Genomic DNA, 57,671 nt, shown 5'->3' with positions numbered 1-57,671 from the left:
ATCCAAATAATTACAGCTAATCCTAAAACTTCAGGAGGTGCAAGATGGAATTTCCTAGCTCTATGGGGTGTGGTCACTCAATCTGGGGGAACTGATGAGCAAGCTTTAGAATTTACCAAAGCAGTATTTAAAAATGCTCCCGTCTTACCTAAAGATGCTAGAGAAGCTAGTGACGTGTTTATCAAACAGGGACAAGGAAATGTCTTGATGAACTATGAAAACGAAGTGATTTTAGCTGAACAACAAGGGTATAAATCTACCTATTTTATCCCTACTGATTACAACATTTCTATTGATAATCCTGTAACGGTAGTAGATGCAGTTGTTGATAGACGGGGAACAAGAGAAGTAGCAGAAGCTTTTGTTGAATTCCTCTTTACACCAGAAGCTCAAAGAGAATTTGCTAAAGTTGGTTTTCGTCCCTCAGATGAACAAGTATTTACTGAATTTAGCTCCCAATACCCGACAATTGACAACTTATTTACAGTGGAAGATTTAGGTGGTTGGGATGCAGTACAAACGAATTTTTTTGATGATGGTGCAATATTTGACCAAATTATGAGCGCAAGATAAAGGAGAAATTAGCAATGATCGCTAGCAATTACTTAAAATCAAACACTTTAAGAACTAGTTTACGGTATTTTTCCATTCCTTGGATAGTTACCATAGGTTATTTAATCATCTTTCTGTTGTTACCGACAGCAGCACTAATTAGTAAATCTTTAACTATTGGACCTGAGGAATTTTGGCGCATCGCTACTGCTAAAGAAGCTTTATCAGCTTATGAGGTTAGCTTTGTTACTGCTTTGATAGCTGCAGGTATTAATGGAGTCATGGGAACTCTATTAACCTGGGTTTTGGTAAGGTACGAATTTCCTGGTAAAAAATTAATTGATACTGCGGTTGATTTACCCTTTGCTTTACCAACAGCTGTAGCGGGTTTAGTTTTGGCAACTATTTATAGTGAATCAGGAGTTATAGGCAGATTATTTGTTCCTTTTGGCATTAAAATTGCCTTTACTCGTTTAGGTGTATTTGTGGCAATGCTGTTTATTTCTCTACCTTTTATTGTCAGAACCCTGCAACCAGTCTTACAAGAATTAGAAGAGGAAATAGAGGAAGCAGCTTGGTCTTTAGGTGCATCAGCAAGTCAAACCTTTTGGAGAGTTATTCTACCACCTTTAATGCCTGCAATTTTAACAGGTATAGCTTTAGGATTCTCCCGAGCAGTGGGTGAATATGGTTCAGTACTGATTATTTCTTCGGGAATTCCTTTTCAAGATTTAATTGCACCTGTGTTAATTTTTCAACGCTTAGAGCAATATGACTACGAGGGAGCAACGGTAATCGGAACGGTGTTGATGTTGGTTTCTTTATTGTTATTGCTCATAATTAATCTTTTACAACAATGGGGTAGTCGTTATGCAGCTAAATAAAAATCTGTTGATAGCGATCGCTGTGTTGTATATGTTCATCCTCATTCTTTTACCTACCTTCACTATCTTTTACGAAGCTTTACACAAAGGGGTAGATGTCTTTTTCGATAATTTCAATCAGAGAAATTTTCAAGAAGCAATTAAGTTGAGTTTGATTATTACAGCAATAACTTTACCTCTTAATACCATTTTCGGTCTCTGTGCTGCTTGGGTAATTGCTAGAAATAAATTTCCAGGAAAAGCTCTACTAATGAGTATCATTGATTTACCTTTTTCTGTTTCTCCTGTAGTAGCTGGATTAATGATCGTTTTACTCTTTGGTGCACAAGGATGGTTTGGCGATTGGTTAAAAGAGATGCAAATAAAAATTATTTTTGCACTTCCAGGAATGGTCATAGCAACTATGTTTGTTACGCTTCCTTTTGTCGCTAGAGAAGTTATCCCAGTTTTAGAAGAAATTGGGACAGATCAAGAAGAAGCAGCGAGAACTCTTGGAGCAAATGATTGGCAGATTTTTTGTCGTGTTACTTTACCCAATATACGGTGGGGATTATTGTATGGTCTTTTGTTAACTAATGCCAGAGCTATGGGGGAATTTGGTGCAGTTGCGGTAGTCTCTGGAAGTATTATGGGAAGAACTACGACTCTACCAATTTTCGTAGAACAAACTTACAAAAATTATCAAACAACTACAGCTTTTAGTGCTGCTATGATCTTAGCTTTTTTAGCAGGACTAACTTTGATTTTCAAAGAAATTCTCGAACGCAAAACAGGACACAAAGCAAACCTTTAATTTAGGAGGAAATCATGACTATAGTTCTTAAAAATGTATCTAAAAAATTTGGTAATTTTCAAGCATTGAAAAATATCAATTTGACTGTTGGTGAAAGACAATTAGTGGCTCTTTTAGGTCCTTCTGGTTCAGGTAAATCAACTCTTTTGCGCATGATTTCTGGGTTAGAAAGACCAGACCAAGGACAAATTCTTATTAATCATCGTAATGCTACCCATTTAGATATTAGACAGCGTAATATTGGCTTTGTTTTTCAACATTATGCTTTGTTTAAGCATTTAACTGTCAGACAAAATATTGCTTTTGGTTTAGAAATTCGTAAAAAACCAGCAGCACAAATCAAACGAAAAGTGGATGAGTTGTTAGAATTAATTCAACTTGAAGGCTATGGCAATCGATACCCAGCACAACTTTCAGGAGGTCAACGTCAAAGAGTAGCTTTAGCTCGCGCTTTAATTGTTCAACCTCAAGTACTATTACTAGATGAGCCTTTCGGTGCTTTAGATGCTAAAGTACGTAAAGAGCTACGTTCTTGGTTAAGAAAGTTACATGATGAAGTGCATATAACCAGTGTTTTTGTAACTCATGATCAAGAAGAAGCGATGGAAGTAGCTGACCAAATAGTGATTATGAACCAGGGAAGTATTGAACAAGTGGGTAGCAGCGCAGAAATTTATGATAATCCTGCAACTCCCTTTGTTATGCAATTTATTGGTGAGGTTAACGTCTTACCTTCTCATGCTCATCTATTTAATGGTAAATCTTTACAACTACCTAATAGTGAAGTATTTGTCCGCCCCCATGAATTAATGATTTTACTTTTTAATGATGGTGAAAGTACTGAAGCTAAAATTCAACGCATAATACATCTCGGTCGAGAAGTACAGGTGGAACTATTATTACCAGACACCCTGGAAGTAACAGCTCATGTATCTAAAGAAAGATATGAGGCGTTGGATTTACAACCAGGGATGATTGTTTATGTTAAACCTAGCAATACTAAACATTTCTCTGACCCGATTTTAACATGAAGCAAAGAAATTAAGTGCTGAAATTGTTACATTTCTTGGTAGGATGATCAGAAATTGTTAAAATGAGCTTTAATATGTCTATTTCATCCTACTTGTCTCGTTGTTTAGCTTGGGTTTTGGTCATAGTTATCGGTATAACTGGGTTGACCGCTTGTTCTAGTCCCACTGGCTTAACGGGAAATTATAGTCAAGATACACTAACTGTGGTAGCTAATCTTAGAAAAGCGATCGCTCTAGATGAAAACGCACCAGACAAGGTTGAGATTCAATCCCTCGCGCGTCAACAAATCAACGACTATATATCTCTCTATCGTCGTGAACCTAAATCTTCTGGTTTGCGCTCTTTTACCACTATGCAAACAGCCATGAACGCTATAGCTGGTTATTATACTTCCTATGGTAGTCGTCCTCTCCCGGAAAAACTGAAAAATCGTTTAGAACAAGAGTTTCAACAAGTAGAACTATCTCTAAAACGTGGAGCTTAATATTTAAAAAATTCCCCCTTAATTAAAGGGGGATGGTAATTTAAGCTTCGATTACTTCAGGTTGAGAAGGTTGTTCATCTTCATCCTCTACTAAGGTTGGTACTTCATCGGCTATTACTTCAGGTTGAGGGGGTTGTTCATCTTCGACTGGAACTTCCACTGGAACTTCTCTAGGTTGAATACTAGCTTTAGGTAGTTCTTGGAAAGAATCTTCTGACAATTCTGGCACTTCTTTGAGTTTAATAGTGAGATAGCGAATCACCTCTTCACTTAAACGCATCGCACGCTCTAATACAGCTACTTGTTGTCCATCGGCTTGATAATACATCAAAATATAAACACCTTCTTGATGTTTAGCGATGGGATATGCTAGACGACGTCTTCCCCAAAACTTGACTTTAATATCTGTTGCACCATGTTCAGTGAGCAAATTACGATACTTAGTCACAGCTTCATTGATTTGCTCCTCTAATAAATTAGGGCGCAAAATATACATCATTTCGTAAGCTTGGGTCATTGATTAACTCTCCTTGTGGACAGAATGGCTTTCTCATCGAGTAAGCAAGGATCTTCTATGGTAGCAAAAAAAACAATTTGAGGCAAGCTCAAAAATATGTTAAGATTGCTAACAAAATGAATATCTTTAAGATAAATCGAAAGTTATGAGTAACACCCAGACGCGCAAAGCCGATCACTTGCGCATCTGTCTGGAAGAAGATGTACAATTTCGACATCTAACCAATGGGCTAGAGCGTTATCACTTTGTTCACTGTTGTTTACCAGAAATAAATCGCTCTGAAATCGACTTAACAACTAAATTTTTAAACAAAGAATTAGGCGCACCCTTGCTCATTTCTTCTATGACAGGTGGAACCGAACAAGCCAAAACTATTAATTTTCGTCTGGCTCAAATTGCGCAAAAATATAAACTAGCTATGGGGGTTGGCTCTCAAAGGATTCTGATTGAAAAACCAGAGGTAGCCAATACCTTCTCAGTGCGGGAAGTTGCCCCTGATATCCCTCTTTACGCTAATATTGGCGCGGTACAGCTTAATTATGACTATGGCGTTGAAGAATGCGTCAAAATAGTCAACATCTTGCAAGCTGATGGGCTGATTCTCCATTTAAACCCTTTACAAGAATCGATTCAAGCTCAAGGTGATACCAATTTTAAAGGATTACTTGACAAAATCAGTAACTTATGCTGGAGTACCTCAGTACCGATAATCGTTAAAGAAGTAGGTAACGGTATTTCAGGAGAAATGGCAACTAAACTGATTAACGCAGGAGTTAACGCTATAGACGTAGCCGGAACCGGGGGAACATCTTGGGCAAAAGTAGAAAGTCAAAGGGCTACCGATAGTCTGAGACAACGCTTAGGGGAAACTTTCGCAGAATGGGGTTTACCAACGGCTAATTGTCTATTGGCAATTCGTCAGATTAATAGCGAAATACCTTTAATCGCTTCGGGAGGTTTACGCAATGGTTTAGAAATAGCCAAAGCGATCGCCCTAGGAGCAGATTTAGCAGGAATGGCTCAACCCTTCCTCAAAGCTGCTGCAGAATCTAGCGAAACCATCGAAGAACTAGTACAATTGCTCATCGCTGAAATAACCACAGTGCTATTTTGTACAGGAAATAGTACCATAGATGAACTAAAACAATCCGAAGCACTACAGGAGATAGTAGCTTAATCGTAATTATATGACAGAGACAATATTTACCAAAATTATCAATCGAGAAATACCCGCTACCATCGTCTATGAAGACGAGTTGGCGATCGCATTTAAAGACATCAACCCTCAAGCACCAACTCATATTCTCGTTATCCCTAAAAAAGTTATAACCAAACTAGACGAAGCTACTCCCACAGATCAAGCACTCTTAGGTCACTTACTACTGTGTATCCCCAAAATAGCCCAAGAACAAGGATTAAGTGATGGTTATCGCGTAGTTATTAATAACGGCGACTTAGGAGGTCAAACGGTTTATCACCTACATATACATATTTTAGGTGGACGTCAAATGACTTGGCCCCCGGGTTGAACCTAAAATTGATTCTGCACTAAATAACTAAACAAACAAGTATGAGTAAAAAAAGAGTCCTCTCAGGAGTACAACCAACAGGAAATTTACATCTAGGTAACTATTTAGGAGCTATTCGCAACTGGTCACAAATACAAGACCAGTATGATAACTTTTTCTGTGTAGTTGACTTACACGCTATCACAGTACCCCATGATCCAACTACCCTAGCAGAAGATACCTATACCATCGCTGCTCTCTATCTAGCTTGTGGTATTTCTTTAGAATATTCAACTATTTTTGTACAATCTCATATCAGTGCTCATAGTGAATTAGCCTGGTTGTTAAACTGTATTACTCCTTTGAATTGGTTAGAGAGAATGATTCAGTTTAAAGAAAAAGCAGTTAAACAGGGAGAAAACGTCAGCGTTGGTTTACTAGATTATCCCGTATTAATGGCAGCGGATATTCTTCTCTATGACGCGGATTTAGTACCCGTAGGAGAAGATCAAAAACAACACCTAGAATTAACCCGGGATATCGTCGTCAGATTTAACGATAAATTTGCTGCACCTGATACACCAGTGTTGAAAATGCCTAATCCTCTTATTCGTGAAGAGGGAGCAAGAATTATGAGCATTAGCGATGGAACAAGAAAAATGTCAAAATCTGACCCCTCTGACTTGAGTCGGATTAACCTATTAGATCCTCCCGAATTAATCGAGAAGAAAATTAAAAAAGCCAAAACAGATCCTATTAAAGGACTTTGGTTTGATGATCCAGAACGTCCCGAATGTGATAACCTATTGACACTATATAGAATACTTTCGCAAAAATCTAAAACAGAGGTAATTAACCAATGTCAAGATCTCGGGTGGGGACAATTTAAACCCCTCCTCATCGAGACGGTTATCGAAGCGTTGCGACCAATTCAAAGTAAATATCAAAGTATCAAAGAAGATAAAACTTATCTAGACAATGTCTTAAAAGAAGGCGCAATCAAAGCTAGTGCAGTAGCCAATCAAACCCTTATCAAAGTTAAAAATGCCCTGGGTTATTTACCCAGTTTATAAGATGTCTAATAAATTTCGTCAGGCGATCGCTCAAAAAGAATTTCTCATCACCGCCGAAATTGCTCCCCCTAAAGGCGCTGATCCAACTCATATGCTCACTGTGGCTAAACTCTTAGAGTCCCGAGTCCATGGCATCAATGTAACCGACGGTAGTCGTGCTGTAATGCGAATGTCTTCCCTGGTAGCTTGCGTTTTCTTAAAACAAGCGGGAATTGAACCTATCTGTCAGATGACTTGTCGCGATCGCAACTCCATCGCCCTAGAATCTGACTTACTCGGAGCATCAGCATTGGGGGTTAATAACATTCTCGCCCTAACTGGCGATCCAGTCAAAGCAGGAGACCACAAAGAAGCTAAAGCAGTTTTTGAGTTAGAATCCGTGAGACTGCTACGACTAATTAACAATCTTAATCAAGGTTTAGATATTAATCAAAACCCCTTAACCGACGGAATCCCCGACTTATTCCCTGGAGGGGCGATCGATCCACAACTCAAAAGCTGGTCAAGTCTGCAAAAACGTTTTGAGCAAAAAATAGAAGCAGGAGTGGAATTTTTCCAAAGTCAGTTAATCACGGATTTTGATCGTTTAGACAAATTTATGACTCAAATCGCTTCTAGTTATGGTAAACCCGTCTTAGCGGGTATTTTTTTACTGAAATCAGCTAAAAACGCCCGCTTTATCAACCGCTATGTCCCTGGTGTAGATATTCCTGATAGTACCATTGAACGCTTAGAAAAAGCTTCTGACCCTCTCTGGGAAGGAATTAAAATCGCAGCAGAACAAGTAAAAATGGCTAAAGACATTTGTCAGGGAGTACATTTAATGGCGGTTAAAAAAGAAGAGTTAATACCTCAAATCCTTGATTTAGCAGGAATTTAACTTTTACATATAAATAGTTACATTTGCCAATAAAAACCTAAAATCTTATTCTGGGTTTTGCGAAGTTAAAAGGCGCTCATGAAAAGCGCCCTCTCTGACATAGTGAGAAGCGGCTTGACATTATAATAAAAGTACGTAAAAATATACGTAGATCAATAATAACTATATAAATGAATAGCAGTAGTACTCATATCTTTGAAGACACCATTATTAATGCTACGGATTTAAATAGATCTCCAGGAAGTGTTCTAGATAAAGCCCTAAAACATCCAGTAACAATTACTCGTCGTGACGAACAATTTGCTCTTCTACGGAGAGATGTTATTGCCAAATATGTGGAATTTAATCAATATAGTCAAAATTTTGCTGACATTTTACTGTCAGTAGTTATGCTTCTTACTGGACAAAAAATCCAAGGTGATAATCCCTATGTTTGGCTTTCTGTATTTGATCATGATGAATTACAAGAATTAAGTGAAGAGATTTCAGTAGCTTATCGTTATGGGAAGGAAAGTGAAAATTGGGATGAATTTACAGCCAAAATACATGAATGGAAAGAAAGTGCTATAGCGATTGCTAGTCCTGAATTAGAAGAAGCTTTTTATTTAGAGAAAGAGCAAATCTGCGATGTCAGATAATAAAGATAAGATCAACTTACCTGCTGAATTAAGGTTAGATGTTAATGATATTTTTGAAGACGCTCTTCAACTTGAAACTTGGATTATTGAGGCTATTAAAAATCCAGAGTGGTTAGTCGAAGCCAAAAATAAGCGTGTAAAACAAGACTGGAATAATCTTAAAAAACAAACAATGTCCAGAAAATATAGTAAGATGTTATGCTTATTTAATCAAGCATCCAAATAAGCGCTATCCAGGTAGGATATTTCCTTTAAAAGGCAAAAAATATAAAGGGTGCTGGGAATATGAAATAACACAAGGTGAACGAGTCTTTTATTATTTCCCTATTCCTGAAGAAAAAAAGGTAGTAGTTTATTATGCTGGCGAACATCCTAAAAATAATAAATATCCTATTCCTTAATGCTACGGATTTAAATATATCTCCAGGAAGTGTTCTAGGTAAAGCCCTAAAACAGAACTTCCCCCTATCACATTTTTGACGTGCAGAATGTCAGTTTCAAGGTTCTAAAGCCGTTCTTCCTTGTTTTCCTAAGCGTACAAAGATAAAATAGAGTAAATAAAGTACATAAACCACTAGCCCCATGATCCCGAAAAATCCCAAAACCCCGGGATCGCCATTGGGGTGCATCAACTCCTTATAACCCCAAGGTGGTTGCAACCAAACTCTACAGGAGGGGATATCCTTAATTCCCGTACTAAAAGCACAATTCCAGAAAGGAATAGTCAACAAGACTCCCGCGATACAATAGATAGTAACCGCCCAACGCCAAGAGTTAAATACCAGCTTGAACACACTTTTCGGTAAATCCCTGATTTCCTCGTTTAAATCTTGCCAAAACCACAGAGAAATAGGAATCAATACCCGCGCAGCTAAACCAGTAAGAAAGCTGAAGGGAAAAGAAGCGATCATCAGATAAACCGTGATCATCAACAAACTAGCAACGCGCCAATAAATAATTAATGACCATTTGACACATTCAGTCTTACTCAGAAAAGCAGCAAGCAAAAGCAATAGCGGTAAGATAACCATAAAAATAACCGCTAGACGATAATCAGTCCAGACTAACTTCTCTAAAAAAACTGAATCTATTTGCTCAAGGTTAGGCATAGAGATATTAAAATAAATAATAAGCAGCAGAAACCATCTTGAAGAAAATTTCTACTGCTCTATTTTAACTCAATTTAGCCACTTTTCTTAATCATCGTAAAGGCGGCATTCATCAGCATCGGGGTTATCATCACAATACTTTTCAAAATTAGTTTTAGTGGGTTGAGACTGACGTTGATGAGCTGCTTCTGCTTGTAATTCCTCTACAGCGTCCCACGCTGCAGCACAATCAGCTGAAGAACCACCCTCGACGCTGCATACTTCCCTAGCTTGTTTTAACTCTTCGGCGATTTTTTCTTCGATATTGCTCATAATACCTCTTTTTTATTTATGTCTTAAATGTTAGAGAATTTCATTTCCATACTAACTGATTTTATCTAGGTTAGCGTATATTCCCTGAAAATCACCCTAAAATAATCTAGAGTCACATTCAAGAAAAACTATGATTAATCAAGTTCAATGGCACAATGTTTTATCTACTCGTCCTTCCTTAGAAGGGGCTTTAGATGAAATTACCCAAAGATTAACAACAACTTTAACACAAACACCAGATTTAGGTATTCTCTTTGTTGCTTCAGCTTACGTGAGTGAATATCCCCGCGTTATTCCCTTATTACGAGAAAAATTACCCATTCCCATCATCATCGGTTGTGGTGGTGGAGGAATCGTGGGTATGAAAACCGAGCAACAAGTATTAGAAATAGAAGGAAATACCGCGATTAGTTTAACAGTCTTAAATTTACCAGAAGTAGAAATCACCCCTTTTTATCTTAAAGCTGAACAATTACCGGATTTAGATAGTTCCCCCCAGGGTTGGAGTGATTTAATTGGTATTTCTCCAGTCAAACAACCTAACTTTATTCTCTTAGCTGACCCATTTTCCGCCAAAATCAACGATTTATTAGAAGGTTTAGACTTTGCTTATCCAGGTTCAATCAAAATTGGTGGTTTAGCTAGTTCTGGAGCGATGGGAGGAGTTAATAGTCTCTTTTATTATACTCCTGAACATCAAGCCCCTCACGTTCTCAACGAAGGTACTATAGGAATAGCTCTAAATGGTAATATAGTAGTTGAGACTATAGTTGCTCAAGGTTGTAAACCCATCGGAAAACCCTATCAAATTACCAAAGGGGAACGCAATATTATCCTAGAGTTAGCTACAGAAGAAGCCTTAAAACCACCCCTAGTTATCTTACAAGAATTAGTTAATAGTCTCGATGAACAAGATCGGGAATTAGCCCAACATTCCCTGTTTTTGGGTATCGCTAGAGATGAATTTAAGTCAGAATTATCTCAAGGAGATTTCCTCATTCGTAACCTTCTAGGGGTTGATCCACGTATGGGAGCTATTGCAGTAGGCGATCGCATTCGTCCCGGTCAAAGAGTACAGTTTCACTTACGCGACGCTAATACTTCTGCGGAGGATTTAGAACTATTATTATCTCATTACCAAAGACAACAAAACTCCCCCGCTTCTGTTGTTGGTGCTTTACTTTTTTCTTGTCTCGGTAGAGGAGAAAGACTCTATAACCAACCTAATTTTGACTCAGAATTATTTCGTCGTTACTTCCCCAATATCCCCCTAGGTGGTTTTTTCTGTAACGGTGAAATTGGTCCTGTGGCTGGTAGCACTTTTTTACATGGTTATACTTCCGCTTTCGGTATTTTCAGTCAACCTAACGAGGAAGCAAAAAGCTAGCATGATTATCCACCAAATTAGGGTATCCTTCTGGACTTATAGCGCCAAATTGTTCCAAATATTCACCTACTCTCGGTGGTAAATGAGCAAAATCAAATAAACTATCTCCAGCTGCGATATCAGACCAAAAATAACGTAAATAGGGAGTCAGAGGAGTAGCTTCAGCTGCAGATAAATACAGAGGATAACCCATTAACAATTTCAGCATAAAAGAGTCAGATTTTTGCGCCATAGACTCCCTAGAATTTAACTCTAGGTTATCCCAACCTGGAACAGATTTAACTCGATGAGAAGAGATAGTTAATTTAATTATCTCCCTATGGTCGTATTGTAAATCTAGGATACGATAAGGATGAGGATAACTAACGGTTGAACCCGTGGTAATCTCCGTTAAGCCATCTTCAGAAGCTACATCTTGGACGTGTAAATGTCCTGTGAAAATTAATTTAACCCCATATTTCCTTAAAATTTGCTTCAACTCTGACGCATTAGCCAACATATACCGTTGTCCTAATTGGTGGATAGATTGTCCGGGTAGATGTTCAATTACGTTATGATGGATCATTACCAAGACTAATTTATCGGTTAATTCTGCTAAAGTTGTCTCTAACCAGGTTAATTGCTCTTGATCCAAACATCCTAATTGTCTGCCATCTTCACTAAACTGAGTGGAATTGAGTCCAATTAGCTGTAAACCAGGAGCAATTTCCTGACTATAATAGAGTTGTTCAGGATTAGAGTAACCGAACTTTTGATAATAAGAGGGAAAATCCCTTAACCCTATATAATTTTCGTATTGTTCTAAATAACGCACATCATGATTACCAGGGATAACATAAGCAGGAAAAGGTAACCTTTCTAAACGTTGTTTTAACCATTGGTGATTCTCCTTTTCACCATCTTGGGTTAAATCTCCAGGTAATAACAGAAAATCTATGTTAAGCTGTTCTAAATGTTCTAAGACTTTCTCCAATGCAGGGATACTCACTTCAATTAAATGAAACCGATTAGCATTTTTATCAATTGTTTCGGGAATTCCTACATGGGGATCGCTAATAATAGCAAAACGATAATTACAACTCATATTTAAAATACTTATTCTAGTTTCTCCTGAAGATATCTTAAAATATTTTTTGCACAACTGTAAAGTAAAATAAATGGTTAGAGTTAGAGTTCGTCAACACGTCAACCCCTTAAGTTTTAAATATCAACAACCCCTAGATATCCCTGATTGGTCTAATATTTATGCTGAACTTAATCAACCTTTACATCTAGATTTAGGAGCAGCTCGCGGTAAATTTTTACAATCTTTAGCTCAAATTCACAGTAATTATAATTATTTAGGTCTAGAAATTCGTGAACCCTTAGTCAAAGCTGCCAACCTAGAAACAGAAGAATTAGGCTTAAATAATGTTTATTTTCTTTTTGCTAATGCTAATAACTATATAGGCAAAATTTTAGCATCCATACCAGAATTAAAATTGCAAGTTATTACTATACAATTTCCCGACCCCTGGTTTAAAACACGTCACAGTAAACGTCAAATAGTGCAACCAGATTTAGTCAAAGTCTTACTAGAATACTTACAACCAGAAGGGATTATCTTTCTCCAATCAGACGTTCACAAAGTAGCTGAATACATGAGTCAACAATTTTTAAACTATCCTGATTTTACCGAAAAATTTAGTCACTCATGGTTAGATAATAATCCCTTTCCCGTAGCTACAGAAAGAGAAAAACTTACCCTCGCTCAAAATCAACCAGTCTATCGTATCTTAATAAAAAAACAAGCTTAACGATTACTTAACCTCAATATGTTAATATGTGAACTGTAACTTAACTAAGATTAACCATGAAAATAGTCAAATCAATAATTACCCTAGTTTGTATCATTACTTTGGCTTGGAGCAGTTTAGTTTTACCAAGTTCAGCTAGTACTGCCAATACTCAAAACTATCATGTAATGGGATTATTTGATAATCTCTTCAATAGAGCTGAAGCAACCAGCAAAAAAGTAGAAGGGAAAATACAAGAAGAAACAGGAAAATTAACCGATAATCCAGCAGATCAAATCGAAGGTAAAGCAAAACAAGTTCAAGGAGAAGCCATGGAAAAAATAGAAGAGGTTAAGCAATCAGTAGAAAAAGCCAAAGATGAAGCGGTTAAAAACTTAAAAGAATTCACCGAAAATATGCAATAATTGAGTAATTCCCTACTGTTCACAGTGGGGAAGAACAAACAAAAACAGCAATTAACAGCGTGAAGATTTTAGTCATTGGTAATGGTGGGCGAGAACACGCCCTCAGTTGGAAATTACTCAAATCAGAGCAAGTAGAACAAGTATTTGTAGCACCAGGTAACGGTGGAACAGCAAACCTAGCAAAATGTCAAAATCTCCCCCTAACAGTAGAAGACTTTGCAGGTATAGCTCAAGCAGTAACAACCTATGGGATTGATTTAGTAGTAGTAGGACCCGAATTGCCTCTCTCATTAGGTATTACTGACTACTTGCAAAAGCAGACAAAGGTGAAAATATTTGGACCTAGCAAACTCGGATCACAACTAGAAGGGAGTAAATCCTGGTCAAAAGCACTGATGCAAAGTGCAGGAATACCCACAGCACAGGGAGCAACATTTACCAACCCTAGAGACGCTAAATCATATATACAAGCACAGGGAGCACCTATTGTCGTCAAAGCAGACGGATTAGCAGCAGGAAAAGGAGTAACCGTAGCTATGACGATCGCCGAAGCAACAGAAGCGGTAGAAAATCTCTTTCAAGCTAACCCCAAAAGCTTAGTAGTTATCGAAGAATATCTCGAAGGAGAAGAAGTCTCTATCTTAGCTTTAACCGACGGTAAAACCATTCGTACCCTCTTACCCGCTCAGGATCATAAACGTATAGGAGAAGGAGACACGGGGAACAATACAGGAGGAATGGGAGCTTATACACCAGCACCCCTGGTAGATGAGCAGTTAAGTCAGCAAATTCACCAACAAGTATTAGAGCCAGTACTTAAAGAACTACAAGCAAGAGACATAGACTATAGAGGGGTTATTTATGCAGGATTAATGATTACTCCTCAAAAACAAATCAAAGTGTTAGAATTTAATAGTCGCTTCGGAGATCCAGAAACCCAAGCAATTCTACCTTTGTTAGCAACACCTCTAGAGCAAGTACTTCTAGCTTGTGCTAACCAAACACTAGAGCAACTCCCAGCTTTGAGCTGGGATCAAGGCTCAGCAATATGTGTAGTGATAGCATCAGGAGGCTATCCGAGTAACTATGAACCAGGAAAAAGAATTACAGGAATTGCTACAGCAGCAGAACAAGGGGTGATCGTCTTTCACGCAGGGACAAAAATTGAGCAAACAGGAGAATTAGTAACCGCAGGAGGAAGAGTACTCAATGTAGTAGCAACAGGGGAAAACTTCAAACAAGCACAAGCCAAAGTATATCAAGGAGTCGAGCAAATCGATTTTGAGGGGAAATATTACCGTCGCGATATCGGTTATCGACTATTTCAGAATTCTTAAGAACAGTTAAGATTAATATATATTTACTAGCATCAGAGTAAGTTATGGTTATCAAAAAAAGAGGACTAGTGCTAGGGGCTACAGCCTTCTTTCTAACTAGTGTAGCAGTAGCGGGTACAGGCATCAGATTATCACAGACTCAAGCCTTCTTTCGTGAAAGTCCCAAAGAATTGGTTGACGAAGTCTGGCAAATAGTCAATCGTCAATACGTAGATGCAACCTTTAATCAAGTAGATTGGCGAGAAATACGCCAAGAATATCTAGAGCGGGATTATGCTACTAAAGAAGAAGCATACGAAGCAATCAAGGAAATGCTGGAAACTCTCGAAGATCCCTATACACGCTTCATGAATCCTGAAGAATTCAACAACATGAAGGTTGACACCTCGGGAGAATTAACAGGAGTAGGGATACAAATCGCTCAAGATGAAGAAACAAATCACCTGATAGTAGTTTCTCCTATAGAAGATACCCCCGCTTTTGACGCAGGAATACTGGCTAAAGATATTATTACTAAAATTGACGGTGTCAGTACCGAAGGAATGGACGTCAATGAAGCGGTTACCTTGATTCGTGGTAAACCAGGTACAGAAGTAACCCTGACCATCAAAAGAGGCGATCGCCAAATAGATTACCCCCTAACCAGAGCTAGTATTCAAATTCACCCCGTTAAAGCACGTATAGAAGAAACAGATCAAGGTAGAATCGGTTATATTCGCTTAACCCAATTTAGCGCTCAAGCTTCTAAAGAAATGAAAGAAGCGATCCAATCTCTTAATGAAGAAAATGTGGTTGGTTTTGTCTTAGACTTGCGTTCTAATCCTGGTGGGTTACTTATTTCTAGTGTAGAAATAGCCAGAATGTGGTTCAACGAAGGACGTATAGTCTCTACCGTCGATCGCTTGGGGGAATCAGAGCGTTATAGTGCTAATAACACTGCTTTAACCGATAAACCTTTGGTAATTTTAGTAGATGGTGGCTCAGCTAGTGCTAGTGAAATACTCGCAGGAGCATTACAGGATCACGACCGCGCGGTCATAGTAGGTACTCAAACCTTTGGCAAAGGATTAGTACAATCAGTAAGAGGTTTAGGGGATGGCTCTGGTTTATCGGTAACTATCGCTAAATACTTAACTCCTGATGGTCGAGATATCAATAAAGAAGGGATAGCTCCTGATATAATTTATGAGATGACGGAAGAAGAGCGAAAAGCCCTACAGCTAGAACGTGATAAAATCGGCACAGTAGAAGACCCCCAATTTAGTAAAGCTTTAGATGTACTCTTTCAAGAAGTAGCTAGAGCTAATATGGAAGCGAAAAACTAAACAATATTTTTTCCCCCATGAACTATCTAGATCCCCGCTTAAAAAACTCTATAGAAAGACTATTTCTCCTACACCTCTATGGTAGATGGGTATTTGTGATTTTAAGCTGGTTAATTTTGGGTTCTTGGGGGATTTGGGGATTACGGGATGATATCTCTCTGTGGCAAGATTATTTTACTTGGACCGCGGTGCGTTACGCTTTTCATTTTAATCCCCTTTCTACTCTCTTACTCTCTTTTTGTGTAGGGATAACTGGTGCAGTCTTGGTTTGGCAAAGTAATAATATCCTCAGGGGAGGAATCGCACCAGCTGAAAAAAAACGTCTTGAAAAACAAGTCAAGAAAATTTTAGCAACAGGTCCTAAACACCCCTTGTGGCAATGGGTTTGCTCTTCTAAATAATAGTTTTAACTACTTTTAGTGGCTACCCATCACAATTTTTTACAGAGATTGTGCCGCGGCGCGTGCTGCAGCTGCTTCATCGGGGTGAATACCCAGACGAGTTAAGTTGAGACGACCTTTAGAGTCGATTTCTCGTACTTTAACTACTACCTCATCTCCAACTGCTAGTTCATCTTCTACCCTAGCGACTCTTCCTTCGGCTAATTGAGAGATATGAATCATTCCTTCTTTACCAGGGATAACCTCTACAAAAGCCCCAATCTGAATGATGCGTGTGACTTGACCTACGTAAACATCTCCTTCGTTAAGTTTACGAGTCATGTTATAGATTAGCTTTTTAGCTTGTTCTCCTTTTTCTCCTTCTAAAGCAGAGATAGTCACTGTACCATCATCGCTAATATCGATTTTAGCTCCTGTTTGTTCGGTGATACCTTTAATCGTTTTACCACCAGGTCCGATCACTAAACCAATTAATTCAGGATCAATTTTGATGGTTAATAAACGGGGGGCATAGGGAGATAATGTTGTTGCAGGAGTACTAATGACGCTGAGCATCTTCTCCAAAATATGCAGACGCGCAGGTTTAGCTTGTTGAATAGCTTCAGCTACTACTTTCATGGGTAATCCGGTGATTTTCATATCCATTTGTAAAGCAGTAATACCAGTATCTGTACCCGCTACCTTAAAGTCCATATCCCCGAGAAAATCTTCGATACCTTGAATATCTGTGAGAATTCTCACTTCGTCTCCCTCTTTAATTAACCCCATCGCTGCACCACTAACGGGTTTAATAATGGGAACACCTGCATCCATCAAGGCTAAAGTTGAACCACAGACAGAGCCCATGGAGGTTGAACCGTTAGAAGATAATACTTCTGATACAACTCTGAGAACATAAGGGAACTGATCTTGGGGTGGTAAGACGGGAACTAAAGCTCTTTCCGCTAAGGCACCATGTCCTATTTCTCGACGTCCTGGCGATCGCATCGGTTTAGTTTCGCCCACAGAAAAAGGAGGGAAGTTGTAATGATGTAGATAACGTTTTTCGTCATCAGGGTGTAAATCATCTACTAACTCTTGAGCATCTCCTGGAGTTCCTAGGGTAGCTAGAGAGAGTACTTGGGTTAAACCTCTGTTAAACAAAGCACTACCATGAACCCTTCTCGGTAAGATACCCACTTGACAAGAAATAGGACGCACTTCGTCTAATTTACGACCATCCACCCTGATTCTGTCTTCGATGATTTGACGACGCATCAATTTTTTGGTTAAATCCTTGAACAGATTAGAGAAAAGCTTAGCATCTTCCTTAACCACCAATTTAAGGCTATCTTCTTCTGGTAAAGCGGCGATATCCTCGTTGAGGACTTTTTCTTTAATCGCGTCTAACTTCTCATCTCGTTCTTGTTTACTCAGATGATACTGAGTCAAAATCTCTTTAATTCCTTCAGCTGCTTTAGCTTCTAGATAATCCTTGAGTTCTTGATTTGTGGCGACAGGTTCACTTACCTCGGCTTCTCTGCCCAACTCTTGGACTAATTCTAGTTGTTTTTTAATTAATTCCTGTACCGCTTCATAACCAAAGTCGATCGCTTCGATGATATCTTGTTCTGGTAGTTGATTTGCTCCTGCTTCTACCATCACTACTCCATCTGGAGTCCCTGCTACGACTAGATCTAACTCACCTTGTTCTACCTCTTGATAATTAGGGTTAATGATAAACTCATCTCCGATTAACCCCACTCTTACCGCAGCCATTGGACCTGCAAAAGGTATTTTAGCTAGTAAAACCGCTAAAGAAGCTCCTGTAACCGCTAAAACATCTGGTGGTACTTCTTCGTCTAAAGATAGAGTAGTAGCGACTATCTGAATATCATCTTTTAACCAACTTGGAAATAAAGGACGTAGAGGGCGATCGATTAATCGACTAATTAAAGTAGCTTTTTCTGGTGGTCTTCCTTCTCTTCTTAAAAACCCCCCTGGAATTCTGCCTACTGCGTAGAGTCTCTCTTCATAATCTACGATCAGGGGTAAAAAATCAACTCCCTCCCTCCCTGGAGTACGAGTCGCTGTCACTAAAACCGAGGTATCACCTGACTGTATTAATACAGATCCTCCCGCTTGAGGAGCTAGCACACCTGTTCTGATCCTGATATCCCTACCATCAAAGGATATAGATCTATCGATTTCTGTCATCTAAAGTATTTTCCTTCTTTCTTTTATCCTGCTCTTAAGCAATCCTAACATTTTCTCTCTAACTATTATGACATTGATGCGGTTCGGACTTGTTCAGTATAATTTTGAGGGCGCAATTGACGCAAAAAACTGAGAGTAAATTTAGTGATCTCATTAGGAAGATAGGATAACAACCAGCCCCCATAGAGTTTAGCAGAATTACCCAGAATATCTCTAGAGAAGTTTAATAATTGACGACCTTGTTTGACTTCTCCTTGTTCAATTAATCTTAACCCCAAAGCTTGTTGAGTTTGTGCTAATTTAACTAGACGTCGCTTTTCTAACTCAGGAGTAGAGAAACGATAATCATTGAGACAAAAAGCTTTTGCAGACAGAAAATGAATATCTTGTTTAAGACTAGTTTGTTGTTGATGAAAACGATACTCCATCAATAACTCAGGTAAGAAATAACCAGTTTTACCAGCGATCGCCAATCTTACCAACAAATCAAAATCCTCACAACCATCAGCTTGAGAGCGTAAATAATCCACCTCTTGTAGAGAAGTTAAACGAAAAAGGGTAGAACCCATTTGTAAACTTTGATAATCAAAGGTTTGCTCGATTAAATCAGGAATAATTCCCTCACTGAGTTTATCCTTTCCCCATTTAGCTATATTCAATTGAGTTGCATCTTTCATTCTCTGACTATCACTAGCAATAATCCAATGATTAGTACAGACAAAATCAACCTCGGGGTGATTATCAAGTCTAGCTACAGTTTTCGCCAAAAAATCAGGAGTAATCCCGTCATCATCGTCAAATTTCAGAAAATATTCTCCCTTAGCTGCGGTAAATCCTGTGCGCATATTACGACTTCTACCGATATTCAGAGGTTGTCTGATATATTTAAGGCGATCGTCTCTCCATTGTTTAACCAGCTCTGGAGTATCATCAACAGAAGCATCATCACAGATAATTAGTTCAAAATCACTATAGGTTTGTTGCCAGACACTATTAACCGCGTATGCTAGATATTGGGAACGATTATAAGTAGGAATACAAATTGTAACTTTAGGCATTTGCAATGAGTCAACCTGAAATAGCAGCTATTATCTGTACACACAATCGAGATAATTATTTAGGTGGGGCGATCGATAGTTTACTAGAACAAGATTATAGTAATTATGAAATAATAGTTATAGATAACGCCTCAAGCGATCGCACCCCGGAAGTAGTTAGATCCAGACTAGATAATCCTAAGCTAAAATATATTTATGAACCAGAACTAGGACTATCCATAGCTCGTAATCGTGGTGCAAAAGAAACCGACGCCGAAATTATAGCATATCTCGATGATGACGCTATAGCTAGTCCACAATGGTTAAGAGAAATTGTCACAGCTTATCGAGACAATCCCCAATTAGCGATCGCAGGTGGAAAAGTCACCCTCATCTTTCCCGAAGGTATAAACAAACCTAACTGGTTATCAGATAATTTAGCAGGTGGGTTAGGCGCTTATAATTTGGGAGATAAGCCAATAGAGATTAACAATCCCAACTTAACCCCAAGAGGAGTCAACTACTCTATTAGACGCAGTTGTTTAGAACAACTCGGAGGTTTTGACATTAATCTAGGTAGAATTGGTAAAAAACTTCTTTCTAACGAAGAATTATACATGACCGAGAAAGCCATCAAAAAGGGTTGGTCAGTGATGTACTTACCCCAAGCCATTGTAGCCCATAACGTTGCTCCAGAACGTCTTAAACCTGATTGGTTTTTACGTCGTAGTTGGTGGCAAGGAGTAAGCGAGTATTATCGAGAAGAAGCTAACCTGCAACAAGGTATGTCTCAACTAACTAGAGGAGGAGAAAGATTAGTTAGAGGTTTATCTAAATCCATTCTCGATCCCCAAGAAAGTTTTGCTCATCTGGTTTATGCTTATGGTCAAATTGGTTATCTCAGTCTAGTTATGCAAAACCTAGTCAAACCGCGTCAAAGATGAAAAAAGCCTTAATTTGTGGCGTATCTGGTCAAGATGGAGCATATTTAGCCCAATTACTCCTCCAAAAAACCTACCAAGTCTATGGTACATCCCGAGATGCTCAAATCTCTACCTTTAGCAATCTCGCGCGTTTAGGGATTCTTGCCGAGGTAGAATTATATTCTATGTCCCTCAATGATTTTCGCAGTGTTTTACAAGTCTTAAAAAAAGTCCAACCCGACGAGATTTATAATTTAGCTGGTCAAAGTTCCGTTAGTCTTTCTTTTGATCAACCAGTAGAAACCCTAGAAAGTATCTCTGTGGGGACACTCAATTTATTAGAAGCGATTCGCTTTACCGATAGTCCTATTAAACTCTATAATGCCGGATCTAGTGAATGTTTTGGTGATATTGGGGATAACTTAGCTACTGAATATACCCCTTTTCGTCCCAGAAGTCCTTACGCAGTGGCTAAAGCCGCCGCTTTTTGGCAAGTTGCTAACTATCGAGAAGCTTACGGTTTATTCGCTTGTTCTGGTATTTTATTTAATCATGAATCTCCTTTAAGACCAGAAAGATTTGTTACCCAAAAAATTATTAGTACCCTCTGTCGGATTGTACAGGGAAGTTCAGAAAAGTTACACTTAGGCAATATTGATATTATTAGAGATTGGGGTTGGGCTGAAGAATACGTTAAAGCCATGTATTTAATGCTACAACAAGATCAAGCAGATGATTATGTTATCGCTACAGGTGTAAGTTACTCCCTTAAAGAGTTTATCGCCACAGCTTTTGCTACAGTAGGTTTAGATTGGCAAGAGCATGTTTTAAGTGATGCGAGTTTATTACGTCCCACAGAATTAATGATTAGTCGGGCTAATCCCAGTAAAGCTAGGCAAAAATTAGCCTGGTCAGCAGGGTATAAAATGCCCGATATTGTTAAAATGATGATTAAGGCAAAAATTGGCTAATTTGTTGATAAGCTTGATAACAATTTTCCCAAGTCTTAACAGAAGCTTTCACATTGCCAAAACAGAGTGACTGATGAGTTAATAACAAGGTTTGGTAGGGGAGGGGTTGAGAAAACCCCTCTATTAAGCGCCAATATTCACCATCAGTACGACTCATTTGTTGAGGAATTAATCGGCGATCGTCTAATAATTGTAACATTCCCTGATAAAGACATACACAAGCAGTATGATAATTTTTTTCCTCAGCGTATTTAAGCGATCGCTTTAACCACTGATCTACGGTTATCAACTCATTCTTACTATTAATTACAGTTGACTTAGGTCTTGATTTTTTGAGGTTATTAGCATAGGCTATAATCATGGTAAGAATAAGAACAATTAGTAGCCCTAACAGCGTCCAAAAGAAGACAGCACCCATCCACTCTAATAACTCTTGATTAAACCAAGAAAACTCTGGTAGGTCTGGAAAATCAAGACGCAATCGTGATACTTGCCATTCTAACCATTCACTAACCCTTCGGTATAGTTGGGAAATCTCCCAAGCTATACTACTACTTTGGGCTTCTCCTTTAGTTGCTATCAATGTCGTCAACAAACTTACCATTAGAATCAGTTATTCTAGAAGCGATCGCCAAATCTGACCAAGGATATATCACCTTCGCTGACTATCTTAACCTAGTCCTTTATCATCCTCAATACGGCTATTATAGCTCTAGAACCAACCAAATCGGCGCAGGTGGAGACTTTTTTACCTCCTCATCCCTAGGTCCAGATTTTGGCGAATTACTCGCTTTACAACTACAACAAATGTGGGAAGTATTAGAATACCCCCATCCCTTTACTTTACTAGAAATGGGGGCAGGTAGAGGACATTTAGCCCAAGATATTTTAAACTATCTAGCCACAAACAACCCCGATTGTTTTCAAGCTATCCAATATCTAATTATCGAAACTTCTCCTCAATTGCGCAAGGAACAGCAAAAACTCTTAACATCTCGATTCCCTCAAGTTACCTGGACAAATTGGCAAAAAATAGCCACTAATTCTCTGATTGGTTGTTGCTTTAGTAATGAATTAATAGACGCTTTTTCTGTACATCAACTAATTCTTACTCAAGGAGAATTAAAAGAAGTTTATGTCACTTATTCTGACAATCAAGTACAAGAAATCTATCAAGAAATATCCACTCCAGAATTATTAAATTATTTCCAATTATGTAACCTAGATTTTCCTTCTAATCTTTATCCCGATGGTTATCGTACTGAAGTAAACCTAGAAGCTTTATCATGGTTAAAAACCCTCGCTAGTAAATTAAATACTGGCTATATTCTTACTATTGATTATGGTTATGATGCACCTCGTTATTATCATCCCCAACGTTGCCAAGGTACAATACAATGTTATTATCAACATCATCGCCACAATAATCCCTATATTTATTTAGGAGAACAAGATATTACTACTCAGGTTAATTTTACCGCACTAGAACGCCAAGGAGAATTAATCGGTTTAAACAACCTCGGCTTGACTAAACAAGGTATGTTTCTGATGGCATTAGGATTGGGGGAAAGACTCCAAGCTTTAAGTAATTCCACTGATAAACTCTCACAAATTCTCCAACGTCGAGACGCTTTACATCAACTAATCAATCCCGCTGGTTTAGGTAATTTCACGGTTTTACTGCAGGGGAAAAATTTAACACCGCAACAACAACAATTTACTTTAAAAGGTTGGCAATGTTAAAATATATTTTGGGGAAAAAGTCAATAAAAATTTAATGTTTTCTTTATATAAATAGTAAGAAAGGTTCATCATGAACAGCCCAACCTCAAAACCTCGACACCTACTCATAATTGAAGAACCAGAACAAAATACAGAAATTTATCTAGAAAATAAAGTTTATACCGTAGGTCGGCACTCTCAAAATGACATAGTTTTATACTCTCAAACAGTATCTCGTCACCATTGTACCCTCTTAAAAGTTAAATATAACCAAGTAGAAGAACAGGACGTTTTCTGGATTATCGACGGGGATTTAAAAGGAAATCGCAGTACTAATGGTTTAATTGTTAATAACAAAAGATGTTTATCTCATGAGTTAAAAAATGAAGATATTATTACTCTCGCTAATCATGTAAGTCTTAAATATTATCAAATTAATCACAATCATCCTAACAGGAAATATCCTACGATAAAAATACAAAATGTTGATTTTCTCAATCTGCAAGAATCTAGTACAACAATCGTTGGTACACATGATGCTCAGAAAAATAAGACCAATCTGTTACCCAATTTAAACTATAATGTTACGAGTGTTCCTCATCCAATTATTGAGGTAGATTATGAAGGTAAAATTATTTACACCAATTCCATAGCTAAGCTAAAACTTCCCAATCTAGAAAAATTAGACCTGAATCATCCTATTTTTTCAGATTTATTTAATAACTTAACTAACCCAGAAGAACAATTTATAACTAGAGAGATTACTCTTGACTTAGATACTTATCAAGAATATATTCAATATCTACCTGAAGAAAAAATCATCAGGATTTATCTATTCGACTTAACCAAGCAAAAAGAAACAGAATCAGCCCTAGAAGAAACAGAAGCAAAATATCAAGCAATTGTTAGACAAATATCCGAGGGAATCTTTTTGATGGATTTAAATACTCGGAAGATTATTGACTGCAATCAAGCCTATTGTCAATTATTAAACTACAGTCAAGAAGAATTATTAACCCTAACTATTTATGATATTTTACCGATAGATGATGAAGTAATAGATAGTTATATAGAGACAATAACAGCTAAAAAACAAGAACTAATGATCGAAGGTTGTCACTGTAGTAAGAATAATCAACTCATCGACGTAGAAGTTAGTATTAGTTTAATTCAATACGCTAATAAACAAATACTCTGTTTTGCTGTTCGAGATATTAGACAAAGAAAGAAAACCGAAAAACTATTAATTAAACAAGCTTATTATGACGCATTAACAGGGCTACCTAATCGTGTCTTCTTTAACCAGAGATTAGAACAAGCGATCGAAAATGCGCATAAATTTAATCATCAAGTAGCGGTATTATTTTTTGATTTAGACCACTTTAAAAAAATTAACGACTCTTTAGGTCATAATCTAGGAGATAAACTCCTCAAAACTTTTGCCAAAAAAGTATCTAGTCTCCTAACATCTTATCAAACCTTTGCTCGTTGGGGAGGAGATGAATTTATTTTATTACTTCCCAATGTTAGTGATATCAAAGAAGTTAGTGATCTAGCAAACAAAATTTTTGAACTGTTAGAAAGACCATTTAAAATAGAAGGACAATTACTTCATATTAGAATGAGTATTGGAATTGCTTGTTATCCTCAAGATGGCAAAGATAGAGATACATTACTCAGAAACGTTGACGCGGTTTTATACCGTATTAAAGAACAAGGGCGCAACTGTTATCAATTTTATAACCCCAAAATAAACGCTCAATCATCAGAATTATTAACCTTAGAAAACCTTTTATATCGAGCTATTGAAAAAGAAGAATTGTTTCTGAATTATCAACCCCAAGTTAACTTAAAAACCGAAAAAATTATGGGTATAGAAAGTTTATTACGTTGGCATAACCCTGAATTAGGCTTAATTTCTACTCCCAAATTTATCAAAATAGCTGAAGAAACTGGTTTAATTACTTCTATTGGCAAATGGGTATTAGAAAAAGCCTGCTACCAATATTTAGAATGGGAACAAATGGGGATAGCTCCAGAATATATAGCTGTCAATCTTTCCCCCAGACAATTACAACAAGAAAATCTTTTAAGCAATATAGAAGAAATTCTCAACAAAACTAACTTAAATCCCCAATGTTTAGCCCTAGAAATTACCGAAAGTTGTCTAATTGAAGATACAGAAACAGTAAGCGATGTCTTATTAACCTTAGTAGATATTGGAGTTAATATTACTCTCGATGATTTTGGTACAGGTTACGCTTCTTTAGCTTATTTAAAAAAATTCCCTTTCCACACCTTAAAAATAGACCGATCTTTCGTTAAAGATATCACTGAAAGTCGTCAAAACGTGGCTTTAGTCTCAGCGATTATTACATTAGCACAAGCATTAGACTTAAAAGTCATCGCCGAAGGTATAGAAACAGAAGAGCAACTAGAAATACTCGGGGATTTAAACTGTGAAGGTATCCAAGGTTATTATTTCAGTGTACCTTTAGGTGCTCACGAAGCCCACGACTTTCTCAAAAGTTATCCCCTAGAAAATTCTACTAGAAAATTTCCAACTCTAGCAGACTACAGGGAATAGCGCCATTATAAACTGCAAAACGACGAGAAGGTTTAAGACGAATTTTTTTAGCTAATTGGGAATTACCAGTCAGTATATAAGCTCGCCAACCTCGAAAACGTTGTTTTAACACATCTCCTAATAATTGATAGAGACTAGTTAATGCTGAGACATCACCAATACGTTTCCCATAAGGAGGGTTAGTAATAATAATTCCTTCTGCACTTGGAGGATAAACCTCAGCTAAATCTTGGTTAAGTAACTTAATTTGCTTTTCTACACCACAGAGACGAGCATTATAACGAGCTTGTTGTAAGATTTGACTATCAGCTTCACTACCCACAATAGGGGTTAAAGACTCAGATACTTGACTCTCTAGGGCTTCTGTGCGTAATTTTTGCCAAAGACTAGCATCAAAATCTGACCAATTTTCAAAAGCAAAACTATCACGAAATAAACCAGGAGCAATGTTTAAAGCTTTTAAAGCAGCTTCTAGAGGTAAAGTGCCCGAGCCACAAAGAGGGTCAAAAAAGGGTATATTACTATTCCATTGGGCTAAATCTAGTAAACTCGCGGCTAAAGTCTCCTTCAGGGGTGCTAAACCCATCGCAGGGCGATAACCTCGACGGTGTAAACTATCTCCTGAGCTATCTAAACTGAGAATACATTGATCTTGATAGATATGAGCGTTAAGTAATAAATCAGGGTTACGGGTGTCAATGCTAGAGCGTTGATTAGTTTTTTCTCTTTGTTGGTCTATAATGGCGTTTTTTATTTGTAGAGCGTTAAAATGAGTATGGTTAAGATTGCTGTTACCTCCCGTAGAATTAACCGCAAAAGTTTGCTCTGTCGTGAGGTATTTTGACCAATTAATTTGTTTAACTTGTTGATATAATTCTTCTCGATTAGAACATTTAATTGTTTGAATTGGCATTAAGAGTCGATAGATAATTCTTGACCAGAGGTTAACCCGATAGAGCAAAGATTTATCTCCAGTAAAAGAGACACCAGTAAAGGTTATCTCTACGTCTTTTGCTCCTAGATTCTTTAATTCTTGAGCGGCGACTTCCTCTAAACCTCTAGCGACGGTAGCAAAATATTGATTCATACGGTTTTTAGCTAACTAAAGTAGTGTTTTCTCGACTTAGATTTTCTTTAAGCAAGATTTACAATATAAGAAAATAGTTAAATATAAATCTATGCAACCAAATAACCCACAAAAATTTACAGAAAAAGCCTGGGAAGCTATTGCTAGAACTCCCGAACTTGTTAAACAATCTAAACAACAACAAATAGAAAGTGAACATCTAATGAAGTCTCTCTTAGAAGAGGAAGGCTTAGCTATTAGTATTTTTAATAAAGCTAATGCAAGTGTTCCTAAACTAAGAGATAAAACTGAGCAATTTAGCCAACGTCAACCTAAATTAGCTAACGTCAGTGAGTCTATTTATTTAGGAAATAGTCTTGATACACTGTTAGATAGAGCCGAAAATTATCGTCAGGAGTTTAAAGATGATTATATCTCTATAGAGCATATACTTTTAGGATACTGCAAGGACGATCGCTTCGGTAAAGCACTTTATCAAGAATTTAACCTCACAGAAAAACGACTCAAAGAAATTATTACACAAATCAGAGGAAGACAAAAGGTGACTGACCAAAATCCAGAAGGTAAATACGAAGCTCTAGAAAAATACGGCAGGGAATTAACCCAATTAGCTAGAGCAGGAAAATTAGATCCCGTGATTGGTAGAGACGAAGAAATTCGACGTACCATTCAGATTCTCTCTCGTCGTACTAAAAATAATCCCGTCTTAATTGGTGAACCAGGAGTAGGTAAAACTGCTATTGTCGAAGGATTAGCCCAACGAATCGTTAACCGCGATGTTCCCGAATCATTGAGCGATCGCCAATTAGTCGCTTTAGATATGGGTGCTTTAATTGCAGGAGCAAAATACCGCGGTGAATTTGAAGAAAGACTCAAAGCAGTACTTAAAGAAGTCACCGAGTCACAGGGTAATATCATTCTCTTTATCGACGAAATACACACAGTCGTAGGAGCTGGAGCTACACAAGGAGCGATGGACGCGGGTAACCTACTCAAACCCATGTTAGCCAGAGGAGAATTGCGCTGTATAGGTGCGACTACTCTAGATGAGTATCGTAAATATATCGAAAAAGACGCAGCTTTAGAAAGACGTTTTCAAGAAGTGTTCGTCGGAGAGCCAACAGTTATTGATACTATCTCCATTCTACGGGGTTTAAAAGAACGTTACGAAGTCCATCACGGGGTTAAAATAGCTGATAACGCCTTAGTAGCAGCAGCGACATTGTCTAATCGTTATATCAGCGATCGCTTTTTACCAGACAAGGCGATCGACCTAGTTGACGAAGCAGCGGCTAAATTAAAAATGGAGATTACCTCCAAACCCGAAGAATTAGACGAAATCGATCGCAAAATTCTGCAACTAGAAATGGAGCGTCTCTCCTTACAAAAAGAATCAGACCCTATTTCTCAAGACAGACTGAGTAAACTAGAACTCGAACTAGCCAACCTCAAAGAAGAACAAAGAGCGTTAAACGCCCAATGGCAATCAGAAAAAGAGATTATCGCTCAAATTCGCACCGTTAAAGAGAAAATTGACCAAATTAACCTAGAAATTCAACAAGCCGAGCGAGATTACGATCTCAACAGAGCAGCAGAATTACGTTATGGCAAATTAACCGAACTACAACGTCAAATCAAAGAAATCGAAGCCCAACTCAGTGAGCAACAAACCAGCGGTAAAACCCTGCTCAGAGAAGAAGTATTAGAAGCTGATATCGCCGAAACCATCGCCAAATGGACAGGAATACCCGTCAGTAAACTAATAGCTTCAGAAAAAGAAAAACTCTTATATTTAGACAAAGAGTTGCATCAACGAGTAGTAGGACAATCAGAAGCAGTAGAAGCGGTAGCCGACGCCATTCAACGCTCTCGCGCGGGTTTAGCCGATCCCAACCGTCCCATTGCTAGCTTTATTTTCTTAGGTCCTACTGGTGTAGGTAAAACCGAATTAGCTAAAGCTTTAGCAGTATCTCTGTTTGATACAGAAAACGCCATGGTCAGAATTGATATGTCTGAGTACATGGAAAAACATACAGTAGCTCGCTTGATTGGTGCTCCTCCAGGATACGTCGGTTACGAAGAAGGTGGACAACTCACCGAAACGATTCGACGTCGCCCTTACGCGGTGATTTTATTTGACGAAATCGAAAAAGCACACCCCGACGTTTTTAACATCATGCTGCAGATTCTAGACGATGGACGTCTCACCGACTCTCAAGGTCATCTAGTGGACTTTAAAAACACCATTATCATCATGACTAGTAATATTGGTTCTCAATATATCCTTGATGTAGCTGGTGATGACTCTCGATACGAACAAATGAAAGAGCGAGTAATTGAAGCTATGCGCCAAAATTTCCGTCCCGAATTTCTCAACCGTATCGACGAAATGATTATTTTCCACTCCTTACAAGCATCTCAGTTAAACGAAATTGTCGAAATTCAAGTCAGAAGACTCCAAGAGCGTTTACATGAGCAAAAACTCGGTCTAAAATTATCTCAAAGTGCTGTTAACTTTTTAAGTGTGGTTGGGTATGATGCAGTATATGGAGCTCGTCCTCTGAAAAGAGCGATCCAACGTTATCTCGAAACACCCATCGCCAAAGCAATTCTGCGAGGTGAATTTAAACCAGATGATGTTATCCTTGTAGAAGTAGAAGATGAGCGCTTGAGCTTTAAAACTGCTTAACATTTTCTCATGGGGGGCAAAAACTCCCCCCTCATCTACAAAAAATCTCATCAAATAGTCAACTATTAGCTATTATGGAAATATAACTCTGTACATTAACCTACTGTCTTGCGGTGATACCCAATCTTATCATTGGTTGTTGAATTAGAATGTCAGTAATTACTTTGGTCCTCTTACACCCCCTAAAAGCAGTTCCAGTCCAAAACTGGACTTTTGAACCCGAGATAACTATTCGGGTTGGTCGCTCCATGGATAACGATGTAGTATTATATAGTGCTGTTGTTTCTCGTCGTCATTTAGAAATTAGACCAGTAGGGAATCAATGGGAGTTAGTGAATATCGGTGCTAATGGAACTTATATCAATGGTAAACGTATCGATAAAACACCCGTAGTTGATGGGATGATCGTTCGTTTAGCTAGTTCCGGACCTCAGATTAAGATTCAAATCGACAGCGAAGATCCCCAAATGAACGCTAATCTGACGCGACGGAAGCATTCATCACCCGTAAAAGGCAAAGATCCCGCTAAAGATACTATTGTTAGTTAAACCAGTATTTATAACTAGCATAAGCCATCGTCACCACTCCTGTAATAATAGAAGCCTCATCCACCTCAAATTGAGGATGGTGTAAAGGGTAATTACGACCCTCAAGATGTCCTACACCCAAACGAAACATTGAACCAGGAGCGTGCTCTAGATACAGAGAAAAATCTTCAGCACCCAAAGAAGGCTCACTTAAATTTTCAAGGCGATCGCTTCCCCAAGCTTCCCTAGCTGCTGACTCGATTAACTTAGTTAAGTGCAAATCATTCTGTACCGAAGGAACACCCCGACGATAATTAACCTCATAGCTAGCACCATAGGTTTGACAGACACTCGCGACAATTTTTTCAATCCATTCTGGTAGATTAGCGTGAGTTTCAGGGTGGAGAGAACGCACAGTACCAGCTAAACGCACTTGATCAGCGATCACATTAGGCGCTCTACCCCCACTAATTTGCCCTATAGTTAATACAATCGGACGCAAGGGATTTTGAGTACGACTAATCGCCTGTTGTAAACTAGTGATCACTTGAGCGGCGATCCAAATAGCGTCGGTAGCTTCATGAGGACGCGCACCATGTCCTGATTCTCCCTGAATAAAAATCTCTAAATCATCAGCAGCTGCCGTCAAAGCCCCATATCTTACCCCAATCGAGCGCGCAGGAATCGAGGGGAAAACGTGTACACCCAAAATATTAGTTACATCTCGCATCGCCCCATCTTGTACCATCCAACTAGCACCTTGGGCTATTTCCTCTGCGGGTTGAAACAAAAAACGTACCCTTCCTGGAAGTGGCTCGGGTAACTGAGAGAGTACCATTGCTGTACCCAAGCCTACGGTAGTATGTACGTCGTGACCACAGGCGTGCATGATCCCAGGTCGCCGAGAGGCAAAATCTAAAGCAGTATGTTCTTGAATCGGTAAAGCATCCATATCGGTACGAATCGCTAAAATTCGCTCATCTGCACCCTTACCCATCAATTCTCCTACTACCCCTGTTTTGCCCACCGCTTCTTGCACGTGTAAACCACAGGAAGACAAAACCCCCGCTACATAAGCTGCGGTTTGATACTCCTGTCCACTCAATTCTGGATGAGCGTGGAGATGACGACGAATTTCAATTAAACGTGAACTGACATTTTCGGCAATTTCTTTGATTTTCGTGAGCATTGAGACTACTAGTTGCTGATGATTCTTAATTTAGTTTTAACACGCCCACTCCATTGGTTGCATCGGTTCAAAAGTCGTTGTCAGTTGATAAGTACTAGAATTCTCTAACGCATAAGTAATCGCATTAACTAACTCATTATTGTGTAAACAAAACTCTTTAGATAAACGATTGGGTCGTTTTTGGGCGATCGCTGCTGCCATTTCCGCTACTCCACGACAAAAATCCATTTTTTGTGCACCACGATAAGCAAATTTCGGTGTTTTTCTCACTAAAGGATATTTCTGCTTAATCGGATTAAAAAAGACCTTACGTCGAATCCTGACCATTCTCTGAATATAAATTGGATCATCATAAAACCAACAATCCTTGATACTCATCACTCCGGTATCCCCAATAATCTTTAGTTCATGATCATGGGGAGCAACAATACCACAAGTTAATCTAGCTACCACACCCGAAGCAAATTTAATGCAAGCTACAGAAAAATCAGGAGTATCCGGGGGATTTAATTCTACACCCTCTACCTTATCAGGAATTAAACAACTCGAAAAAGCTGTAACACTTACCGCAGGACCAAAAAAAGTCGTCAACCAAGTTGTATAATAACCCGCGTGTTCAAAAGTACAGCCTACCTCAAACTCATCTTGATAGGGCCAAGGAATTCCTGATACACTTAACCATTGTTCATAAGGCATCTGGTGTACCATTCCTTCATCCATCTCAGCATAGACTAAACGAACTTTGCCAACTACATTCTCTCTTAACCCTTTCCAGAGTGTTTGCGCTGTTTCACTTAAAACACTACAGGGGGCTGAAGATATTTCTAATTCTTTTTCCTGTGCAATTGCTACTAATTCTTTGGCTTCTTCGTTAGTTACTCCTAAAGGTTTTTCTGAATAAACGTGTTTACCTGCTTCTAAACAAGCTTTGGAAACATTATAATGACTTCTAGGATTAGTTAAATTTAAGACTATATCTACTTTATTATCTTCTAATAACTCTTCTAGTGACTGATAAGCAGGAATTCCGTGAAATTGGGAAAATTGGGCAACACGTTCGGGATTTTTATCCATTACCCCGATTAATTCCAATTCTTTATGTTGAGGTAAGGTGCTTAAATAATAGTCTGCTACAAAACCACAGCCTACAATAGCAATTCTCATAAGTTATTATCCTAATCAAGACAATTTTCTCAGCTATTCTACTATGGTTCATATTCAAAATATCGAGCTAGCTCATTTTAAATCTTTTAGCGGTATTACCAAAGTTCCCTTTTTTCCTGGATTTACGGTTATTTCTGGTCCAAATGGCTCGGGAAAGTCCAATATTCTCGATGCTATCTTGTTTTGTCTCGGGTTAGCTAGCTCTCGTGGTATGCGCGCTGAACGTCTCCCGGATTTGATTAGTCATCACCACACCCAACAACGTAAAACCGCTGAAGCTTATGTCTCTGTTACCTTTGATTTAGGAGAGGAAAAAACACACAAGGTTACTAGACGTTTACGAGCAACTCAAGGTGGTAACTATACATCTACTTATTATATCAATGAGCAATCCTGTACTCTAACCGAACTGCATCAAGAACTCAATCGTCTCCGCATCTATCCCGAAGGTTATAATGTCGTCCTTCAAGGTGACGTTACTCGCATTATTACCATGAATAACCGCGAAAGACGAGAAATTATCGATGAATTAGCAGGAGTCGCCGAATTTGACCGCAAAATTGAGCAAACTAAACAAACTTTAGCTGAAGTTAGGACCACTGAAGAGCGTTATCAAATCATTGTCGAGGAATTAACTAAAATCAGCGATCGCCTTTCTACAGATTGTCTTAAAGCAGAAAAATATCAACAGCTTAAATTAACTATTCAAGAAAAACAAAATTGGTTAATCGTCATCAATTGGCGCTTATTACAGGAACAACAACAACAGTTAATCACTGAAATTAATCAGGATAATCTCACCATTACTCAACTAGAAACAGGGTTAGCTTCTTTAACTATATCCCTCCAACAGGCTAATGATCATGTTAATCATCTCAATCAACAAGTTAAAGCAATGGGAGAGGAACAACAATTAACTATTGCTGCTAATTTGGCTACAGCTCAAGCTAAACATCAACAACAAGTTAAACTTAAACATAACCTAGAAAATAAAATTATTAAACTGCAACAAAGTATCAATGAAAATAGAGAACAAGTAGTTCAATATCAAGAAAATTTAACAGAGTTAAGCCAACAACAAGAACAAATCCTTAACCAAATACCATCACTAACTCAACAACAAGAACAATTACAACAAACTGTTCAACAAACTGAAGATAATATCAAGAAAATAGCTCAAAACTCTGCAGAAATTATTCAGCAACAGAGTCAAATTAATCAGGAGATTAACCAGATACAAAATGACTTAAGTAATTATCAAAAGATTGTGATTAAGAATACAGAAAAATGTAATAATTTAGAAGAAAAACTTAAGCAAAATAGAGAATTATTAAACCAACAAGAAGAACAACTAATCAGCAAACAGACAGAAACAGATTATTTAAATAGTCAATTAGCTTTCAGTGAAACTGAGTTACAATCTTTAGCTGCAGAAATTAGTCAAACAGAACAAGAAATTAACTTAGCCCAAGTAACCACTAAAAGACTAAATCAAGAAGAAAGAGAAATACAACGACAATTAGACAAAATAGAAGCAAATAAACAAGCTCAAGGTACATATACTAGCAATATTATTTTACAAGCACAAATACCAGGAATACATGGATTAGTAGCTCAATTAGGACAAGTTGAACCACGTTATCAATTAGCACTAGAAATAGCAGGAGGAGGACGTTTAGGTTATCTAGTAGTTAGTGATGACCAAGTAGCAGCAGAAGCTATTAAATTTTTAAAAACTAGAAACGCAGGAAGAGCAACTTTTTTACCTTTAAATAAAATCAAAGCTCCCCAAATAATTGATACAGTAGCCTTAAGATATGCTCCAGGTTATCTAGATTTAGCGGTTAATTTAATTACCTGTGCAAGTCAATATCGCACTATTTTTGCTTATGTTTTTGGCAATACTATAGTCTTTGATAGTCTAGAATCAGCTCGCGCTTATTTAGGAAAATATCGGATCGTTACTCTAGATGGAGATATACTAGAAACAACTGGAGCAATGACAGGAGGGAGTACACCACAGCGAAATACTCTACATTTTGGAGTGGTAGATAACCAAGAATCTAGTCAAAAAATGCGTCTAGAAGAAATAACACAGATTTTAACAAGAAATGAAGCTTTAATTGTGGAAAAATCTCATAAATTAGCTCAATTAAAACAGGATTTTACCGATTTACGTCAACAACAATTAAAACAACAATTGCGACAAGAAAGATTGAGAGAAGAAATTCAGGGATTAAATATCCAACAAGAACGTTTAAATCGTGAATTAACCGAATTTAGCCAAGAATTAGAGGCAAAAAATCAACAAATCAACCAATTAAATCCAGAAATAGCCAGATTAAGTCAAGAATTGAGTATTAAACAACAATCATTACAAGAATTAGAAGGAGCAGGAATACATCAAGAATGGCAAAATCAGCAAATAATCTTACAAAATCAATTAGGAGAGTTAAAAAATATTGAACAAGAAATCCAAAAAATACAGAGTCTTAGTAAAGAAATAACCTCAGAATTAGAGCGCGTCAGAGAGAAAATTAGGGAAACAGAAGAGAATATCTCAGCAACAGAAAGAGAAAGTCTCGAAACAGCAGCAGAAAATGTAGAAATTAATCAAGAAATCGCTCAAACTCTAGCAGAAATAGCCGCAAGTGAAGAGGCGATCGCCCAACTTTCTACAGAATTATTAGCTATCAAACAAGAAAGGGATCTAGCTGAAAATAACCTTAGAGACTTACAACAGCAACAACAACAACAAACTTGGGAACTAGAAAAACTCAAAGAAACACAAACCCAGAGACAACAAAGACAAAACCAACTACAAGAGACTATTACTAATCAAAGTCAGGAACTTCCTAACCCTTTACCCGAGATACCCACATTCACCGCTAGTCTTAGTGAACAATCAAACCTCATTCAAAAAGAAGTTAGTCAACTGCAAAAACGATTAGAGGGAATAGGTCCAGTCAACATGTTAGCACTAGCAGAATATCAAGAAAACCAAGAGCGACTCGAAACACTTAAAACTAAATTAAGCACTCTAGAAGCTGAACGCACCGAGTTATTATTAAGAATAGAAACCTTTACTACCGCTCGTTTACAAGCATTTCAGGAAGCATTTACAGTAGTTAACCAAAACTTTGAGAGTATCTTTGCTACCCTTTCTGAGGGAGATGGTTACTTACAATTAGAAAACCCCGAAAATCCCTTTAGTGGAGGGTTAAATCTTGTTGCTCACCCGAAAGGAAAACCTGTACAACGTTTAAGCTCTATGTCTGGTGGTGAAAAATCTTTGACCGCTCTTAGTTTTATTTTTGCACTTCAACTATATCGTCCTTCACCTTTTTATGTGTTTGATGAAGTAGATATGTTTTTGGATGGAGCTAACGTCGAAAAGTTGGCTAAAATGATTAAACATCAAGCTCAACAAGCTCAATTTATCGTGGTTAGTTTACGTCGCCCCATGATTGAAGCGTCAGAGCGTACCATAGGTGTTACTCAAGCTCGTGGCGCTTCAACTCAAGTTTTAGGAGTGAAATGGTAGTGAAATCATATAAAGAGTTCCGAGGAAAGGGGTTAGGTGGAACGGTATTCCGAATTCTCCCCTCTCCCTTCTCCCATCTCAGAAGCTCCCCTCTATTCCCTATTACCTGCGCGTAGCGCTATAACTTGTTGTAAAGAATCAGAGTCTAAATTTCTCCCAATCAAAACTAAACGGGTGAGACGAGATTCTGTCTCTAACCATAGGCGATCGTAAAAAGAATCAAAGCGATTCCCTACCCCTTGTAAAACTAGACGCATCGGTTTATGAGGAACACTGACAAAACCCTTGATACGATAAATTTCTTGTTGTTTAACTAGCTCTTGCAATTTAGCTATCAAAATTTGTGGCTCAAATTCTTGATTAAATACTAAATGTACTGAGTTAATCTCCTCATCGTGTTCGTGTTCATCTTCGTGATCGTGATGAGAAGGACGACTATCAAGATTATCCTCTACCGCTGCGTTAAATCCTAATAACAGATTCGCTGAGATCATACCTTGTTCAACGGGAAGAACTTTTACTCCCCTAGGTAATTGTTCTGCTAAAGCGTCTTTTACTTTGGTTAAACTCGATTCATCGAGTAAATCTGTTTTAGTTAATAAGACTAAATCCGCGCAAGCTAACTGATCCTCAAATAACTCCTCTAAAGGGGTTTCGTGTTCGAGACTCTCATCAGCTTCTCTCATTTTTTGGATACCTTCTAAATCACTGACTAGATCACCATCGGCGATCGCTTTGGCATCTACAACCGTGACCACCCCATCTACGGTAGCACCATTACGAATTTCTTGCCAACGAAAAGCTTGTATCAAGGGTTTTGGTAGAGCTAACCCAGATGTCTCGATTAAGATACAGTCTATCTCCTCTCGTCTTTTGAGTAATTCTTGCATCGTCGGATAGAATTCTTCTTGGACTGTACAACAGAGACAACCGTTAGTTAACTCCACAATATTATTATCTGTATCGCAAATTTGACAAGAACGCAATAACTCTCCATCTATACCGACTTCGCCAAATTCATTGACTAAAACCGCGATTTTGCGTCCTTGATTGTTTTGTAATAAATGACGTATCAAGGTGGTTTTCCCAGCCCCGAGAAAACCTGTGATCACTGTAACAGGGATTTTGTGCATGATTTATCTTAAACCTGTGCCTCGCAGATTTGTTGTGTTGGTTATATTGGCGGGTATCCTGACTTAGAAATTCTTTATTTCATCACAGTTGCGGGACAGCGACGGATTTACACACGTACTTTCCCCCTTACTTCTAGTAGCTGCTCCCCACTAGAACCAATATCTCTAGACTTAGCAAATCAAAAAAATTTTGTCAAGGGGTTGCAAAAAAAGTTAACATATTGTTATAATTATTTACATAAACTTAAACAGGAATTTTATTATGACTCAACGTAGCTATGTAACCGAAGAACAAGGACGCTTAAATAACTATGCGCTCGAGCCTAAAATGTATGTAGATGCTAACCAACAATTCGGTTTCAACAAGTACGCTGAAAAAATGAACGGACGTCTAGCGATGATTGGCTTTATTTCCTTAATTGGTTTTGAATTAATCACCCACGAAGGTTTAATTACTTGGTTAAGCAGTCTCTAATATCTTAGCTAGGGCGCAACCTCTGTGCCCTCTAAAAATGTGAAGAGAACCTTAAATTATTCCCAAAATCCCCCTAGATAGGATTGTTTAGCCACAAAAGGTACTGCTAGGATTCAAAGCATTATCACCAAATTAATCTAAAAGCAATGAATCAACTAGTTAAACATCTCTTGTGGACAACCGCAATTGCACCAGTTTTGCTGAGTCAATCGGTTTCAGCTCATGTAATCTGGTTTGAACAAATCAATCCTACTAGAGGGGAGATATTTTTTGGACACCCTGAAGAAGGTACACCCGAGCCTTTTGATCTTAACAAGTTTACTGGTGCTAACGCTTACGACATTTCGGGTAACGTTATCCCGAGTACAACTACCTTTACTAACGGTCGTTTGTTTATAAATACAGTTGTTCCTGCTGCAGCTTATAGTGGTAGTTATGATAACGGGTTTTGGAGAGAGAATCCCGATGGTAGCTACGATAACATCACAGCAGAAGAAGCAGCAGAGATAGGTTTTGAGAATACTGGTCAATATCTTAAATACGCTACAGGTATATTTAATGAAGATTTTCCCATTAGTCGATCTTTTGGTCAACCTCTGGAAATTAGACCTCAATCTAGTCCTTTTGATTTAACAGCAGGAGACACTTTACCCGTTAGGGTTTTTTTCAACAACTCCTTACTTACTAATCCTTTAGTTGAATATCAAGGTAACGAAATCCCTGTAAATAATGGAGTTGCTTTGATTCCCATTGGTTTAGAAGGATTAGAAGTAATCGAAGCTAGTTATAGTGATCCTAACGCTAACAATCCCACCCTTTCCTATGCAGCTACCTTTAGTACTCTTGGCTACGGTACAATTGTACCCCAACCAGAGCCAATCCCTGAACCCTTGACGATTCTGGGTACTTTATTTACTCTAGGTGTGTTACCTGTTTTGAAGAAAAACTACAATAAGTAACTAATATCACAGCAGCGATAGTCCTAATTACCCTTAAGCAAACTCTGGCTCAAGTTGTGCTACTGTAATGGCATTAAAAGCAAAAGCTAATACTAAAGGTACAGGACAACCAGCTAATAAACTACTTAACACAGTAATGATGGTGATTGCTGCTGCGAAAATCAACCAAAGTCTCTCTTGTTGACAAAGACCTTTTTGTTCCTTAATTAATTTTAAAACCTTTACTGGTATTGGTTCTGGCATTACCGCACCAGGAGGAAAAGCCCAATATAAACTTCTTTCTATAAATAAATCAGTCCAACCATTGTCTTGACACCATTCTTGTATCCATTCATCGTGATAATGTTTCATTTTTTATTAAGAAATTTAAACAAATAACTTGATTAGATAACTCAATTTATCATAGTTACTTGAGGTTTTACGAGAGCAAAACTACTCATATTCCTTATAATTTACAATTCTTTAAATTTATGATATAAACTAAAAAAACTTTACTCCTAGACTCATGTCAGAACCAGAAATTGATTACAGCGATCGCCTCACACAGTTAGAGGAAAAGATCGAGAAACTAGCACAACTCGAACAAAGAATCAAGAGATTAGAAGAAAAATTAACCTTAGTCACAGATATAGACAGATATAAAAAGTTACAAGAATTATTAATAGCAAAAGAGTTTAAAGCTGCAGATTTAGAGACAAAAAACCTCATTTTAGCGATCACAGGAGAAAGAGACATGGATGATGTAACTCCAAATGATCTTAAACAAATTTCTTGTGATTCTTTGCGTGTAATCGATCGCCTCTGGTTAGATAATAGCGAGCAACGCTTTGGTTACAGTGTCCAACTAGGGATATACTTAAGGGTGGGAGGAAATGCAGCAACTCTGCAAACCCAAGACGTAGAAATCTTTCAAAAATATGGAGAGGCTGTAGGTTGGCGAGTTAACAATCAATGGCAAGTTAATAACTATGATAGTTGGGATTTCAGTTTAGAAGCCCCAAGAGGTTGTTTTCCTGCGGTTTCTTGGAAGTCAGCTTATGGCTTAAAAATGGCCACCAATTTTTTAACCCGTCTTCTCGAATGTGAGCTTAAAATTTAATGAGCAATATATGACAATAGAAATACTAAAAGAGCATCAGCAAAAACTTTGGTATGCAGCCATAAAAATACCCATGTACACAGTAGCAGTAATACCTATCAGCGCTGGTACAGCGGTAGGTTATGCTCATAGTCAACAACTCCATTGGGGAATTTATGGAACATTTATGGGAGCAGCGATCGCCATTATTGCTTGGTTAAATCTCAGTAACGATGTTTTTGATGCAGATACAGGGATTGATAAGCGTAAAGCCCACTCAGTAGTTAATCTGACGGGTAATCAAACCTTGGTGTTTTGGCTCAGTAATCTTTTTTTAGGTTTAGGTGTCTGTGGAATTATCCTGATTAGCTACTGGTTAAGAGATTGGGTAGTGTTGGCAATAGTCATCTTATGTTGTCTATTGGGCTATACCTATCAAGGTCCACCCTTTCGTCTCGGTTATCAAGGCTTAGGAGAAATTATCTGTTTTATTTGTTTTGGACCATTAGCGATCGCCGCGGCCGAATATGCCCAGAATCAAAGCTTTTCTTATCTAGGGTTAGCAACGGGGATAATTATTGGTATAACCACCTCAATTATTCTGTTTTGTTCCCATTTTCACCAAGTAGAAGACGATATAGCAGCAGGAAAGCGATCGCCAGTAGTCAGACTAGGTACAGCCAAAAGTGCCCAAATTTTAACCTTATCAGTAATCACGGTGTTTGTGTTAATCACCCTTCTAGTTATCTTCAAACTCTTTTCACCTTGGACATTGTTGACATTGGCTAGTTTACCCTTTGCTTATCAACTAGTAAATCACGTCAGACAATACCACTCTCAACCAGATTTAGTCAGTAACTGTAAATTCCTAGCGGTTAACTTTCATTTTATTAGTGGGTTGCTATTGAGTCTTGGCTTAATCATCGACAAAATTAATTTGCTTTAGTTATTGCCAAAAACTAATTATCTCTGCTATAATGATGATTCGTGACCCATCAGGAGAGATGGCCGAGCGGTTGAAGGCGCAGCACTGGAAATGCTGTTTAGCGGTAACGTTAACGAGGGTTCGAATCCCTCTCTCTCCGTACCTGAATATTTAGGTTTAACTGACTAGACTTAAACAAGGCCTTTGATAATGAAGACAGATTAATTTCTCAGCTAAAATAGTTACTATACCCCGTCCATGTATAAATCAAGACATTTTAGGGAAAGGGCAATAGGCACTCTTGCATGCAAGAGTTAATTAACTCATCCCATATCTTAACTCCTCACCCGGAACCCCACCTTATGGTTTTAAAGGAAGCCAAATAATAAAGGTTGTTCCCTCTCCTCTAGGTTTGACGTCAAAATAATCCTGATTGGGACTAATTAACTCGATGTTTCCTCCCATTTCAGTGATTAAATTTTTGGCGATCGCCAATCCTAATCCTGTACCTGGTATATCACCTTCAGCTTGAATACCCCGATAATGTCGCTCAAAAATCCTCTCTTGTACTTCGGGAGGAATTCCATAACCAGTATCGTGAATAGCTATTCCTCCCCACCCTGGTTTAGTGAGGGTATTGATTTTTACCTTACCACCAGGGGGAGTATATTTAATGGCGTTATCGAGGATATTCTGGATCACTTCTCGTAATGCTTGCGGGTTTCCTTGAACTCTGGGAAAGGTTTCCTCTAACTCTGTAATTAGTTCAATATTGTTGTTTTCTGCTACCGCTTGAACTGAGTTAACTACTGTTGCTAAAATATCTTTAATCTCTAGAGCAGCTGGTAATAACAAAGTGCTATTTTGAGGTTCGAGGGTTTTTGTTTCAAACTGTTGTAGTAAATCTTGGAGATGTTCGGTTTCTCGCAATAATCCCGTGACAATTTTTTGGTTATCTTCTTGACCAAATAAACGTTTAAACAGTAATTTACTAAAAGTCCGTAAAGCAGTCAAAGGATTGCGTAACTGATGCAACAGATTACTTAGTTTTTCTTGTTCTACTAAGCGCATCTGTTGTATATCGATTATATTCTGTTGATACCAAGCTTGACGTTTCTCTAATAAACAGGCGATCGCTATGGTTTGGGTAATTTTCTCAATTTGTGTTAATTCTGTTTCTGACCATTCTTTCTTCTCTCTACCGGTCACCAATAAACCCATAACCATTTCGTCATAAATCAAGGGTAAAACTAAGCGCACAATATCGGTTTGGGAATCTTGAATATCTATGCCATTAAGTAAGGGAGGAGAACTTTCTAACAACAGATTATCACTATTAGGATAAACAACCACAGGGACAAGTTGAGTTGAATTAGTAGTTAAATAAATAACCGTTTGACTAGCGTTAAAACTTTGACTCAGCAAAGCTAACTGGAAATCACATAAAGCTAAAAATTCTGAACTCATCTCTGGAGGAGACAACATCAAACCATCCTCATGATATCTACGCTATCTATATTATGAACTAGCCTAGCTGGAAATTTGGTTTAAAATATTTAAAGCTTTCAATCCTAGGTGACAAGGTGTTTTAATGACGGCAAACTTGAATGATCTAAAGAAACCTAAGCAAACTTCTGAAAAACCACGTTATCAGCCGATTAACTACCGAAAAATTCTTTGTGTTTTTCCTAAGTATAGCCCTTCATTTGGTACTTTTAGCAACACCTATCCCTTGATGTGGCAAGTTAAAGCATTTATGCCCCCTCAAGGCATTTTAGTTGCTGCTAGTTATTTACCCCAAGAGTGGGGGATACGCTTTGTGGATGAGAATATTCGACCAGTCAAATCATCTGAATATAAGTGGGCTGATGTAGTAATTGTCAGCGGAATGCACATCCAACGCCCTCAAATTAATCAGATTAACGCGATCGCTCATCGCTACGATAAACTTACTGTTTTAGGAGGACCTTCGGTTTCTAGTTGTCCTGAATATTACCCTGATTTTGATTTACTTCAGATTGGCGAGTTAGGGGATGCTATGGATTCGATGATCGCACATATCGATCTCTATCCGGAACGCCCTGCTCAACAAATTCGCTTTGAAACTCAAGAAAGACTTCCCCTAGAGGAGTTTCCTATTCCTGCTTATCATTTGCTTAATCTAGATCATTATTTTATCGCTAATATACAATATTCTAGTGGTTGTCCTTATCGCTGTGAATTTTGCGATATTCCTGAATTGTATGGACGTAATCCCCGTCTGAAAAAGCCAGAACAAATTATCGCTGAATTAGATACTATCTTGGCTTCAGGTAATGTCAAAGCGGTATATTTTGTCGATGATAATTTTGTTGGCGATCGCCGCGCTGCGCTAAAACTACTACCTTATTTAATCGATTGGCAAAAGCGTAATGGTTATCCTGTGAGATTCGCTTGTGAAGCTACTCTTAACTTAGCACAGCATCAAGAACTATTAGAAATGATGCGAGAGGCTTACTTTCATACTGTTTTCTGTGGTATTGAAACTCCAGAACAAGACGCCCTCAAATCTATTGCTAAACAACAGAATCTCATGGGGGGTATGTCTATCTTAGAGGCGATTAAAACTCTCAATAGCTATGGATTGCAGGTGGTATCGGGGATTATTATGGGTTTAGATACCGATACCCTCGATACTCCCGATCGCCTTCTGGAATTTATTCGTCTTTCGCAAATACCGATGTTGACTATTAATCTCATCCATGCTTTACCTAATACTCCTCTTTGGCGTAGATTAGAAGCTGAAGGAAGACTTAATTTTGACCCCAATCGAGAGTCAAATGTAGAATTTTTGCTGCCCTATGAACAAGTATTGCAAATGTGGCGTAAAGTTATTACTACTGCTTACCAGCCCGATTTTCTCTATGAACGATATGCTTATAATATTGAGCATACCTATAGTAATAGAATTAAAATTCCTGCAGATACTCGTAAAATATCTCAAAAAGATGTTATCAAAGGACTATGGCTGATTAGTAACCTCATTATCCGTATTGGCATTTTCAGTAACTATCGTCAAACCTTCTGGAAAATGGTACGTTCTCATCTCCAGTTAAATCAAATAGAAAATTTAATTCAGGTAGCTTTAGTAGGACATCATTTGATCACTTTTGCCCAAGAATGTGCTATTGGTGAACAATCCGCTTCTTTCTATTCTCATAGTCAATCGGTTAAAGCAAAGTAAAATGTCTAAACAATGGTCGGAGGTTTCTACTCATCCTCCTTTTCTTTTATTACAAGTAGCTACCTCTGTTGAAGTTACTCAATTTAATCTACTTTTACCTTGCTTTAATTTAGATAATTATTCTCCTCAATTTTGGCTAGAATGTCCCAATATCTCAACTAATACCTCTAAGATTCTCCCGACAACTATTAGATTATTATTAGAATCAGAAGATCAACAATGGCGATTAGTTAGATTGATATTTTCTGGTTTATTACCCGATACAGAATATTGTCTCAAAATAGCTCATAATCTAGATCTAGATTCTCGTTGGTTTAAAACTTTACCCAGAGAAAGATTAGAGAAATTGGCTACTTATGGTTTAGTCGCTTTTCGCTATAATTTTGGGGTTTTTACGACTAAGTTTGTGGATAATAGATATTTAGATCTTAGAGTTAAAGTTGTCGCAGATAATCGTAATATCTTGTTTAATTTTGCCACAGAATTAGACTAAAGCAATGATCATACCTGCTAATAAGATAAAGCCAATCCAGACATTCTCCCCAAAAATAGCGCCATAAGTAGGTTTAGGGATATCTGCTTGACGTAAACGCCAATATTGCCAAAACCAGGCGATCGCCCCAATGACTAAGGTTAACCAGTAACTCCAACCTAAACTCATTTCTAGACCTAGAGTAGTTAATAACCCTGTAGTGATTAGGAAAAATATCCCTATCGCTTCAGGTGTGTATTTACCAAAAAAACGTGCGCTAGAATTAATCCCAATACGTTGATCATCTTCACGATCTGCAAGTGCGTAAACTGTATCAAATCCTAAAGTCCAAGCTACAGTTGCACCCCAAAGTAACCAAGTAGAGGTACAGAGATGAGGAGTAACCGCAGTCCAACTAATTAAAACAGCAAAACCCCAAGCTAGAGATAAGACTAATTGGGGAATAGGAAAGAATCTTTTCGCTAAAGGATAAAGTACAATTACGGGTACAGCGGCGATCGCCAAAAATAGAGTCAAGGTATTGAGATAAAAAGCTAATACCGCAGCGCAACCTAGAGAAACGAGAAAAATTATTAGACCTGTAGTTACAGAAAGACTTCTAGAAGCTAGAGGACGAGTTTTAGTTCTTTCTACTTCTGTATCGATATTACGATCCCAGAGATCATTAATAACACAACCTGCAGCGCTAGTAGCCAAAGTTCCCAGGATAATCACACCCAAAAGGGGAAGAGGAGGTATTCCCCTAGCGGCGAGAAAAAGCGCCCACAAAGCGGGAATCATGAGAATCAGACGACCTGCGGGTTTATCCCAGCGCAGTAATTTAACGATAATTAACCAAGTTGGGGTAGTGGGAGTTGTACTAACCATAAGTTATTTATTCAGAGTAGTGGCGATCGCCCCTTCTATTTCTTCACGACTTAAAGTAGTAATTATAAAGACTTCTTGGACGGTTTTACCTTGTCGGGCGATAATTTTATAACCACCACGAATAGGTACAGACACTCTCAATTGTAAATGGGGTGATTGTCCTTTAGCGCGACTAATCACTCCTGGTGTAATGGTTTCGATACCTGCATAAGTAGTGAGGGATGTTAAGATAGGAATCAAACCAGGAATATGGGTAGAGTGATTCCAGACTAGACGACCTGATTTAGGGGGTTTACTCATTATGCTCTCTCCAAAGGCGCCATAGTTAGATTCTCTCTACTTAATTGTTGGTGATATAGTTCTGCTTGTTCTAGAGGTCCTACCCAGACGATCGCCTGTCCTTCATAATGTACTTGTTCTGTTAATGTCCAAGCGCGATCGCTAGTCATACCAGGTATGTACTTTAGTAAACATTCTGCCACGTGCTCAAAAGTATTGAAATCATCGTTGAGGACGATAACTTTATAATTGGGATAGGTTTGACGAATAACTTCTTGAGCTTTTTCGCGCGTGATTGTCGGAGTAGTCGTCATGAATAATAGCTAGAAACTCTGCTTAAATAGTTATTATACCCGAAAATTAGGAAATAATTATCATGACTGCCCCTTCAATCGAGTTTTTTGTTGGACTTTCCGAAGAATTAAGTAATGTCAGTCTCAGACGCAATAAATCTAATGGTAACCGCAACGTTTTAATGACCTTTACTTCTCTGAAAGCATTAGAAAGATTCAATAGTTTTACTCAACAATATCAAGGAAATTTACGCTTAATCGACTCAGAAGGAGAAATCAGCGTTACTCCCTCCTCTTTAAAATTTATCTATGGTGGAGATGAAGGAGAAGATTTAAAAAAGGTTGAGTGTGGTTTTGAGATTCTTGATGATGAACATTGGGATAGATTTATGAGGTTTATGGAACGCTACGCTCAAGCTAACGGAATGGGCTATAGTAGTAAAGAATAACTAAACTAGTCAATCTGTACTATGAAAGTAGCAATAACTGGAGCAACAGGATTTGTAGGTACTCGTTTAGTCGAAAAACTACAAAATCAAGGCAACGAGATAATTGTTTTAACTCGCAATCCCCAACGCGGTAGGGAGATATTCCCTAACAGTACTTTTCCCCGAGTAACCATAGTCTCTTATTCACCCCAAAGCTACACAGGTACAGAATTATCCCAATGTCAAGCTGTGGTTAATTTAGCAGGACAACCTATAGCGGAACGTTGGACACCAGAATATAAACAGGAAATTCTCAACTCTCGTAAACTAGTCACTAGTAATTTAGTTAAACTGATAGGAGAAGCTAACCCTAAACCCCAAGTCTTGATTAACGCTTCAGCGATCGGTTATTATGGAACGAGTGAAACCGCAACCTATGAGGAAACAAGTCCCCCTGGTGGAGATTTTCTCGCTGAGGTTTGTCAAACTTGGGAAAGGGAAGCTAAAAAAGTAGAAGATTTCGGAGTACGTTTAGTTATTCTTAGAATTGGGATAGTCTTAGGTAATGGTGGTGCGTTAGCTAAGATGATTAACCCCTTTAAATTATTTGCAGGTGGTCCAATTGGAACAGGTCGTCAGTGGTTCTCCTGGATACATATAGATGATTTGGTTAATTTGATTATTACTGCGCTAAATAATGAGCAATATCGGGGAGTATATAACGCAACTAGTCCCAATCCTGTCAGAATGAGCGAATTTTGTCAAACCCTAGGAGAAACCCTCGGACGTCCTTCTTGGTTACCAGTTCCTGGAATTGCTCTGGAATTACTGCTCGGAGAAGGTGCTAAAGTAGTCTTAGAAGGTCAAGAAGTTTTACCTAAACAAACTATAGCGATCGCTTTTGAGTATCAGTATCCTCGGTTAAAACAAGCTTTACAAGAAATTATTACCAATCTCGGCTAAATCATGTTATCTTAAAATGTTAAAAATTGTTACTGTCAATTAGTCAGAATATGAGTGATCAACATTGGTTAGCGAGTTTTAAGCAAATTCTCCCCCCACCTTTAGCTAAGTTTTATTTAGAAAAGATCAAAAAAGTAGGTAATCCCTATAGAGAATATAATCACAAGTATCAATGTATATTTGTCCATATCCCTAAAACAGCCGGAACAAGCTTTGGGAGAACTATATTTGAAAATAGAGATCCTTCTGTTTCTCATACCGATTGTTTTTATTATCGAGTTTTTGAACCAGAATTATTTAAACAATATTTTAAGTTCACTTTTGTGAGGAATCCTTGGGATAGATTAGTCTCTAATTATACTTACTTCCTCAGAAGCGATCATGTAAATGCTAGTCAACCTTCTAAAGCAACAAAGTTTTTAACTAATTATCAGGATTTTGAGAGTTTTGTGATAGATTTAGAAAATCCTCAGATGAGAGAATATTTGTTTACTCTAGGTCATTTCAGACCGCAATATGAATTTATTTGTGATTATAAATTAAATCTACTTGTAGATTATCTAGGATACTTTGAAACTCTACAAGAGGATTTTGACAAAATAGTCATAAAACTAAATAGACCAGAATTAGAATTACCCTATTTAAACCCCAGCAAAAAAGGTAAAGATTATAAAGATTATTACACAGATAGAACTAAAAAAATAGTTGGTGAATTATACAAAACAGACATCGATTTATTTGGTTATAGTTTTGAAGGAATTTCTAAACGACTTATAGCTTGCTCCCGCTAAATTGTGTCTGTTCTGCTAAAATCATATAGCAGTAAATAAGAAGACAGTCCGTGATTGAACGCTATACCTTGCCCGAAATGGGCGAAATTTGGAGTGATAAATATAAACTACAAACTTGGCTAGATGTAGAAATAGCTGTATGTGAAGCCCAAGCAGAATTAGGCTATATTCCTTCTGATGCGGTGGTAGAAATCAAAGCCAAAGCTAAGTTTGACCCACTACGTGTACTAGAAATAGAAACGGAAGTACGCCACGACGTGATCGCTTTTTTAACTAACGTCAATGAGTATGTCGGTGACGCGGGAAGATATATTCACTTAGGATTAACTAGTTCCGATGTGCTAGATACTGCATTAGCCTTACAATTGGTAGCCAGTATAAGTTTAATCCTAGAAGCGGTAGAAGAATTAAGTCAAGCTATTCGTTATCAAGCCCAACAACATCGCTATACGGTTATGGTAGGGCGTTCACACGGAATTCACGCCGAACCCATTACCTTTGGGTTTAAATTAGCGGGATGGTTAGCAGAAGTATTGCGTCATCGCGATCGCCTAGTCAGGATTCGTCAAGAAATAGCCGTAGGTAAAATTTCAGGAGCAGTAGGAACATACGCTAATATAGATCCTCAAGTAGAAGCGATCGCCTGTCAGAAACTCGGTTTAGTAGCCGATACCGCTTCCACTCAGGTAATTTCCCGCGATCGCCACGCTGAATATATCCAGGAATTAGCCCTACTTACCGCTTCGATTGAGAGATTCGCGGTAGAGATACGTAACCTACAGCGTACAGACGTATTAGAAGTAGAAGAATACTTCTCACCCAAACAAAAAGGATCGTCAGCGATGCCCCATAAGCGTAACCCTATTCGTTCTGAACGTCTTACAGGTATAGCGAGAATTATCAGAGGTCACGCGGTAGCAGCGGTAGAAAACATCGCCCTGTGGCACGAGAGAGATATATCTCATAGTTCAGTAGAAAGGGTCGTTTTCCCCGATAGCTGCATTCTTAGTCATTTTATGGTTAAAGAAATCACCGATTTAATCAAACATCTGCAAGTATATCCTGACAACATGAAACGCAATATGAACGTTTATGGTGGCGTTATCTTTAGTCAGAGTGTTTTACTAGCTTTAGTCAAAAAAGGGTTACAGAGAGAAGAAGCTTATCGAATCGTGCAAAGTGCTGCACATCTAGCCTGGAATCAAACTGGGGGTGATTTTCGTAGTTTAATCAGTCAAACACCCCAAGTAAAGGACTTACTCACAGTTGAAGAAATAGCAGAATGTTTTAACCCCCAACAGCATCTACGCAACCTCGACGAAATCTATCAAAGGTTGTGTATATAGTAAGAGGGAAGAGTATGGAGAGTGTGGGAAGTGTGGGAGAATTCGGAATTCGGAATACCGTTCCACCGTTCCACCGTTCCACCTAACTCTACCTTACTTATTCGGGTAACTTATACTGGTTAACGATTTTTTGGGCGTATTCCGGGACGTGTTGGGCTAATTTTTCGGGGTAATTGCGCTTAACATAGAGATAATTACGGGTAAAATGAGAATCAATGGAGAAACGAGCGTATTCTAAACCTTTAGGTCCTATTTTCTCGATAACTACCCCCATTAATTTAGCCGCCCACATCGGCAGAGTTACACCCTGATCATAAGCGGGGATACTCTGTTGTACAGCTTGATGTCTATTACCTTGAGAAGAAACAGGTTGAGTATCTAATTGTGACCAGACTACATCTAGCATTTCTTGACCTAGATCATTACGCACTACCAACCATTGCCACCCAAAAGGAGCACCCATATAGCCTACCACTAAATCAGCCAAAGAATTGACGTAGTCAAAACAAGTCATACAGGATGGCGCAAAAACGTCTTTTAATTGGTTAGTTTTCAGTCCAAAAAAGGGTACTTTTTCGATAGATCCATCTATGTGTTTAAAGTGTACCTGAAAATCCTGCATAAACTCGTAATGAACTACCGTATCAGGAGATTTACTCGTAGTGTCTAAAAACTTCTGTAACCCTTCTCGGGTAACGTTATCTACACAGGGAGTCCCCAAAACATAGAGTTTTTCTAATCCTAATTGTTTTTCTACTGCACGTAAAGCTTGAATTTGACAACCAACCCCAATAGCGAGAATTCGTTTCATTCCCGATTGTTCGATTTGTTCAAGAATAGAAAGATTAGGAGAGAGAGTGGGTTTATTAACTCTAGCTGCGAGAATTTCTGCAGGAGTAGTGGCTAAAATAGGCATAGGTTGAAAACGATCTTCAGGTGTATTTTGTACACAGACTACCCCTTCTACCTTACCCTCAGTAAGCATGGTACAGGCGATCGCGCTAACAATTCCCGTCCATTGTGCACCTTCTATAGGTTCTTTTTTGCGCGCGGCGAACATCTGTTGATGTACACCAAAATATAACTCGTTTTCATCTTCTAGCTTACGACTTCTCCCGTGAAACTCTGCTTCTAATTCCGCTATCTGCTGATTGAGAAAAGCACAAGCTTCCTTAACGTAGTGGATATAATAAGTATCACACAATCCACATTCACTACATAATTCTTTAGCAGGACGACGACTACCTGATTTTAACGCTTTGGCTTTGTGATGAGGTGCTACTGAAGTCATGTTAAATTAGTTTTTAAATCAGAATTATTATATCTTATATATTAGGTTTTACTAAAATCATATTTAGGGGTTTCTATCTGAGCAACTTTAATAAAATCAGTTAAATTCAGGGGTATCTGACTAGCGAGAAATACTTGACGACGTCGATGTTTTTCAGGGGTATCTAGAAAATCGATATGCTCAATCTTAGCTGTATAGCGATAGATATGGGGTATTCCCGAGACTTGAAGCATTTTAACTAAACAACTGCTACTAGGAATCATCGCGTGATAAGTTAACCCTTGGGTCTCATTTTTTCCCTCTTCTACTAACCAACTCACGGGTTGATCAACAGGAATAACCATACTTTCGATAAATAAGATTTTTTGGGTTAGAGAAGCGAGGTTACGAATTACTCTAAAGGGGTTTTCGGTATGATAGATTAAACCAAAACAAAAGACTAAATCAGCGGTTTGTAGGTTTGACATAGCTGTTTTGGATTCAACGTCAACTAGGCTAAAATTACCATCAGGGACTCTTTGACTAGCGATATCTAACAAGTCTTGACGACCATCGATACCTTGTACTTTGAGTCCTAGATTAACTAGTTTATCAGCAAACCAACCAGGACCACAACCTACATCTAAACAAGTATGGAGAGGGGTAATTGTTTGGATAGTTTGGATAATGGGTTTAGCTGTTTCCCAACGCGCGTGATTAATAGAGAGATAATAGTCTTGATCAAATAACATTTTATTTTGGTAAGTAGTTTGACATTCTTAAGGAGTGAAAGCTAAACGTAGCCTCGATTTCCCTCCTGACTCCTGTTTCCTGACTCCTGACTCCTGCTATAGGTTGTTTCCCAAGTTAATAGAGGTCTTATTGTACCAGGAAAATCTCGCGCAAATAATCCTCTAGCGGTGTTGGGAATTCCTTCGGTTTCGTGAACGTTAAAAGATATCGCCCTTTCTAGGGTAAGATATTCTTCAAAGGGATCAGGTGTAACCATAACGATAGTTACGTGCATCAACCCGATATTAAGTAGATTCGCAGGAATCCAGGCGATCACCTGGTATCTTCCTGGTTGGGGTGGTTGGTACATATACTCAGGATCTGTATAAGCGATCGCGAAAGCAAATTGATTGGTTGCTGTTTTAAAGTGTAGGGTAGGTTGAATATTTTTATTAGTCTTATATATCTCATATACTAATTCTATTCCTGTTTCCTCATAAACTGGTACTGTAGTCACGGTTTCTCGGTTACGATTAACTACCCTAACTGAGATTAAGCGAAAATCGGGTAGCTGTGGAGAATGTCCGGGATGAGAAGACCATTGAGAGGTTACACTCATAACTTTTTCTATGTATTGAGAGATAACCGTTTCGGTGGAGTCATCAGCGACGATTTGACCTTGATCTAACCAGATACAGCGATCGCAGAAACGCGCTACTGAATCCATACTATGGGATACAAATATAACTGTTCTTCCTGCTGAGGTTAACCCTTCTACGCGTTGGAGACACTTTTGTTGAAAGGAGACGTCACCTACTGCGAGTACTTCATCTAATAATAAGATATCAGGGTCAAGATGAGCAGCTACTGCGAAAGCTAGACGCATACGCATCCCACTAGAATAATGTTTAACGGGAGTATCTAAAAACTTACCTATTTCGGAAAACTCAACCACATCATCAAAGATAGCATCGATTTCTTGACGTTGTAATCCATGTAGAGAAGCATTGAGATAGATATTATCTCTTCCCGAGAGATTATCATTAAATCCCGTTCCTACTTCGAGTAAAGAAGCGATTCTACCCCTAATAACGGCTCTTCCTTCTGTGGGGTAAACTAATCTAGATAGTATTTTTAATAAAGTGGATTTACCTGCGCCATTTTTGCCAATTATGCCTACTTTTTCCCCTTGATAGATATCAAAATTAACGTTTTTTAGTGCCCAAATAATTTGAGATTCATCTCTTTTTATTCCTTTGAGTTTTTGTTTGAATTTACGAATTATTCGCTCAGTAACTTGATAATTTTCTGAACCTAAATAGTATTTTTTCGATAGTTCAATAACTGAAATAACTGGTTGATTGAATAAGGTCATAGCTTATCTGCTATAAAAGCTTGTACTTTATGATAAATTAGCAAACCACTAATTAAAAACAAAATTGTTGCTAATACTGAATATAACCATTGCCAAACAGGAAAAGGAAAATCAGCGAATAGTGTAGAACGAAAAGCGAGTAAAATTCCCGCCATAGGATTAAGAAAATAAACAGGTCTTCCCGCTTCAGGAATCAAACCAGGAGCAAAAATAACAGGAGAAACGTATAAACCTAGATATAAAATTTGATTTAAAAGGCGATCGAAATCTTTACTATCTAAAGAAAGCGAACCAAAAATTAACCCAACAGCTAAAACTAAAGCCATACACTGAAATACAATCATAGGTAGTAGGATTAAGCGCCAATTAGGGTAAACCCCTTGCCAAAACATCATGACTACCAGAGGAAGTATGGCTACCGAAAAACCGTATAAACTAGCTATACCTGGAACAATCATAGTGATAATGCGAGGAAAATAAACCTTAGTGATTAAACTAGCGTTTTTTTCTAAACTTCTCGCTGTCAGGGTAGTCGCTTCGACGAAATAAAACCAGAGGATTAACCCACTATAGACATAGACAGAATAGGGAATAGGAACGTGTAAATTAGCACCAGAAAAGGTTTTAAACAGAGCAAAAATGGACATCATCAGTAATGGTCTAACTGTAGCCCAAAAAATCCCTAGATACATCTGATTAAACTGTACCTTGATATCTCGGCGTACTAAATTCCAGATTAAATGACGATACTGATAAACCTCTGCAAAATTGAACCGTAAGGAGTTAGAAGGGGGTTTAATAACGGTTACCTGTTCCTGAAAACTGTTGATGTTTTGAGAATGATTAGGCAAAAAATCCAAGACTATACCCCTAGGAAAAGATATTATTCTAAGTCATTATGCCACGATCTGGACAATCTTGCTCAGGGCGATACGTCGCTTTATTTAGCAGGTTTGAGCAAAACTGGTTGAGGGAGGGATTCTGTTGATTGACTTACCGCGTTTAAAACTTGGGCTGTTTGTACTCTTCTTTCTAACTGTTGGGTAGAAGAAACTAACTGACTCAAACCATCAACTAGTCTTCTCACGTTATTACGAAATTGAGGATCTCCTGTTAACTGATCTAAATCTGCGGTAATTTTCTCAGCGTTAGCAAAAGTTGCTCTGGCTGAATCTAGGGTTTGTTGAATGACTAATAAGTTACTTTCGCTGTTAAGTTGTGTAGAAAATTCTTTTAAATTAGCGCTGAGTACTTCAACATTATTGATTAGTTGAGTTAAATCAGTATCAGCGATCGCTGTATCTATTCTAGCAATAGTGGGGCGGATTTCTTGTAATAATAGGGTCAATTCATCGCTACTTTGATTAATACTCGCGATTGTACTAGCGATGGTATCGCTATTAGTCGCAATTAAATCATTAACATTTTGTCCTACGGTAGTTATTTCTCTACTTAAGTTACTGATATCATCAGAAGTTGTAGCTAGACTATTGATAAGTTTTGTACTATCAGCACTAAATTGGTCTAATTCTCCTTCAATTTGAGCTACTAAGCGTGAGACATCTTGACTGAGAGAGCTGATTTCATTCGTAGCTCTTTCAATTCCATTAGTAGCGGCTATAAGACTTTCGTAAAATTCAGGATCAGCATAGAGTTCAGCGACTCTTCCTAGAGTAGTTAGTAATTGTGGTACAGCTATACCTTGAAAACTATCTTGGTCACAAACTATAACACTAGAGTCACAATCAGGACTAATAGCGGTCATAGTACCAACATCTTGAGTTAAGAGAGTAGTAGGGTTAATTTCTACTAAAGCTTCTCCGATTAAGCCAAAACGTCCAGGTTCAATCATCAAATCAGGTGGCATACGTAAATCAACTGGGGATATTTCTAATACAGCTTCGATACCATTGGTTTGAGGAGTAATAGCGACAACCCTACCTACTTGTACTCCTCTAAATAATACTGCACTACCGACCATTAATCCTGACGCTTGGGGGAAATCTACCTTAATTTGATAGCTAGTACGTCCAAATTGAGCGCCTTTTAACCAAAAGATAATACCCCCTATAGTCAAGAATCCGCATAAAATTAATAAGCCAACAGAGCCTTCTCTGGTTAAGCGCGATCGCATTTTAAATCTTACCTCTAATTTACTTTAATAGGTCCGGTGATACTGGCGTCAAAAAATTGGCGCACTAATTCATTATTCGTGCTTTCATATTCTGCGTAAGTACCTTGCCATTGAATTTTACCTTGATATAAAAAAATAATCGTTCCCGATGTACGGCGAATAGTACTACTTTGATGAGTTACCATAACATAACTACTGCAGATTTCTTGTTTATATAAATCCACTACTAAATCTTCGATAACCGTAGAAGCAATAGGATCTAAACCTGCTGTAGGTTCATCATAGAGGATAATTTCGGGGTTATCTCGGGGATTTTCGGGATTATTCATAATCGCACGCGCGAAACTGACTCGTTTACGCATTCCCCCAGATAATTCTGACGGGTAAAGATGACTAGTTTTTGGTAACCCAACCATTTGTAATTTTTCCTCTACTAATTCCTCAATTTGGCTGTGAGATAATTGGGAATGTTCATAGAGTACAAAACCTACATTTTGTCCTACTGTTAAGGAATCAAAGAGAGCTGATTGTTGAAAAACTAAACTAATAGCGGTAGATTTTTCGATGTGATCTTCAATCAATCCTTGTCTTTCTCGACCTTTGAAATAAATTGTACCTTTATCTAAGGGTATTAATCCCGCGATGAGTCGTAGAATCGTTGATTTACCTGTACCAGAAGGTCCAAGAAGCACTAAAGCGTCTCTAGGGTAAATAGTTAAATCTACTTCATCGAGAATCAAGTTATCACCAAAGGATTTAGAAGCTCCCTTTAATTCTATCAGAGGTTCTGATTTACTCAGGTTGGGTGTACTCATTAACGGTTAGTTCTCTATTTCTAGACCAAAAACTTGAGCAAAAATCTTTTGCACTTTATAACCAGAATCAATAGATTCTAGAGGATCTTTACGCAGTCTGTGACGTAAACACAGGGTAATGACGCGACGAATATCATCTACGGTGACTTCGGTACGTCCTTCAAAGGCAGCTAAAGCTTTAGCTGCGCGATTGGTAACGATATCACCCCTGAGTCCATCTACGTCTAATTCAGCGCAAACCTCGGAGATTTTCACTTTTAATTCATAGTCTAGATCAACTTTAGGTAAAAGTTGTTGGGCTTGAACTATTTTTTCTTGGAGATTATTTTGTTCTTGTTGATATTTTTCGCTAAATTCTTGGGGTTGTTGGTCAAAAGCTGCTCTTTGTTCGACTATTTGTACCCGTAGATTTGGTTCTTTTACTGTACGTATTTCGGCGTGCATTCCGAAGCGATCTAATAATTGGGGTCTTAATTCTCCTTCTTCGGGGTTACCTGATCCAACTAAAACAAAACGCGCGGGGTGACGGATGGAGATTCCCTCTCTTTCTACGGTATTCCACCCGCTAGCTGCTGAGTCTAGTAAAACATCTACGAGGTGGTCATCAAGAAGGTTAACTTCATCTACGTAGAGTATGCCTCGATTAGCTTTAGCTAGTAATCCTGGCTCAAAGGCTTTGACACCTTCTGAAAGTGCTTTTTCAATATCTATTGTACCACAGACTCTATCTTCGGTAGCGCCTAGGGGTAAGTCAATCATCGAGACTTTTTTCTGGGCGATATCTAGGGGGATGCTTTGGGTTACCTTGTCTCTAACTTCATCACTCATCAATTCTGGGTCAACGGGATGGGAGTTAAAGGGGTCTCCCGCGACTACTTCTATCTCTGGGAGTAGGTCAGCTAGGGCGCGTATTGTGGTAGATTTACCTGTACCGCGATCGCCCATGATCATCACTCCACCTATTTTGGGGTCGATGACGTTTAGCAGCAGTGCTAGTTTCATTTCTTCTTGTCCCACTATAGCGGTGAAGGGAAAAACGAGGCGACGGGTTTGCTTAGGTGCTGCTAGAGTAACTGTCATTGGTGATTATTTTTTTAAGGGTTCATTCTTCATTTTGCCATATTGCTGAAAGAATATTCCCTAAGATAAAATTGAGAATGCCTTATTTTTTTTGAGCTATTAAACAAACGTCTTGATAAGGGCGATTATGGGTAAATGGTATTCCAGCCAGAGAATCAAATAATCCTAGTTTTCTGATGTTCTTAAATTCATTTACCCTTTGTACTTGATATTCTAATCCTTCATAATCGTAACACCATTTATGGGCATCTCCTGGTATTAGTGGTATTCTATAGCCACTTTGATGAGCAAAAACTGAAAATACACAACTTGCTGGTACATCTTCGGGTAATTCTCGATATCTAATCGCAAAATCCCTATATCTTGTGAAGTTTTTATAATTGCTTAAATATTCTTGAGCCATTATTTTTAAATCAGGTACTGTTATTAATAAATAACCATCTATATCTAATAATTTTGCACAATTTTTTAACAGTACAATTCCTTCTTCAAAGCTAAAATGTTCAAAGACGTGCTGCATTCTAATTAAGTCAAACTTTCCTAATTTTTCATAATCTAATTCTGTTAATTCCAACGCATTCATCTCATAATAACGATCCGAAAACTGTTTTTTATCATCTTCAAGTTCGCCAATATTCATACAACAAAAACCTTTGTTGAACCCTTTACTTCCTAAATCGAGCCACCTTGTTTTTCCCAAAGCTTTTAATTCATCCTCTAATCCACATTTTTGGGTTTTTAATTTGCTGGCGATTTTGACAATAATTGAACGATACATTATTTTTAATTTATTTTAAGTTACAATATCTAGTTTGCTATTATATCAGATTATGTTTTTTCATAAACACTTTTTGCCAATAGACTTTTAGCTATAGCCGCAGATGCTCCTGGTTTACCCATTCTTACTTGACCATTCAGGGCGATTTTAGCTAATTTTTCGGTAT

Annotated in this window: 58 protein-coding genes, 1 tRNA gene and 1 riboswitch (1 of these 60 running past the window's edge); of the genes, 35 read left to right on the top strand and 24 right to left on the bottom strand. The window is 38.1% G+C overall.

The genetic code is table 11. The features are described from left to right. The 5 genes from EA365_04455 to psb27 all read left to right on the top strand — a co-directional run. Positions 1–573 carry the 3' portion of a sulfate ABC transporter substrate-binding protein gene (locus tag EA365_04455; protein ID TVQ46908.1) on the top strand. Its footprint begins 462 nt before the window's first position, so only the last 573 of its 1,035 coding nucleotides appear in the window; its start codon lies off the left edge, out of view; it ends in the stop codon at positions 571–573. A 14-nt stretch (positions 574–587) separates the two neighbouring features. Then, entirely contained in the window at positions 588–1,436 is an 849-nt protein-coding gene (cysT, locus tag EA365_04450) for a sulfate ABC transporter permease subunit CysT (GenBank protein TVQ46907.1), read from the top strand. Then, complete coding sequence (cysW, locus tag EA365_04445) at positions 1,423–2,229, top strand: sulfate ABC transporter permease subunit CysW (protein ID TVQ46906.1); 807 nt, start codon at positions 1,423–1,425, stop codon at positions 2,227–2,229. The genes cysT and cysW overlap by 14 nt, the downstream gene beginning before the upstream one ends. 14 nt (positions 2,230–2,243) lie before the next feature. Beyond that, positions 2,244–3,260 carry a sulfate ABC transporter ATP-binding protein gene (cysA, locus tag EA365_04440; protein ID TVQ46905.1) on the top strand — a complete coding sequence of 339 codons (1,017 nt, stop codon included), beginning with the start codon at positions 2,244–2,246 and terminating at the stop codon, positions 3,258–3,260. Between the two features lie 74 nt (positions 3,261–3,334). After that, entirely contained in the window at positions 3,335–3,745 is a 411-nt protein-coding gene (gene psb27, locus EA365_04435) for a photosystem II protein Psb27 (GenBank protein TVQ46904.1), read from the top strand. Positions 3,746–3,785: 40 nt separating this feature from the next. Here psb27 and EA365_04430 read toward each other — a convergent pair whose 3' ends face one another. Continuing rightward, complete coding sequence (locus EA365_04430) at positions 3,786–4,262, bottom strand: 30S ribosomal protein S6 (protein TVQ46903.1); 477 nt, start codon at positions 4,260–4,262, stop codon at positions 3,786–3,788. Between the two features lie 145 nt (positions 4,263–4,407). On the opposite strand from EA365_04430, the gene EA365_04425 reads away from it, so the two are divergent. The 6 genes from EA365_04425 to EA365_04400 all read left to right on the top strand — a co-directional run bounded on the left by EA365_04425 (position 4,408) and on the right by EA365_04400 (position 8,587). Next, positions 4,408–5,439, top strand: a complete 1,032-nt coding sequence (locus tag EA365_04425; protein TVQ46902.1) for a type 2 isopentenyl-diphosphate Delta-isomerase — start codon at positions 4,408–4,410, stop codon at positions 5,437–5,439. A gap of 10 nt (positions 5,440–5,449) precedes the next feature. Continuing rightward, positions 5,450–5,791: a histidine triad nucleotide-binding protein gene (locus tag EA365_04420; GenBank protein ID TVQ46901.1), complete on the top strand. Its 342-nt coding sequence runs from the start codon at positions 5,450–5,452 to the stop codon at positions 5,789–5,791. A 41-nt stretch (positions 5,792–5,832) separates the two neighbouring features. Continuing rightward, positions 5,833–6,843, top strand: a complete 1,011-nt coding sequence (gene trpS, locus EA365_04415; GenBank protein ID TVQ46900.1) for a tryptophan--tRNA ligase — start codon at positions 5,833–5,835, stop codon at positions 6,841–6,843. 1 nt (position 6,844) lies between these two features. Continuing rightward, on the top strand, positions 6,845–7,723 hold the full coding sequence (locus tag EA365_04410) for a methylenetetrahydrofolate reductase (GenBank protein TVQ46923.1): 879 nt from the start codon (positions 6,845–6,847) through the stop codon (positions 7,721–7,723). Between the two features lie 170 nt (positions 7,724–7,893). Beyond that, the gene (locus EA365_04405; GenBank protein TVQ46899.1) at positions 7,894–8,361 is read left to right on the top strand and encodes a hypothetical protein; all 468 of its coding nucleotides are present in this window, start codon (positions 7,894–7,896) and stop codon (positions 8,359–8,361) included. Then, on the top strand, positions 8,351–8,587 hold the full coding sequence (locus EA365_04400) for a hypothetical protein (GenBank protein ID TVQ46898.1): 237 nt from the start codon (positions 8,351–8,353) through the stop codon (positions 8,585–8,587). The genes EA365_04405 and EA365_04400 overlap by 11 nt, the downstream gene beginning before the upstream one ends. Positions 8,588–8,858: 271 nt before the next feature. On the opposite strand, the gene EA365_04395 is transcribed toward EA365_04400, so the two are convergent. Further along, a complete protein-coding gene (locus EA365_04395; GenBank protein TVQ46897.1) occupies positions 8,859–9,470 on the bottom strand; it encodes a DUF3177 family protein in 612 nt (203 codons plus the stop codon). A gap of 87 nt (positions 9,471–9,557) precedes the next feature. Then, positions 9,558–9,782 carry a hypothetical protein gene (locus EA365_04390; GenBank protein TVQ46896.1) on the bottom strand — a complete coding sequence of 75 codons (225 nt, stop codon included), beginning with the start codon at positions 9,780–9,782 and terminating at the stop codon, positions 9,558–9,560. A 130-nt stretch (positions 9,783–9,912) separates the two neighbouring features. Here EA365_04390 and EA365_04385 point away from each other — a divergent pair, with 130 nt between their 5' ends. Then, positions 9,913–11,169, top strand: a complete 1,257-nt coding sequence (locus EA365_04385) for a hypothetical protein (protein ID TVQ46895.1) — start codon at positions 9,913–9,915, stop codon at positions 11,167–11,169. Here EA365_04385 and EA365_04380 read toward each other — a convergent pair. Then, the gene (locus tag EA365_04380) at positions 11,147–12,253 is read right to left on the bottom strand and encodes a metallophosphoesterase (protein TVQ46894.1); all 1,107 of its coding nucleotides are present in this window, start codon (positions 12,251–12,253) and stop codon (positions 11,147–11,149) included. The two genes, EA365_04385 and EA365_04380, sit on opposite strands and share 23 nt — an antisense overlap. A gap of 73 nt (positions 12,254–12,326) precedes the next feature. On the opposite strand from EA365_04380, the gene trmB reads away from it, so the two are divergent. The 5 genes from trmB to EA365_04355 all read left to right on the top strand — a co-directional run bounded on the left by trmB (position 12,327) and on the right by EA365_04355 (position 16,432). Next, the gene (trmB, locus tag EA365_04375) at positions 12,327–12,965 is read left to right on the top strand and encodes a tRNA (guanosine(46)-N7)-methyltransferase TrmB (protein ID TVQ46893.1); all 639 of its coding nucleotides are present in this window, start codon (positions 12,327–12,329) and stop codon (positions 12,963–12,965) included. A gap of 167 nt (positions 12,966–13,132) precedes the next feature. Further along, entirely contained in the window at positions 13,133–13,369 is a 237-nt protein-coding gene (locus EA365_04370; GenBank protein TVQ46922.1) for a CsbD family protein, read from the top strand. Between the two features lie 59 nt (positions 13,370–13,428). Beyond that, positions 13,429–14,706: a phosphoribosylamine--glycine ligase gene (purD, locus tag EA365_04365; protein TVQ46892.1), complete on the top strand. Its 1,278-nt coding sequence runs from the start codon at positions 13,429–13,431 to the stop codon at positions 14,704–14,706. Positions 14,707–14,750: 44 nt separating this feature from the next. Further along, positions 14,751–16,031, top strand: a complete 1,281-nt coding sequence (locus EA365_04360; GenBank protein ID TVQ46891.1) for a PDZ domain-containing protein — start codon at positions 14,751–14,753, stop codon at positions 16,029–16,031. A gap of 17 nt (positions 16,032–16,048) precedes the next feature. After that, positions 16,049–16,432, top strand: coding sequence for a hypothetical protein (locus EA365_04355; GenBank protein TVQ46890.1), 384 nt, complete (start codon positions 16,049–16,051; stop codon positions 16,430–16,432). Between the two features lie 39 nt (positions 16,433–16,471). Here the strand turns inward: EA365_04355 and EA365_04350 are convergent, their stop codons facing one another. Both EA365_04350 and EA365_04345 read right to left on the bottom strand, forming a co-directional pair. Continuing rightward, positions 16,472–18,628: a polyribonucleotide nucleotidyltransferase gene (locus EA365_04350; GenBank protein TVQ46889.1), complete on the bottom strand. Its 2,157-nt coding sequence runs from the start codon at positions 18,626–18,628 to the stop codon at positions 16,472–16,474. A gap of 65 nt (positions 18,629–18,693) precedes the next feature. After that, complete coding sequence (locus tag EA365_04345; GenBank protein TVQ46888.1) at positions 18,694–19,686, bottom strand: glycosyltransferase; 993 nt, start codon at positions 19,684–19,686, stop codon at positions 18,694–18,696. A gap of 5 nt (positions 19,687–19,691) precedes the next feature. On the opposite strand from EA365_04345, the gene EA365_04340 reads away from it, so the two are divergent. Together EA365_04340 and EA365_04335 are read left to right on the top strand one after the other, a co-directional pair. After that, complete coding sequence (locus EA365_04340; protein TVQ46887.1) at positions 19,692–20,609, top strand: glycosyltransferase; 918 nt, start codon at positions 19,692–19,694, stop codon at positions 20,607–20,609. After that, positions 20,606–21,559: a GDP-mannose 4,6-dehydratase gene (locus EA365_04335; GenBank protein ID TVQ46886.1), complete on the top strand. Its 954-nt coding sequence runs from the start codon at positions 20,606–20,608 to the stop codon at positions 21,557–21,559. Before EA365_04340 ends, EA365_04335 begins: the two co-directional genes overlap by 4 nt. Here the strand turns inward: EA365_04335 and EA365_04330 are convergent. Next, positions 21,540–22,142 (bottom strand): DUF4129 domain-containing protein, encoded by a 603-nt coding sequence (locus EA365_04330; protein ID TVQ46885.1) that lies wholly within the window; start codon positions 22,140–22,142, stop codon positions 21,540–21,542. The two genes, EA365_04335 and EA365_04330, sit on opposite strands and share 20 nt — an antisense overlap. On the opposite strand from EA365_04330, the gene EA365_04325 reads away from it, so the two are divergent. Both EA365_04325 and EA365_04320 read left to right on the top strand, forming a co-directional pair. After that, complete coding sequence (locus tag EA365_04325) at positions 22,142–23,302, top strand: class I SAM-dependent methyltransferase (protein TVQ46884.1); 1,161 nt, start codon at positions 22,142–22,144, stop codon at positions 23,300–23,302. The genes EA365_04330 and EA365_04325 overlap by 1 nt on opposite strands. 70 nt (positions 23,303–23,372) lie before the next feature. After that, positions 23,373–25,868: an EAL domain-containing protein gene (locus EA365_04320; protein TVQ46883.1), complete on the top strand. Its 2,496-nt coding sequence runs from the start codon at positions 23,373–23,375 to the stop codon at positions 25,866–25,868. Here EA365_04320 and EA365_04315 read toward each other — a convergent pair. Further along, entirely contained in the window at positions 25,831–26,955 is a 1,125-nt protein-coding gene (locus tag EA365_04315) for an RNA methyltransferase (GenBank protein TVQ46882.1), read from the bottom strand. The two genes, EA365_04320 and EA365_04315, sit on opposite strands and share 38 nt — an antisense overlap. Positions 26,956–27,046: 91 nt before the next feature. Between EA365_04315 and clpB the strand changes: the two genes are divergently transcribed. Both clpB and EA365_04305 read left to right on the top strand, forming a co-directional pair. Beyond that, complete coding sequence (gene clpB / locus EA365_04310) at positions 27,047–29,644, top strand: ATP-dependent chaperone ClpB (GenBank protein ID TVQ46881.1); 2,598 nt, start codon at positions 27,047–27,049, stop codon at positions 29,642–29,644. 149 nt (positions 29,645–29,793) lie between these two features. Next, positions 29,794–30,192, top strand: coding sequence for an FHA domain-containing protein (locus tag EA365_04305; protein ID TVQ46880.1), 399 nt, complete (start codon positions 29,794–29,796; stop codon positions 30,190–30,192). On the opposite strand, the gene EA365_04300 is transcribed toward EA365_04305, so the two are convergent. After that, entirely contained in the window at positions 30,185–31,360 is a 1,176-nt protein-coding gene (locus EA365_04300; GenBank protein TVQ46879.1) for an amidohydrolase, read from the bottom strand. The two genes, EA365_04305 and EA365_04300, sit on opposite strands and share 8 nt — an antisense overlap. 36 nt (positions 31,361–31,396) lie before the next feature. Beyond that, the gene (locus tag EA365_04295; GenBank protein ID TVQ46878.1) at positions 31,397–32,524 is read right to left on the bottom strand and encodes a gfo/Idh/MocA family oxidoreductase; all 1,128 of its coding nucleotides are present in this window, start codon (positions 32,522–32,524) and stop codon (positions 31,397–31,399) included. 43 nt (positions 32,525–32,567) lie between these two features. Here EA365_04295 and smc point away from each other — a divergent pair, with 43 nt between their 5' ends. Then, on the top strand, positions 32,568–36,068 hold the full coding sequence (gene smc / locus EA365_04290; protein ID TVQ46877.1) for a chromosome segregation protein SMC: 3,501 nt from the start codon (positions 32,568–32,570) through the stop codon (positions 36,066–36,068). A gap of 92 nt (positions 36,069–36,160) precedes the next feature. Here smc and cobW read toward each other — a convergent pair whose 3' ends face one another. After that, positions 36,161–37,201 (bottom strand): cobalamin biosynthesis protein CobW, encoded by a 1,041-nt coding sequence (cobW, locus tag EA365_04285; GenBank protein TVQ46876.1) that lies wholly within the window; start codon positions 37,199–37,201, stop codon positions 36,161–36,163. A 30-nt stretch (positions 37,202–37,231) separates the two neighbouring features. Continuing rightward, positions 37,232–37,377, bottom strand: a riboswitch (cobalamin riboswitch). Between the two features lie 86 nt (positions 37,378–37,463). Here cobW and EA365_04280 point away from each other — a divergent pair. Continuing rightward, entirely contained in the window at positions 37,464–37,676 is a 213-nt protein-coding gene (locus tag EA365_04280) for a high light inducible protein (GenBank protein TVQ46875.1), read from the top strand. Positions 37,677–37,822: 146 nt separating this feature from the next. Next, the gene (locus tag EA365_04275) at positions 37,823–38,635 is read left to right on the top strand and encodes a PEP-CTERM sorting domain-containing protein (protein ID TVQ46874.1); all 813 of its coding nucleotides are present in this window, start codon (positions 37,823–37,825) and stop codon (positions 38,633–38,635) included. Between the two features lie 33 nt (positions 38,636–38,668). On the opposite strand, the gene EA365_04270 is transcribed toward EA365_04275, so the two are convergent. After that, on the bottom strand, positions 38,669–38,986 hold the full coding sequence (locus EA365_04270) for a hypothetical protein (GenBank protein ID TVQ46873.1): 318 nt from the start codon (positions 38,984–38,986) through the stop codon (positions 38,669–38,671). 154 nt (positions 38,987–39,140) lie between these two features. Here EA365_04270 and EA365_04265 point away from each other — a divergent pair, with 154 nt between their 5' ends. The 3 genes from EA365_04265 to EA365_04255 all read left to right on the top strand — a co-directional run bounded on the left by EA365_04265 (position 39,141) and on the right by EA365_04255 (position 40,798). Next, positions 39,141–39,734, top strand: coding sequence for a GUN4 domain-containing protein (locus EA365_04265; GenBank protein ID TVQ46872.1), 594 nt, complete (start codon positions 39,141–39,143; stop codon positions 39,732–39,734). A 10-nt stretch (positions 39,735–39,744) separates the two neighbouring features. Continuing rightward, on the top strand, positions 39,745–40,659 hold the full coding sequence (locus EA365_04260; GenBank protein ID TVQ46871.1) for a 2-carboxy-1,4-naphthoquinone phytyltransferase: 915 nt from the start codon (positions 39,745–39,747) through the stop codon (positions 40,657–40,659). Between the two features lie 52 nt (positions 40,660–40,711). Next, positions 40,712–40,798, top strand: a tRNA-Ser gene (locus EA365_04255). Positions 40,799–40,998: 200 nt separating this feature from the next. Here the strand turns inward: EA365_04255 and EA365_04250 are convergent. Further along, complete coding sequence (locus tag EA365_04250; GenBank protein TVQ46870.1) at positions 40,999–42,123, bottom strand: GAF domain-containing sensor histidine kinase; 1,125 nt, start codon at positions 42,121–42,123, stop codon at positions 40,999–41,001. Positions 42,124–42,229: 106 nt separating this feature from the next. On the opposite strand from EA365_04250, the gene EA365_04245 reads away from it, so the two are divergent. Beyond that, positions 42,230–43,861: a DUF4070 domain-containing protein gene (locus tag EA365_04245; protein ID TVQ46869.1), complete on the top strand. Its 1,632-nt coding sequence runs from the start codon at positions 42,230–42,232 to the stop codon at positions 43,859–43,861. A 1-nt stretch (position 43,862) separates the two neighbouring features. Continuing rightward, complete coding sequence (locus EA365_04240; GenBank protein TVQ46868.1) at positions 43,863–44,354, top strand: hypothetical protein; 492 nt, start codon at positions 43,863–43,865, stop codon at positions 44,352–44,354. On the opposite strand, the gene EA365_04235 is transcribed toward EA365_04240, so the two are convergent. Genes EA365_04235 through clpS form a run of 3 tightly spaced genes read right to left on the bottom strand, consistent with a single transcriptional unit; the run spans position 44,346 to position 45,814 of the window. Further along, positions 44,346–45,221, bottom strand: coding sequence for a 4-hydroxybenzoate octaprenyltransferase (locus EA365_04235; GenBank protein ID TVQ46867.1), 876 nt, complete (start codon positions 45,219–45,221; stop codon positions 44,346–44,348). The two genes, EA365_04240 and EA365_04235, sit on opposite strands and share 9 nt — an antisense overlap. A gap of 3 nt (positions 45,222–45,224) precedes the next feature. Next, complete coding sequence (locus EA365_04230; GenBank protein ID TVQ46866.1) at positions 45,225–45,521, bottom strand: metal-binding protein; 297 nt, start codon at positions 45,519–45,521, stop codon at positions 45,225–45,227. Further along, positions 45,521–45,814 (bottom strand): ATP-dependent Clp protease adapter ClpS, encoded by a 294-nt coding sequence (clpS, locus tag EA365_04225; protein TVQ46865.1) that lies wholly within the window; start codon positions 45,812–45,814, stop codon positions 45,521–45,523. The genes EA365_04230 and clpS overlap by 1 nt, the downstream gene beginning before the upstream one ends. A 62-nt stretch (positions 45,815–45,876) precedes the next feature. Here clpS and psb28 point away from each other — a divergent pair, with 62 nt between their 5' ends. Genes psb28 through EA365_04205 form a run of 4 tightly spaced genes read left to right on the top strand, consistent with a single transcriptional unit; the run spans position 45,877 to position 49,321 of the window. Continuing rightward, positions 45,877–46,242, top strand: coding sequence for a photosystem II reaction center protein Psb28 (gene psb28 / locus EA365_04220; protein TVQ46864.1), 366 nt, complete (start codon positions 45,877–45,879; stop codon positions 46,240–46,242). A 21-nt stretch (positions 46,243–46,263) separates the two neighbouring features. Further along, positions 46,264–47,184 carry a TIGR01777 family protein gene (locus EA365_04215; protein ID TVQ46863.1) on the top strand — a complete coding sequence of 307 codons (921 nt, stop codon included), beginning with the start codon at positions 46,264–46,266 and terminating at the stop codon, positions 47,182–47,184. A gap of 50 nt (positions 47,185–47,234) precedes the next feature. Continuing rightward, the gene (locus tag EA365_04210) at positions 47,235–47,975 is read left to right on the top strand and encodes a hypothetical protein (protein TVQ46862.1); all 741 of its coding nucleotides are present in this window, start codon (positions 47,235–47,237) and stop codon (positions 47,973–47,975) included. Positions 47,976–48,025: 50 nt separating this feature from the next. Continuing rightward, complete coding sequence (locus EA365_04205; GenBank protein ID TVQ46861.1) at positions 48,026–49,321, top strand: adenylosuccinate lyase; 1,296 nt, start codon at positions 48,026–48,028, stop codon at positions 49,319–49,321. A 97-nt stretch (positions 49,322–49,418) separates the two neighbouring features. On the opposite strand, the gene EA365_04200 is transcribed toward EA365_04205, so the two are convergent. The 8 genes from EA365_04200 to EA365_04165 form a co-directional block, all read right to left on the bottom strand. Further along, the gene (locus tag EA365_04200; GenBank protein TVQ46860.1) at positions 49,419–50,612 is read right to left on the bottom strand and encodes a hypothetical protein; all 1,194 of its coding nucleotides are present in this window, start codon (positions 50,610–50,612) and stop codon (positions 49,419–49,421) included. A 41-nt stretch (positions 50,613–50,653) separates the two neighbouring features. After that, positions 50,654–51,343: a class I SAM-dependent methyltransferase gene (locus tag EA365_04195; protein TVQ46859.1), complete on the bottom strand. Its 690-nt coding sequence runs from the start codon at positions 51,341–51,343 to the stop codon at positions 50,654–50,656. Positions 51,344–51,384: 41 nt separating this feature from the next. After that, entirely contained in the window at positions 51,385–52,698 is a 1,314-nt protein-coding gene (locus tag EA365_04190) for an ATP-binding cassette domain-containing protein (GenBank protein ID TVQ46858.1), read from the bottom strand. Further along, on the bottom strand, positions 52,695–53,549 hold the full coding sequence (locus EA365_04185) for an ABC transporter permease (GenBank protein ID TVQ46921.1): 855 nt from the start codon (positions 53,547–53,549) through the stop codon (positions 52,695–52,697). Before EA365_04185 ends, EA365_04190 begins: the two co-directional genes overlap by 4 nt. Positions 53,550–53,638: 89 nt before the next feature. Then, positions 53,639–54,832, bottom strand: coding sequence for an MCE family protein (locus EA365_04180; protein TVQ46857.1), 1,194 nt, complete (start codon positions 54,830–54,832; stop codon positions 53,639–53,641). 14 nt (positions 54,833–54,846) lie between these two features. Next, on the bottom strand, positions 54,847–55,647 hold the full coding sequence (locus EA365_04175; GenBank protein TVQ46856.1) for an ATP-binding cassette domain-containing protein: 801 nt from the start codon (positions 55,645–55,647) through the stop codon (positions 54,847–54,849). A gap of 6 nt (positions 55,648–55,653) precedes the next feature. Further along, a complete protein-coding gene (bchI, locus tag EA365_04170; protein TVQ46855.1) occupies positions 55,654–56,727 on the bottom strand; it encodes a magnesium chelatase ATPase subunit I in 1,074 nt (357 codons plus the stop codon). A gap of 82 nt (positions 56,728–56,809) precedes the next feature. Then, entirely contained in the window at positions 56,810–57,505 is a 696-nt protein-coding gene (locus tag EA365_04165; protein TVQ46854.1) for a hypothetical protein, read from the bottom strand. Between the last annotated feature and the right edge of the window lie 166 nt (positions 57,506–57,671).

Source organism: Gloeocapsa sp. DLM2.Bin57 (genome assembly GCA_007693955.1).
In the GTDB taxonomy this organism is placed as follows: Bacteria; Cyanobacteriota; Cyanobacteriia; order Cyanobacteriales; family Gloeocapsaceae; genus Gloeocapsa.
Note: the sequence above shows the minus strand (reverse complement) of the source record. Positions and strands in the feature narration are given on the sequence as shown.

Bases quoted from the DNA above. Each gene is read 5' to 3' on its own strand.
- cysT (TVQ46907.1), top strand. From the start codon at position 588: ATGATCGCTAGCAATTACTTAAAATCAAACACTTTAAGAACTAGTTTA.
- cysW (TVQ46906.1), top strand. From the start codon at position 1,423: ATGCAGCTAAATAAAAATCTGTTGATAGCGATCGCTGTGTTGTATATG.
- cysA (TVQ46905.1), top strand. From the start codon at position 2,244: ATGACTATAGTTCTTAAAAATGTATCTAAAAAATTTGGTAATTTTCAA.
- psb27 (TVQ46904.1), top strand. From the start codon at position 3,335: ATGTCTATTTCATCCTACTTGTCTCGTTGTTTAGCTTGGGTTTTGGTC.
- EA365_04430 (TVQ46903.1), bottom strand. From the start codon at position 4,262: ATGACCCAAGCTTACGAAATGATGTATATTTTGCGCCCTAATTTATTA.
- EA365_04425 (TVQ46902.1), top strand. From the start codon at position 4,408: ATGAGTAACACCCAGACGCGCAAAGCCGATCACTTGCGCATCTGTCTG.
- EA365_04420 (TVQ46901.1), top strand. From the start codon at position 5,450: ATGACAGAGACAATATTTACCAAAATTATCAATCGAGAAATACCCGCT.
- trpS (TVQ46900.1), top strand. From the start codon at position 5,833: ATGAGTAAAAAAAGAGTCCTCTCAGGAGTACAACCAACAGGAAATTTA.
- EA365_04410 (TVQ46923.1), top strand. From the start codon at position 6,845: ATGTCTAATAAATTTCGTCAGGCGATCGCTCAAAAAGAATTTCTCATC.
- EA365_04405 (TVQ46899.1), top strand. From the start codon at position 7,894: ATGAATAGCAGTAGTACTCATATCTTTGAAGACACCATTATTAATGCT.
- EA365_04400 (TVQ46898.1), top strand. From the start codon at position 8,351: ATGTCAGATAATAAAGATAAGATCAACTTACCTGCTGAATTAAGGTTA.
- EA365_04395 (TVQ46897.1), bottom strand. From the start codon at position 9,470: ATGCCTAACCTTGAGCAAATAGATTCAGTTTTTTTAGAGAAGTTAGTC.
- EA365_04390 (TVQ46896.1), bottom strand. From the start codon at position 9,782: ATGAGCAATATCGAAGAAAAAATCGCCGAAGAGTTAAAACAAGCTAGG.
- EA365_04385 (TVQ46895.1), top strand. From the start codon at position 9,913: ATGATTAATCAAGTTCAATGGCACAATGTTTTATCTACTCGTCCTTCC.
- EA365_04380 (TVQ46894.1), bottom strand. From the start codon at position 12,253: ATGAGTTGTAATTATCGTTTTGCTATTATTAGCGATCCCCATGTAGGA.
- trmB (TVQ46893.1), top strand. From the start codon at position 12,327: ATGGTTAGAGTTAGAGTTCGTCAACACGTCAACCCCTTAAGTTTTAAA.
- EA365_04370 (TVQ46922.1), top strand. From the start codon at position 13,133: ATGGGATTATTTGATAATCTCTTCAATAGAGCTGAAGCAACCAGCAAA.
- EA365_04360 (TVQ46891.1), top strand. From the start codon at position 14,751: ATGGTTATCAAAAAAAGAGGACTAGTGCTAGGGGCTACAGCCTTCTTT.
- EA365_04355 (TVQ46890.1), top strand. From the start codon at position 16,049: ATGAACTATCTAGATCCCCGCTTAAAAAACTCTATAGAAAGACTATTT.
- EA365_04350 (TVQ46889.1), bottom strand. From the start codon at position 18,628: ATGACAGAAATCGATAGATCTATATCCTTTGATGGTAGGGATATCAGG.
- EA365_04345 (TVQ46888.1), bottom strand. From the start codon at position 19,686: ATGCCTAAAGTTACAATTTGTATTCCTACTTATAATCGTTCCCAATAT.
- EA365_04340 (TVQ46887.1), top strand. From the start codon at position 19,692: ATGAGTCAACCTGAAATAGCAGCTATTATCTGTACACACAATCGAGAT.
- EA365_04335 (TVQ46886.1), top strand. From the start codon at position 20,606: ATGAAAAAAGCCTTAATTTGTGGCGTATCTGGTCAAGATGGAGCATAT.
- EA365_04325 (TVQ46884.1), top strand. From the start codon at position 22,142: ATGTCGTCAACAAACTTACCATTAGAATCAGTTATTCTAGAAGCGATC.
- EA365_04320 (TVQ46883.1), top strand. From the start codon at position 23,373: ATGAACAGCCCAACCTCAAAACCTCGACACCTACTCATAATTGAAGAA.
- EA365_04315 (TVQ46882.1), bottom strand. From the start codon at position 26,955: ATGAATCAATATTTTGCTACCGTCGCTAGAGGTTTAGAGGAAGTCGCC.
- clpB (TVQ46881.1), top strand. From the start codon at position 27,047: ATGCAACCAAATAACCCACAAAAATTTACAGAAAAAGCCTGGGAAGCT.
- EA365_04305 (TVQ46880.1), top strand. From the start codon at position 29,794: ATGTCAGTAATTACTTTGGTCCTCTTACACCCCCTAAAAGCAGTTCCA.
- EA365_04300 (TVQ46879.1), bottom strand. From the start codon at position 31,360: ATGCTCACGAAAATCAAAGAAATTGCCGAAAATGTCAGTTCACGTTTA.
- EA365_04295 (TVQ46878.1), bottom strand. From the start codon at position 32,524: ATGAGAATTGCTATTGTAGGCTGTGGTTTTGTAGCAGACTATTATTTA.
- smc (TVQ46877.1), top strand. From the start codon at position 32,568: ATGGTTCATATTCAAAATATCGAGCTAGCTCATTTTAAATCTTTTAGC.
- cobW (TVQ46876.1), bottom strand. From the start codon at position 37,201: ATGCACAAAATCCCTGTTACAGTGATCACAGGTTTTCTCGGGGCTGGG.
- EA365_04280 (TVQ46875.1), top strand. From the start codon at position 37,464: ATGACTCAACGTAGCTATGTAACCGAAGAACAAGGACGCTTAAATAAC.
- EA365_04275 (TVQ46874.1), top strand. From the start codon at position 37,823: ATGAATCAACTAGTTAAACATCTCTTGTGGACAACCGCAATTGCACCA.
- EA365_04270 (TVQ46873.1), bottom strand. From the start codon at position 38,986: ATGAAACATTATCACGATGAATGGATACAAGAATGGTGTCAAGACAAT.
- EA365_04265 (TVQ46872.1), top strand. From the start codon at position 39,141: ATGTCAGAACCAGAAATTGATTACAGCGATCGCCTCACACAGTTAGAG.
- EA365_04260 (TVQ46871.1), top strand. From the start codon at position 39,745: ATGACAATAGAAATACTAAAAGAGCATCAGCAAAAACTTTGGTATGCA.
- EA365_04250 (TVQ46870.1), bottom strand. From the start codon at position 42,123: ATGTTGTCTCCTCCAGAGATGAGTTCAGAATTTTTAGCTTTATGTGAT.
- EA365_04245 (TVQ46869.1), top strand. From the start codon at position 42,230: ATGACGGCAAACTTGAATGATCTAAAGAAACCTAAGCAAACTTCTGAA.
- EA365_04240 (TVQ46868.1), top strand. From the start codon at position 43,863: ATGTCTAAACAATGGTCGGAGGTTTCTACTCATCCTCCTTTTCTTTTA.
- EA365_04235 (TVQ46867.1), bottom strand. From the start codon at position 45,221: ATGGTTAGTACAACTCCCACTACCCCAACTTGGTTAATTATCGTTAAA.
- EA365_04230 (TVQ46866.1), bottom strand. From the start codon at position 45,521: ATGAGTAAACCCCCTAAATCAGGTCGTCTAGTCTGGAATCACTCTACC.
- clpS (TVQ46865.1), bottom strand. From the start codon at position 45,814: ATGACGACTACTCCGACAATCACGCGCGAAAAAGCTCAAGAAGTTATT.
- psb28 (TVQ46864.1), top strand. From the start codon at position 45,877: ATGACTGCCCCTTCAATCGAGTTTTTTGTTGGACTTTCCGAAGAATTA.
- EA365_04215 (TVQ46863.1), top strand. From the start codon at position 46,264: ATGAAAGTAGCAATAACTGGAGCAACAGGATTTGTAGGTACTCGTTTA.
- EA365_04210 (TVQ46862.1), top strand. From the start codon at position 47,235: ATGAGTGATCAACATTGGTTAGCGAGTTTTAAGCAAATTCTCCCCCCA.
- EA365_04200 (TVQ46860.1), bottom strand. From the start codon at position 50,612: ATGACTTCAGTAGCACCTCATCACAAAGCCAAAGCGTTAAAATCAGGT.
- EA365_04195 (TVQ46859.1), bottom strand. From the start codon at position 51,343: ATGTTATTTGATCAAGACTATTATCTCTCTATTAATCACGCGCGTTGG.
- EA365_04190 (TVQ46858.1), bottom strand. From the start codon at position 52,698: ATGACCTTATTCAATCAACCAGTTATTTCAGTTATTGAACTATCGAAA.
- EA365_04180 (TVQ46857.1), bottom strand. From the start codon at position 54,832: ATGCGATCGCGCTTAACCAGAGAAGGCTCTGTTGGCTTATTAATTTTA.
- EA365_04175 (TVQ46856.1), bottom strand. From the start codon at position 55,647: ATGAGTACACCCAACCTGAGTAAATCAGAACCTCTGATAGAATTAAAG.
- bchI (TVQ46855.1), bottom strand. From the start codon at position 56,727: ATGACAGTTACTCTAGCAGCACCTAAGCAAACCCGTCGCCTCGTTTTT.
- EA365_04165 (TVQ46854.1), bottom strand. From the start codon at position 57,505: ATGTATCGTTCAATTATTGTCAAAATCGCCAGCAAATTAAAAACCCAA.